The following is a 57,671-nucleotide window of genomic DNA, read 5'->3' as shown; positions in this document are numbered from 1 at the left end:
GAATACCGGGTCAAACTCTGAACGTTATGAAGAGCAAATGACTAATCAATTAGAGCAGCAGGTCTCAGGGAACATTGATTATTTGCGCAGTTCGGCTGTGATTGGGCTGCGTTTAGATAGCAATAGAAGTGATTACTTCGTTGAACTATGGCCCAAAGGTCCCTTTACCTTCTCAAGCGAGAAAGGCTTTTCAGGAGAAGCAGAGAAGGTCAGGATTCATGGATCAAGTAAGTCTGGTTCTTCGAATACCAACATTGCAAAAAACTTTGAATCGGAGGCAGCTGCTTTCAAATCAAAGATTAAACTGAAGCAGAAGCTTGAATCTGGGAGTAAAACTGATAACAAAAAGAGTACGCCGTCCTGGTTATGGTTAATAATCGGATTAGTATTACTAGCAGTCATCGCTAGGTTGGCTATAAGAAAACTAAAAGAAAAATTCACCCTTAAAACTTAAATATTATGAGAAAAAAACTAGGACCCGGAAGACACAACCCCTTTCCAAACGCACGCCGCAAAAACTGGGCGAAAAGAATGAGCGATGTCTATGAATTCTTTGGCATTGAACCTCCAAGAAAAAAAAGCACTAAACCTGTTAAGCCAGCAACAGCACTTCAGGAAAAGACACGGTCAAAATTCGCATATGCTAATGCATTAGCAGGCAAAATGAATGAAGCCGCTAAAATCGGATACCATCTAATTACAAAAAAGAAACCCCAAACTCCAATGAATTGCCTGATGACTAATATTATGAATTGCACAGTCACTGATGGCTCTCAATTTGTGACAAGCTTTAAAGATCTTCTTCTAAGCGAGGGTGTGAGGAATCCATTGATGGTGCCGCAGATTAGGATTTCAACTTTGGGTAATGCATCGCTGACTTGGATCATGGGCGATAGACCAATGACTAAAGACAGTGAGACTGATCTGGTTTATCTGTTGATTTACAGCGAAACTCAAAATGCTGTCCTTTACTCAGGTTATGTTGGTCTGCAAAAAGAAGAACAGGCTACTATTGATATCGGACCCATCAGGAGTGATGAAGTTCTGCACTGTTGGAATTTCCTGAAAGCTTTTAAAGGGTATGAGGTCTCTTACAGTGACTACATCAAAGATGTAAAGATCATTGCAAGCGAAGGTTGATCATTGCTTGTATAGCCCGTGACTTGGCAGCCACGGGCTTAAATCATCTTACCATTATAAACCGAATAAGGATTTACTGATCGGTGAGGCTCTGGTCCGGTTCCAATCTTATAAAGCTCCAGCATGACCCATTGCAAAAACAGGAATACAAGAACAGCTAACAGGATCCTCAATACGATTTTCATATCTTAAATCTCGGAGGAATTCATACATCCTGTAAGGCCAAGTGAGCCAGATTTAAATTATATGAAAACATTGATTTGTGTGACTTATGTCTGTTCAATAGCAAATATTCCAAACATCGACACAATATTTTTTCAGAGGGCTTTTCAGAATAAGGTGCTTTTTATATCAGCTAATAAGGTCAATTAAAAGGGAATATGTTCAATTGAAAGAAATTATATTCTGCCAACCCTCGTCCCAAAATCCCCAGAAAAAAATAAAAATTGCAGTTTCCAATCTTATCTCATAAATTAGTACTACTAATTCAGTAGACATTATATTTGTTACGATCATGAAACACGCTTTACCTCTCAGTACATCTACAGAAATTGCGGGAAATATTCTCCTGAACACCACTACTTCGCTGCAAAATTCAGCAAAAAACCAACCTGCTTCCTGTCCGATGTGTAAAAGCACGGGCTGTTAATTCCTCCTGATCCCTTCCGGATCACCCTGTCTAATACCCTTTAGAACCAATTCCTGACCGCCTGCACAAGGCTGATGGAAATGCTTTGCCCTAAATTTTCCTAAACAACAAAAAAATGAATCATCTTTACAAAAAAGGTGTTTACCTGTTTTTGTGCGTCTTTTGGTCTGCCATATCCTTCGCACAGGTAAACCCAACCATCAAATCCACACTGAACGGGACAGTCCTCGACCAGTCGACCAACCAGCCATTACCCGGCGCAGTAGTCAGGATCAAAGGCACCACCCACAGCGTATCTGCCGACTCCGAAGGGAAGTTCAGCTTCAGAACGGGTCAGAGTTTTCCTTATATCCTCCTCGTAAGTTACCTCGGCTACGAACAAAAAGAACTCACCGTTAACGGAAGCCCTGTGACGATCCGTCTGCAGGAAACACAGAACCAACTAAATGATGTCGTCGTAACCGGCTACAGTACTCAGGAACGTAAGTACATCGCGGGTTCCATCAGCAGTATCAAAGGATCAACTGTACAGAACCAACCCGGCGGAGGTTTTAACCAGCTCCTTCAGGGAAAAACCACAGGTGTACAGATCACGACGAATAACGGGGTTCCGGGAGCAGGGATTACTTTCCGCGTCAGAGGAAACAACTCGATCAACGCTTCGGTAGATCCTTTGTACATCATCGACGGCGTTTTCGTGAACAACAGCGATCCGATCACCGCAGGTTTGGGTCAGCAGGCAGCATCAAACCCGCTGGCAGATCTCAATCCTTCAGACATCGAGGATATCCAGATCCTGAAAGATGCCAATGCTACTGCGATTTATGGATCACTTGGCGCAAATGGAGTAATTATCGTGACTACCAAACGCGGTACGAGAAACACTAAAGCCAACATCAACCTAAATACGTTCCAGGGATGGGCCACGGCAGTGGAGAAATTCAAAGTAGCGAGCGGACCGGAGGTGGCACTGCTGACCAACGAGTCGCGGATCAACACGGCGCGCGACAATGGTCAGAATCCTTCCACGGTGGTTTTGCCTTTCCCGGATCCCGCAAGTCAGCCTACCTACGACCGCATCAGTGGTTTATTCCGCACGGCAAGAAGTCAGAATTACGAGCTCTCCACACAGGGCGGTACGGATAAAAGTACGTATTACATCAGTCTGGGCTACCTCAATCAGGAGTCGATCGTGAAACCTTCTGAATACACGAGATATTCCGGCAGGTTAAATTATGATAACTACCTCACTGATAAACTGAAGATCGGTACGAGTATTAACTTCACGCGCTCCGAAAGAAAACTCAGCGGTAGCGATAACAACCCGACAGGGGTGATCAACTCGGCGCTTTTCCCGCGTTCGTACCTCCCGATCTACAATGCCGATGGTACTTATGCGCGGTACGGAAGTTTCGACAACCACCTGGCGCTGATCGAAAACCTGGATAACAATGCCGTAGGATGGAGGACGATCGGCAATATCTTCGGCGAGTACAACATCATCCCGGGACTGAAACTGCGCAGCAGCTGGAGTATCGATAATACTTCGGAGTACGACAACAGTTATTCGAGCACGCTGATCTCTGCGGGTATCGCAACGAATGGTTCGGCTTCTTCTTCGGAAAACAAATACCAGGTGCTGACCAATGAGCAGGTGCTGAGCTTTGTGAAAACGCTGGGTGCCGATAAAAAACACAACATCAACGCGCTGGTCGGCAATACGATCAACACGGTCTTAAACCAAAGTACTACCGCTACAGGAACGGGTTTCGCAGCAAATAGCCTGAGGTCGGTTTCCGTAGCGGCGACGCGCTCAGGATCGGCGCAGCGTTCAGAAACGAAGTTGCTGTCGTTCTTTAGTAAAGCGAGTTATACCTACGACGGGAAGTACACGATCGACGGAAGTATCCGTGCGGATGGTTCCTCGAAATTTGGTACGAACAAACGCTGGGGTTATTTCCCTTCGGGAGGTGTAGCCTGGAGGTTGAGTCAGGAGGATTTCATCAAGGACTTGAACTTCTTCAACGAGCTGAAACTGCGTGCGAGTTTGGGACTTTCGGGTAACCAGAACGGGATCGGAGCTTATGCGGCGCAGGGTCTTTGGTCTTCGGGAGCGAACTATTTGGAGCAGCCGGGCATCGAGCCGACGCAGCTGATCAACCCTGACCTGACCTGGGAAACAACGCGTCAGTTTAACGTGGGTACGGATTTTAGCATCTTCAAAAACAGGTTGAGTATCACAGCGGATTACTACAACAAATACACTTATGATCTGCTGTTGAATGTGCCGGTGCCTTACCGCTCAGGTTTCGCGTCGTACCTGCAGAATTATGGTGCGGTGAGGAACAAGGGTTTCGAGCTGGGTATCAACTCGACGAACATTGAATCTGATGCTTTCCAATGGACAACAAACTTCAATATCTCCTTCAATAAGAACAAGATAGAGAAGCTAGCTTCTGATATCAGTTTAGGTGCTTCGGGACGTAATATTTCGATCCTGAGACAGGGATATTCAGTAAACTCTTTCCAGCTTTACAAGCAATTGTACGTGGATCCTCAAACGGGAAATGCGGTGTATGACGACCTGAACGGGGATGGTATCATCACTTCGGCCGACCGCCAGATTGTGGGCAATGCGCTGCCGAAATACACTGGTGGATTGACAAATAATTTCAACTACAAAGGTTTCGACCTGAGCTTTTTCTTCTACTTCCAGCAGGGAAACAAGATCATGAACATGAACGATTTCTTTATGGTACATGGCGGTACGCAGGCGAACATCGGCTTCCTGCCGCGTCAGCTGGAAAGATGGCAGAACCCGGGGGATGTGACGGATATCCCTCGTTTAACGACTTACAGTGGAAATCCTACACAAAACGGTGGTGCTGCAAATAACTACGGGGGTACAGTAGCGAGTCTTTCCTCGCGTTACCTGGAAGATGGTTCTTTCATCAGGTTGAAGGCCTTGACGCTGGGTTACGCCTTGCCGAAAGATGTGCTGAGCAGGATCGGTGTAAGTAAACTACGGATTTATGTGCAGGGTACAAACTTGCTCACTTTCACCAAATACGGTGGTCTGGATCCGGAAGTAAGCTCTCAGTCGAACAACCAGAATACGGTGGGTTACGACTGGGCGACGGTGCCTCAGCCAAAGACAATTCAGGTAGGTGCTAACGTGACATTTTAATAATTTATTGAGAAGAATATGAATACTAGATATATCAAAAACGGAATCCTGATCGCTTTTATCCTGCTCTCGGCTTCCTGCAAAAAGTTCCTGGAAGAGGTGCCTAATGATGCGCTTCCGACAGAAAGTTCTATCGTAGACGCAACGACGGCAAGGGCGGCAATCACGGGTGCTTACGACAGGGTGCAGAGTTACTACGCACGCCATTATCCGACACTGGGGACGATCACGACAGACAATGTGATCTTCAACGGGACGCTGAGTGAATACCTGCAGCTGGATCAGAATGCGATTCCTACGGATAACGTGATTACGGTTGCGGCTTATCAGGCGATCTACAGGACGATCAACTCGGCGAACAGTGTGATTGCTTCCCTGCCGGCAGTGGGCGATCCTTTGCTGACTACCGCAGAGCGGAACAAGATCCTGGGCGAGGCGTATTTTATTCGCGCCCTGGCTTATTTTGATTTGGGTCGCGGATGGGGTGGTGTGCAGCTGCAGCTGGTGCCGACTTCTGACCTGGGTGTGCTGAAGGGTATCAAACGGAGTACGCTGGATCAGACGTATGATCAGGTACTGGCGGATTTGGTGCAGGCGGAGCAGTTGCTTCCCGAAGATGCTACAGTGAGGAACCGTGCGCAGAAAAGTGCGGCAAGGGCATTGCGTGCCAGGTTACACTTGTATCGTCGCCAATGGGCGGATGCAGAGAACTATGCTTCGCAGGTAATCAGCAATACGAAGTATACTTTGATAAAACCGTATAAGTCGTTTTTTACAGCGCCTTTCCAAACGGCTGAATCTGTGCTGGAACTGGCTTACTCTGCGAATGACAGGAATACCTACTGGAACCTGTGGTACCCAAGTTCTGCGGGAGGTCAGTATACGCTGAAGCCTTCAGATGCGCTGGTGGCGAAACTAAATAATCCTGCAGTAGGTGGTACAAGGAATACGCTGATTGCGGGAACGGGTACTACGGTTTACGGTGTGCTTTACAATACAACTGCCACTGGTGTGGATCCTTCATATCTCATCCGCATTGCGGAATTATACCTGATCCGCGCTGAAGCAAGGGCGCAGCAGAATAAGTTGACTGAAGCTGCGGCGGATCTGAATGCGGTACGCGCAAGGGCGGATGTCCCTCCAACTACGGCTACAACGCAGGCTGGATTGCTACAGGCGATTGAGGATGAGAACGGGATTGAGTTCGCCTTTGAATCGCACCGCTGGTTTGACCTGGTGAGGACGGAGAGGGCAGGTGCTGTATTAGGGGTGACGAACAGGAATTACTGGTTGTTCCCGATTCCATATTCTGATATCCAGTCAGATCCGGATGTTGTGCAAAACCCGGGGTATTAATTTTTATAAAACTTTTGATATGAACAGATTATATAAAATAACTCAGCTGCTGATCGTTTTTGGTGTTCTTTGGGTCAACCAGGCATCGGCACAAAACTCGTATTTCTTTCCGAAGGCGGGTTCTTTAGATCCGAAAATCCCGACGCCGGAAGCATTTTTGGGTTATCCCATCGGGACTTACTATACGCGGATCGAGCAGGTAGCGGCGTATTTCAGGCAGCTGGAAAAGGTGTCGGATAGGGTGCATGTGCAGAGTATAGGGAAGACTTACGAACAGCGTGAGCAGATTATCGTAACGATTACTTCGCCCGCAAACTATGCGAAGCTGGAGCAGATCAGGCAGGAGCATTTGAACCAGATCGATCCTGCGAAACCTGTATTGGCTGCTGCGGCGCCGGTGATCATCAACCTAGGGTATGGAGTGCACGGAAACGAAACTTCTAGCACTGAAACATCCTTGCTGACAGGTTACTACCTCGCGGCGAGCAATGATGCAGAAACGCAGAAATGGCTCTCGGAATCAGTGATTTTTATCGACCCATGTCTGAATCCGGATGGTCGCGATCGCGCGGCGAACTGGCACAATGCTTATCATTCTTTCCCTGCAGTGGGCGATCCTCTGGATAAGGAGCATGTGGAAGGCTGGCCAAACGGCAGGACAAACCATTATTTCACAGACCTTAACCGCGACTGGCTGAACCTGGTGCAGGTGGAGAGTCGCAACCGACTGGCGTTTTTTCACCAGTGGTACCCGAATGTGCAGATCGATTTCCATGAGCAGGGGGCAAACGCGACGTATTACTTTGAGCCTACGCCGAAGAGTCACGAAAGTCCGATCATCCCGCAGTTTCTGTATGATTTTCAGGTGGTTTTAGCGAAGTATCATGCAAAAGCCTTGGATGATATCGGTTCGTTCTATTTTACGAAGGAGAACTATGATAACCTTTCGCCGATTTATGGGTCCACTTACCCAAAATTCTTTGGCTCTGTAGCTGCGACCTTTGAGCAGGCGAGTTCACGCGGTATTCTTCAGGAGTCGTCCAACGGTCCGCTGACCTTTGCGTTCACGATCCGCAATCATCTGGCAACGAGTTTCTCTACAATCAGGGGAGCTGTGGAGGAGAAATCTGGTTTGTTCAAGGTACAGAAGGAGTTTTTTAAATATGGGCTTCAGCAGGGTCAGAAGAATCCTGCGAAAGGTTTTGTCTTTGGGGATGCCAATGATGTGAACCTTACGCAGAAGTTTCTGGGATTGCTGTTGCAGCATCATGTGGAGGTGTATGAGGTTCAGGATAAGGTGACGCAGGATGGAAAGTCTTTTGAAAAAGGGAAGGCTTATATCGTGCCTTCGGCACAGCCGAATTTCATGATTGTGCATTCGATTTTTGAAGAGAATACGCTGAAGGATAGTATCTTTTATGATAATACGGGCTGGAGTATCGTGCATGCGTATGGCTTGAAGTATGCGAAGTTAAATGGTGCGTTTGGTAAAGGGGCTCTTGTTAAAAGCGTTGCTTCTCAGACGGGTAAGTTGGTGGGGGATCAGTCTGCGTATGCGTATTTGATTAATTCTACAGATTATAACTTTACGAAAGCGCTGTATCAGTTGCAGCTGAAGAAGGTATTGGTGAAGACTGCTTTTAAGTCTTTTGGGGTTAATGTTGCTACCGCAGGTTCGTCTTCTGATGGCGATTCAGGTTCTGGTTCTGCTTCTTCTGCTGCAGGGCGTTCAAAATCTTCATCTCCTGAAGGTTCTGGTTCGTCTTCTCGCAGCGATGCAGGTTCCGGCTCCGCTTCTTCTGCTGCAAAGCGTTCAAAATCTTTATCGGCTGGCGCAGGAGCATCTGGTGGTTCTGGTGCTCCGGCTGGTACGGTGAGGAAGACTTACCTGCCAGGATCCCTGGTGATTCCTGTCGTGGGGCAGAATCTTTCTCCGGATTCTTTATACGCGGCGCTGAAGGCTGTGGCTGTTTCTGCGAACGTGGAGATTTTGCCGGTGTCTACTGGGTTTAGTGCTGAGGGTATCGACCTCGGGAGTAACAATATCAAGTCGCTCCGCAAGCCGGAAGTAGCATTGGCTTTTGGTCAGGGTGTGACAGCTTCCGAAGCAGGTCAGGTTTGGTTTTTACTGAACCAGCAGCTGGATCTGCCAGTGACGAAACTGGATCTGCAGAATTTTGCACGTGCACCACTGAACAGATACAATGTCCTGGTTTTACCGGGAGGTACGTATTCTGATTGGGATAAAGCTACAGTTGACAAGATCAAAAACTGGGTGACTGATGGCGGAACGCTGATTACTTTCCAGACGGCTACGGCATGGGCAGTGAAGCAGGGTCTTGTGCAGGAGAAGTTGGGCGAGACGGATAACTTTTCTCGCAGAGGCGAGGTTGCGGTTGCCACGACGACTTCGGCTGCTTCACCGGGCTCAGCCACTGGAACTGGATCTGCTGGTGCATCAGGATCTGGTGACGCGGGTTACTCTTCCGGTGCTGGAAATGCATCACGCGGATCATCGGGCTCTGCCACATCTGCTGAAGGATCACGGTCTTCTTCGGCCGCTGCCGGTAAAGACAAGTCCAAAGGTGGTTTGGATGCAGGAGCAAAACCTGGTTCACAAAGATTGGATTACGCGAGACAGGAAGATGTGGAAGGTTCGAAAAGGATCAATGGCGCGATCTTCCTCGCGGATCTGGATATCACGCACCCGATTGCGTTCGGTGTAACATCGCGGAAGCTCTTCATTAACAAAAACGGCCCGACTTTATTGCTGCCAAGTGCCAACAAGTACGCAACGGTTGCGCAGTATTCTGCGAAGCCTTTCGTGAATGGGTATTCTTCGAAAAACAACATCGGCAAAGTGGCGAACTCTGCAGCGATCATTGCTACGGCAAGTGGTAGTGGTGAGGTGATTCTGTTTGCAGATGACCCGACTTACAGGGGATATTGGTTAGGGACAGGGCGTTTGTTCCTGAATGCGATTTTCTTTGGGAATTTGCTGAACAACGGATATAGATAAGAGAAATCACCCTGCGGGAGCTTTTTGCTTTGGCTCCTGCAGGAATATCTTTCGAATTGAACAGCGGATATAGATAATAGAAAAGACCTTGAGGGAGCTTTGTGCTTTGGCTCCTGCAGGAATATCTTTCGGATTTGATAGTCATGGATTGCGATGACAGGGCAGGAGAATTTTGAAGATAAATACAAATGCAGAAGGAGCAATCACGTTCCTTCTGCTTTAATCAGGCGGAGTGGCTGAGTGGTCAGGCGGGGGTCTGCAAAACCTTTTACGGCGGTTCGATTCCGCCCTCACGCCTCTGAAATCAGATCGATTTTGCTCATCGGTAGCGAAAGGTTGGACTGAGAAATGATGAGAAAGTGATATAAATTAATCAATGAAAATTCAGTTTTTCAATTAAAGTATAGTAAATTGGTATACAAATATAATTATCAAAATATGAGCGCAATAGCAATATCATATGAACAAACTGATTGGTTCAAACCTCTTTTCGCAGAGCTTGATAAACGGGGTATAAACTTCCAAACGAGCAACCCGACGGCGCATTACTTCGCCATAGACGGAGCGAAACCTTCCTTTGATCTCTTCTTCAACCGGATGAGTCCTTCGGCATATCTGCGGGAAGGGATACAAGGAACATTCTACACCTTAAATTACCTGAAATTTCTGGAGGAACATGGTGTTCGCGTAATCAACGGATACAAAGCTTTTACTTACGAAACATCTAAGGCCCTGCAACTACTTTTACTTGAAAAACTAAACATTCGCTATCCGAAATCAAGAGTGGTTAACCACGTTTCCCAGATCGAAAAAGCTGCCGAAGGACTCCGTTTTCCCATTGTCATTAAAGCCAATATTGGTGGTAGCGGTGCAGGAATTGAGAAGTTTGATTCTCTTGATGCCATAAAGGCTGCCATTAGCGATAACGCGATCGATTTTGGTATTGACCACACTGCTCTTGTGCAGGAGTTCATTCCAGCCAGAGGCGGATATATTACCCGTGTCGAAACTCTTGGCGGCAAATATCTTTACGCGATCAGGGTTTACACCAATGGTGACAGCTTTAATCTTTGTCCTGCCGATATCTGCCAGACTATCGGTGGTCAGGAACTGGTCCGAAATGCCTGTGCAGTTGATGCTCCGAAAAACGGACTGCGCGTCGAAGCATATACACCTCCGGCGGAAGTTATCGCGAATATTGAGAAGATCGTGCAGGAAAGCGGTATTGATGTCGGTGGTATTGAGTATATCATTGACGACCGTGATGGTGAAGTGTTATACTATGATATCAACGCTTTATCAAATTTCGTCGCTGATGCCGTCAATGTGATAGGTTTCAACCCGCATGAGCGGCTGGTCGACTTCCTCGAAGAAGAACTGGAAAAGGTCAAAGGTATCAAAACAAGCTATTCGATATGAGATACGGATATTGGTTACCCGTTTTCGGAGGATGGCTCCGGAACGTCGAGGATGAGCAGATGCAGCCCAGCTGGGATTATGTGAAACGCCTCGCCATTCGCAGTGAAGAGATTGGGTTCGACCTCGCGCTCATCGCAGAGCTGAACCTCAATGATATCAAAGGAGAACATGCACCTTCACTCGACGCCTGGTCGACCGCCGCTGCACTGGCTGCCGTGACCTCGAAACAGGAATTGATGGTTGCAGTACGACCTACCTTTCACAATCCTGCATTACTGGCGAAACAAGCCGCAAACATCGACCACATCAGTGGTGGGAGGCTTTCCCTAAACCTCGTCTCTTCCTGGTGGAAGGACGAAGCGGAGAAGTACGGCGTGAACTTCGAGCAGCATGACGACCGCTATGCGAGATCTGCGGAATGGCTGGAAGTACTGGACAACGTATGGAAAAAAGATAACTATACTTTCGAAGGGAAGTTTTATAAGGTAAAAGATAACATCCTGCAGCCGAAGCCAATCTCTTCTCCGCGTCCGCCCATTTATGCTGGTGGTGAATCTGAAGCTGCCAAAGATCTGATTTCCTCCACTTGTGATGGTTATGTGATGCATGGCGACTCTCCGGAGCTGATTGCCCGCCGTATTGCCGATCTCTCGGAGCGTCGTGATAAAAAGGGCTTGCCACCAATGCAGTTTGGCGTTGCCGCTTACAGTATCATCCGCAACAGCAATGCTGAAGTGAAGAAGGAACTCGACCGGATCACCAATGTGCAGGAGGGAAGTTCGGGTTACAAGAACTACCAGCAGTGGATTTCCGGAACGCAACTGGAACAGCAGGTATCATTATATGATTACTCGGTTTCCAACCGGGGCCTCAGAACTGGTCTTGTAGGTACGCCTGCACAGGTACAGGAAGAGATCGGGGAGTTTGAAAAGATTGGGGTAAATTTCTTTTTGCTGCAATGCAGCCCGCAGTTAGAGGAAATGGAGCGGTTTGCAGATACGATTATTCAGTAATACTGTCCATATTGGCCTTATTAAAAATAATAATATCTCTCTTAATCCATATTTGATTTTCTTACAGGTCGTGCCTAATTTAGCTATAATTTAAAAACGTTCGTTTATTAAAAAAAATTACATATGGCACAATCAAATATAGAATGGACAGAGCTGACCTGGAACCCAGTGACAGGCTGCACGAAGATTAGTCCTGGTTGTAAAAATTGTTATGCGGAGACAATGACCAGAAGACTTGAATTAATGGGCTTAGAAAAGTATAGTGAAGGCTTTAAGGTGAGGACTCATGCTGATACCTTAGCTACTCCTTTCACTTGGAAAAAACCTAAAATAGTATTTGTAAACTCTATGAGTGACCTTTTTCATCCTGAGGTGCCGTTAGATTTTATAAAGGCTGTATTCGCAGTGATGAACAATACGCCTCAACATATTTATCAGGTGCTGACAAAAAGATCAGAGCGCTTATTACAGATCGCTAATGAACTGAAGTGGACGGATAATATTTGGATGGGGGTGTCTGTTGAAAGTGAAAAATATATATCTAGAATCACAGATCTCTCTTTGACACCTGCTAAAACAAAATTTTTGTCAATTGAACCACTGATAGATGAAGTAAAGACCCTCGATCTTCAAAATATTGACTGGGTGATCGTAGGCGGAGAATCCGGTGCGAAAGCCCGTCCTCTGGAAAAACGCTGGGTTGATTACATTAAATTGAAATGCGAGTCGTCAAATGTTCCTTTTTTCTTCAAACAGTGGGGCAAACCTAAATTTAATGTTGATCCAAATGATCCGACTATTGATTCTAAACATCCTGATCATGCTAAAGGCGGATGTCAGTTGGACGGGAATATTTACAGGCAGATGCCTGAAAGAGCGGCGTAAAATATGAATTACAGTATTTTTGCAACATCAGGATTGTGCATTAAAAAAGGGGCTACCTGCTGATAGCCCCTTTCTGCTTATGATACTGAACTTAGTCAATAACTATACTATTCAATCCATTTTGTAACGCGTCAGCTGCAAGCTCAGAAACATTTGTTCCTTCAACTCTGAAAACAGTCACATCAGTCATTCCCTGGAAGCCCAGTATAGTCTTGATGTAAGGGACAACGAAATCGTACGACTGCATCGGACCTTCAGAGTACACACCGCCGGTAGCTACGGCAAGATAAATCTTTTTGCCGGTGATTAAACCTCTCGGGCCATTCTCGTCGTAGTCGAAAGATATCCCTTTACGTACAATATGGTCAATCCAGGCCTTCAGCGCAGAGTGAATGGTGAAGTTATAAAGTGGCGCACCAATAACGATAATATCAGCATCCAGGATTTCTGCGATAGCTTCATCAGAATGTTTAATTGCTGCAGCGTTCTCAGGAGTATGGTGTTCCTTCGGCGTGTAAAACGAAGTGATGTGCGACTCTTCCAGGTGAGGAAACTTTTGAGTTACCAGATTTCTTTCCGTAACTGTACTGCCCGGATAGGTCTCTTTGATTTGCTCTACGATCGCATTTCCCAGTTTAATGCTCATCGACGAATCTCCTCTTGGGCTCGAAATAATGTGAAGTATCTTTTTCATAATAATAATCATTCAAATTTTATAATGGCCAATATTACGTATATTTGCTAATTAAATGTTAGTACTATACAAAAGGTTAGTACTAACCTTTTCATTACTTTAATGTAAATCAGATAGTTATGGAATTGGAAGCAAAAGTCAGACACAAGAAGACCTATTCAGAATGTCAGGGTGCACTAAGTAATATTGGTGATGCCTTGTATGTAATCGGAGGGAAGTGGAAACTGCGGGTCATTATTTCCATTCGTGAAGGCAACTGCCGGTTCAATGAGATCCAGCGTTCTGTACAAGGAATATCTGCCCGGGTTTTGTCTAATGAGTTGAAGGAGTTAGAGTTAAACGGATTTGTTAAGCGTACTGTACATACCGATACGCCTGTAGTGGTGGAGTACAATGTTACTGAATATGCAAACAGTCTGGATGAGGTACTAAACGCCCTGGAAAGCTGGGGTGCCAAACACCGTGATAAGTTGAAGGCTGAAAGATAAGTTTTTTCGCTTTCTCTGATAATTTAAGTCTACTGTCTTGGTAGATTTAAATATAATTTTATATGTTTGCTTTATCGCATGAAAAGCACATTTAACATAGGAAGCCAGCCCTCTAAAGGAAATTTTCTGAGAAGTCATCTTAGAAACATCCTGCCGGTATTTCGAATGTGCTGTTGTTGTTGCGGGTAATCTGACCCTGTATCGGGGTATTTGAGAACTGTTGCTCCCGCTGTGACGGTTTTCTGCTTCAATCGCGTTCCTGAGTTCGCACATTCGTTATCCATAAATTTCATCGCATGACTACCCGTATCGCGTTGTTATTCAAAACAACAGTTTTCGCAGTTATTCTATTTTCTGTCACATTTGTGGATGCGCAAGTGAAGAGAGTTCAGTCAAGTTATCTTCCAGAGGTGTCAAAATCAATAGATGCCCAAGTGCAGAGAGGAGCTCAGGAAGTTTATCTTCCAGAGGTATCAAATAACACCTTAACATCAGCAAATATATCAACCCAATCACGGGCGGGGGCGACAAGCATCATAGATAGAAATTATACTTTGACCCACGTCGCAACAACTCCGCAATCGACATCAGATTCTGCAGCAGCGGCCAGCATTTCAAGAGAACAGAACAAATTACTGAACTACTTGAACGATCTCGGGATGTCCGATCAAAAGCATCGCACAAACAAAAAATTCTATTACCACATGGCCAATGTTTTTGCGCGCCTGAAATTATATCCTCTCGCAATGAAATGTTTTTTCAAAGCTGCCCGGGTAAATGATAATGATCCTGATGACAACATATCAAATGATAGTTTATACACCATCAAATACCGCGCTTTACAAGTTAGTTCCAAAGATGACGCCGTCGTCCAATCTACCGCATTGCTTCTAAAAACTGAAGCCGCCAGCAAACACAGGAAAAGAATCAAGAAAAGCCGCCCCACTACCTTCCCACAAATTGTCAGCAATTTCAATGACGGCAAAACAGCAGTAGCTTACGCCTTGCTTTTTCATGTCAAACAACCCGCTCCGGGCAAACCCAAGATCTTCGTAGGCGTCAATACCGGCCATACCTTCATCACTCTCATCAAATATAACTCAGACTCGACTTACGCTTCAACGTCCTTCGGGTTTTACCCCGACAAAGACCAGGTACTTTCTGCAACACCACTGGCACCTACAACCTCGGCTACATTTAAAGACGATACCGGTCACCTCTGGGATGAAGTGCTCGGCAAGTTTATCTCCAGGAGAAGCTTCGAGAACATCCTTGAGCTCACACAAAAGTTTGAAGGAATGACTTACAATTTGAACAAACAGAACTGCACCGACTTCGGCCTGCAAGCGGCGCACATCGTTGGCATTCATATTAATGATACTTTCGGAAAGTGGCCCGGTGGCAGAGGTAATAACCCTGCGATAACTGGACAAAGTATACTTTCCGGCAAAATCAGCAATGATGGTTCGATCAAAGAAGGGGAGTTATTCGTGGATGAAACTGTGAGCACAGAACCACTTTGAACATGCTTCAGCGCAGCTCTCTAAGCACAGTCTCTTCAGAATTATTCTGATTCTGGGCAATTAGAAATTTTTTCCCATCAGGATATTCATGAATAAAATAATTTGGCTGGATACATAAACTATTTCTGTAGACAAAGGGTTGATTTTTCTCAATAGCTAATTGAATAGCCTCATTTAATGCGCTTCTGAGTGATAAATCACGCTCTGATTTAGGTAAGTCAAATATGAGTCGGTGTTTTGTATTGCTCGCCATAATACTGAATTGATATTGCAATATACCGCGATAATTTTGGATTAAAGTTAATTTGCTGTTAAAGCGTAAATTCAATACTAGCTGCTTCCCCAAAAGAAAACAGCTTGTAATAAAAAATTATGATTCTATAAAAGCCAACAAATCAGCATTGATAGTTTCTGCTTCTGTAGTTGGCATACCGTGCGGAAAACCCGGATACGAAATCAGCTTTCCATTTTTTAATAACTCCGCAGATTTAGGACCTGTGATACCGTAAGGAACTACCTGATCATCCTCGCCATGAAGCACCAGAACAGGGATCTCCACACTCTTAAGGTCTTCAGTAAAATCAGTTTCTGAAAAAGCCTTTATCCCCTCATAATGAGCTTTCACTCCACCCATCATGCCCTGACGCCACCAGTTATCCCGGATTCCCTGGTGAGGAGTAACACCTTCACGGTTGTATCCGTAAAAGGGCATCGTAAAATCAGCGAAAAACTGCGGTCTGTTGTTCGCGGTCTGCTCACGGATACCATCTAACACGGCCAGCGGCACGCCATCAGGATTCGATTCACTTTGTATCATAATTGGTGTTACAGCGCTGATCAGCACTGCTTTTACGACACGGTCTTTCCCGTATTTCGCTACATAGCGGATCACCTCACCACCACCTGTCGAGTGACCGATGTGGATCGCGTCTTTTAAATCCAGATGCGCAGTCAGTTCCGCCACATCTGCTGCATAGGTATCCATGTTGTGGCCTTCAGAAACCTGAGTCGACCTCCCATGACCCCTGCGGTCGTGTGCGATAACGCGGTAGCCCTTTTGAACAAAAAACATCATCTGCGTATCCCAGTCGTCGCCCGATAGCGGCCACCCGTGATGGAATACGATAGGTTGTCCTGTTCCCCAATCTTTGTAATAAATTTCCGTGCCGTCTTTTACTGTAATTTTCATTGTTTTGTTGATTAGATTTTGAATGATCTGAAACTATAAATGAATATTCTGATAACAGGATCAAGATAAGGAATATTCCTTTCACTATTAAGTGATATATATCAGCAGGTTAATCAGAGTTATCAATAAAATAGCTGGGAGAAGCTCCTGTTATTTACCCGTCTCCATATGCGGAGCATCTACAGGTTTCGATTCCGGGGAGCCTTTCTGACGGAGATAGATGGTAAAGAACACAATCGAGGCAACCGACAAAAACTCACTTTGCCAGTTCTGAAAGGTTTCAAACCAAAACTCCGCTTGTCCGAGGTACTGAGCAACGGTATCCCGCGGTAAGTGTTTCGCCAGCTGCTCTACATTGTGGTTCTGCCAGCTGCCATAAAAATGCAAAATCCAGCTCGTCAGGAACAGGATTCCGAAACATATGGACAGGGAATGATTGTACAATTTAAGTATCCAGCCGCCTTTTCTAACCGGCCAGGGAGCATCGGGAGAAGGTACCGGCTCGCGATCCACCTCCTCTTTTTCGTCCAGTTGCTTTGATTCCGCAGAGCCGATCTGGCGCAGGTACACCGTCAGTAGGACATACATAGACATCTGCAGGAATTCACTTTCAAAGTTTTCAAAAGTGGCTGATATAAAGTGACCGCTTTGCAGATAGGTGCCTAACCCGATTTCCTGCGCCTGATCATCCTTCAGATCTTGATTGTGAGTTTTCCAGCCTGTTAGGGCCTGGGCCATCAGTGTGACGAGGAATAGCGCTACAAAAAAGATAGTCAGTCCGTTCCGGAAAAAAAATGAATGCTGTTGTACCCGAGATGGAGTCATAATTGGTCTGAGCAATAAGTGCTGATTCTCAAACAACGCAAATAACGAAAGGTTTTGATGGTCACAGGTGGATTAGTTTTTCCTCGGAAGCACTGACCTGCAAACGATTGCACAGATATACTTCCTTTATCAATCGATATCACAAAAGATTATATGTAAGCTTGCTGAACCAAATATACACCGTCAGCTATGCGCAAACTCTTTCTTCTGTGTTCCCTCGCCGTATTATCATTTGATACTTTCGCTCAGAAATTTGTACCCTTAAAACCCAGAGTCCTGATCAGTACAGATATTGGCGGCACCGATCCTGATGATAACCAGTCGATGGCGCATCTGCTGATGTACAATGAACAATTTAACCTGGAAGGTCTGGTCTCTTCACCATCATACGGCGATGGCACTAAAGGTGAAATCCTGAGAATGATAGATCTTTATGAAAAAGACCTCCCGAAACTAAGCAAACATATCAAAGGATATGCTAGCCCGGCTCAGCTAAGAGCAATTACAAAACAAGGTAGGCATGGTGCGGCACCCTACAAAGGTTACGACAAACCTACTGAGGGATCAGACTGGATCATCAAATGTGCACAAAAGAAAAGCGACCAGCCGTTATGGGTGTTGATCTGGGGAGGAATGGAAGATCTGGCTCAAGCTTTGCATGATGCCCCGGATATCCAAAATAAGATCAAAGTATACTTTATCGGTGGCCCCAACAAAAAATGGTGCGCCAACAGCTATGCATATATCGCGCAGAACTTCCCGAACCTCTGGATGATTGAATCCAACTCTTCTTATTATGGTTTCTTCTCAACTAATAATATTCCTGATAGTTTGAGTAATCAAAATTACTATCAAAACTATATTGCTGAAGCGGGATATCTGGGCAAGGATTTCAAAAAAAACCGCTACAAGGGCAAAGTCAAAATGGGGGACACACCTTCATTGCTGTACATGATGGATGGAGATCCCAATGATCCTTCGCGTGAAAACTGGGGCGGCAGTTACGAAAAATTCAACAGCAGTCCGAGGATCGTATTCAACCACAACACCACTACTGCCGACACGCTCACTATATTCTCCATCGTAGAATTCCACTTTAAAGGCCCTGAAATCAACATCCCCGCAGATTCCGCGTGTTTTACAATGACGGTACAGGCCGAGATCGGGGAACAGCAATGGGACGGGTTCTATCTGGATAAGGGCGACTATGTCATCAGGTACTCGCCAAAAAGATCAGAAACACTAACTTACAAAGTCACTTCGGGTATCCCCGGTTTTAAAGAACAAAGCGGAACTTTTGTAGTTGAGAATATCTGGCCGGGCAAGCCACGCACCACAAACTATCAATTGGGTGCAAATTGGTACACCGACCGCCAGGCGCCACAGTTGTTTGACGGCATCTGGCAGGGCGGAGAGACCGTTCGTAAGTGGCGCAGCGATATATTGCTGGACTGGGCAAAACGCTGGAGGTGGTTGCAATAATTTGCGCGCGAAAAGCATCCGCTTTGCAAATCACTACTGAAGTAGAAACTGGGCAAAACGCTGGAAGTGGCTGCAATAATTTGCACTAGAGCAGCATCCGCTTTGCAAATCACTACTGAAGTATAAACTTAACAAAACTCTGGAACTCGTTACAATACTTTGCTGAACAAAAAAACTCAGAAAACCCTACTAAAAACCTTAAAACCAACACGCTACTGTCAGTATAAATGTTATTTTTACTGCTATATGAGCCAACAACAGAATCTTTCTCCGACAACCGCTGATGCAGCCGCATCCTTATTTCCGGTAAATTCCAGAATCGTAGCTATGGGCGACAGTTTAACCGCTTCCGGCATCGCTGTGATTTCCCCGACACGAAGTTCCTATCAGAGCAGAGGGTATACCACCTACGCCGCGATCGCTTCCGACAACAGGTTTTACATGCCCATTGGCGGCAATAAAGGCGTGTCAGGGAATACCACAACCGACATGATCAACAGGCTCGGCGCAGCCCTGGCCCTAAACCCCGCAATAGCTATTGTGCTGGGTGGTACAAACGATCTGGGAACTTCCGCTACTTCTGAAACCATCATCAACAACCTGCGGAGATTGCACAGCGGCTTCATCGCTGTCCGTGCAAAAGTAATCGCCATCACGATCCTCCCAAGGTTTGGTGCAAACATCCCGACACCGGCAAACGAGATCAAAAGACAGGAAGTAAACACCTGGATCCGCACCCAGTCGTCTGATGACATCACCGTCATTGATGCAGAAATCTTTATGAATGACGCAGCGTACTACTATGACGGCCTGCACCTCAACTCCATTGGTGCCGCGATACTGGGCACGGCTGTGGCAGACATTCTGAACAGCATGAGCAAAGCCGGACGGGTAGCCGATGTACTGGCGGTTGATACGGCTTATAACCTGAACCTTTACTTTGCCGGCACGGCAGGAGTGAAGACCAACGGGGCAACCGGGGTAGTTGCCACCAGCTATGAACTGGACAGGGGCGCTTCCGGGGCGAACGTAGATGGAGTGGTGTTATCAAATGCGGGTATCAGAACTCAGCAAATCAATATCACCGGTACTTATACGGGTGCCAACCAACTTGTATCCATGAAAAACAACTCTACGGTAAACCCTCCGGCTATCGGAGATATCATGGAAGCATTTGCAGAATATGAATTTGTAACGAACGACCCAAATATTGTCGGCGTCAACGTGACGTACTTCGTTTATACTTCCACCTTTTCACAACTGGCAAGGGCAGATTCATTGCTGGCGCTCGATCAGTTATCAAACACGATGACCACAGGAAAGATATATACTTTGAGAACACCATCTGTGGCGATTGGAAATACCGGAACACCAACACGCGTAGCGATGGAGCTCACGATCCTGTTAAAAGAGACCACGGTAGCTACCGCGATCAATGCCAGCCTGGTAATTCATAAGATTGGTACAAGAAAAGTACCTTCAATATTGTAAATTTAAAAGCCGGCCAGTGATGGTCGGCTCATTTTATTCCTTAATGTAAGTCTGCAGGGAGTCGATCAGTTGCTGAGAGGCGAATTTCCCCACCTGATGCAGGCAGCGAAGTTTGTCGGGCCACATCTCCAGGACTTTCGAGCGCAGTTCATTCTCATCATAAGCCACATCCACATACTGTAACGCATCCAGTTTTTTTGCTGTGGCAAACTGATGCTCATTACGATGTTCCTTGTATTTCATCATCCTTGGCATCACAATGATAGGTTTCATATTAACCAGTGCAGAAATGATAGTTCCCATACCAGCATGGCTGATAATCAAACTCGCATTCTTCATATTTTCTTCAAATTCCAATGGAGTCATGAAGTTGACCACATCAATATGTGTAGCCTGATACTGCGCAGTGAAAGCCTGCACTTTAAAAATTACCCCTGGTAAAAGCGCTGCAATTTCATCAGCAACCTTTACTAATCTGTCAAATGGCTCCTGCGTGCCCGTCGTGATAAAGATCATCCTTCCAGGATATTGCCTGCATAAATAATCTTTGGAGTAGCCAGGTGTTCCCATTGCGTATACACGCGGTCGGCCATTCTGCTTGCGATTTTCCCACTCAGGGATAACTTTTCGACATTCGCGATGCTGTCGATCCAGATCGTTTTTACGCCGAGAACCTTCCCGATGAAGATGCCGAACAAACCCGGAGCAGCACCCGTGGTTACGATCACCTTTGGTCGTGCAAAGACGATCTTCGCCCCAATGGAGAGACAGCATCTCACCAGGTCCGTTTTGTTGTTCCTGTTGGCGTCAGGCACGAGGTAATACTTATGTCCGTCTACAGTATCCTTCAAGCCTGGCTTCGTTGAAACAAAGGATACATCATTCATATTAAACAAAGGCATCAGTCGCAGTAATTGTACCCAGTGTCCGCCGATAGAGGCGATGGCGAAAACATTCACCGCTTCATCTTTATCAATGAGTTTGATCAGAAGATATTCGAAAGTGGTATAAGTATAACGTGTCAGTGTGAAACTAAGCGTAATGATCGCCGTAAATGATAACAGGAAAGCTGCGCTGTTAGGCGTAGCACGGAATATCAAAAGATAAGGGATAAATAACAAAAGATATAAGCTGACACTACGTAATGTAGCGCGGCGTACATTTTTGAACTTCACAATTGTATGTGGGTCGTACGAATTAAATAGCCAGTTGGAAAAGATCCAGATGCCCGAGGAAACCGAGAAGTCGCAAATGGAAGATGGCTCCAGTGGATTTGCGTGTACCGCAAAAAAATAAAAGCAGAGAAACAAACTAAGGTTGACGAGAAAGAGATCACTTATCGCGAAGACAAGCCTGGAAAGCGTTAAATAAATTTTGTTCATTTTGAGCTAATTTGATAGGGTAGGTTCAATAGCTATACCAGTAAATCAAACAATTACAGCTCAATACCTGTTAATTAACTGAAACTTTTATTTTTTCATTATGCCAAGTTTAAAAAAATATGTATACTAGCTATATGATTCAGAAAAAGAAAGGATTTCTGGGACCTCAAACTGAGGGAGATTCGAAAGAACAAAAGTCTAAGTTGTCTGTTTATCAGATAATTGGCCTCTTTGTGCTGAGTAATCTTTGTGTGATCGGCATCCTGCTGCTCATATACTATCTTTTCTAAATAAATGTTTTAACGTAAAGGCATCGTTACAAAGCATCACTTCTCAGCTCTATTTCCTAATAATTATTCGTTGTAACACTTTGCTCATGTTGGGGAAATGTGGGGAGTATAAATCCCGGTTACACATTTTATCATTTTTAGGAATATTTATATATCATACCACCTATAAGTGTAATTCGCTGTAAATCAAATCAAAATTATCCCCAAATAAACAAGTAGGTTTTGGTGCTCTCTCGAAATTCCCCATAATTACACAAATAGATTTATTGCCACATATTGTGGTTTTAAATTCCCGTTTTGTGATTTATAGTTCCACAATTTTGAAATACACAAAATAGATCTGGAGGTCTTAACAATAATTTAATATTGAAGACAATAATCTTCATCAAATTATAAATTTCTGTGCTTATTATGATGCTTTAATGTTCCCTAAGTGCTGTTTTTAATTGTTTGTATCAATTCTGTTATAATGATAAAATACTACAATACAGCCCGGATATTCCCTGATTCCCCCTAGATAAAATGGTATCCTCCATCTGGATTTGTATGATAATTGCCTTCCTGCAATCAACTCTCAAGTGGTAACATCTTAGCTCTCACTCTGATCAGTTGTATACAAGCGCATTACTATCATTTTATATTCCGCACATATGGTGAACAGATACTTCTTTTTATTACGCTTCATGCTGGGGGTGACCGATTTTATCCTGGTCAATATGTGTTTCTTCCTCGCGTACTACCTTGCAGATAAGTACTTTGTTGCCATCGACGAAAAGATTTTCAGGGATACACTGATCATTAATAACATGATCTGGCTGGTATGCTCGGCCACCATCGGAATGTATTCTTCCAACAAAATCAGTAGTGTAAAATATATCTATCAAACGACTGCAGCCTGCCTGATTCTCCACTTCAGTTTATTCATGTCATACCTCTTCATCATGGAGCTGCTGATGTTTCCGGCGCATTTCATTGCAGGGTTTTACCTGCTCACAATATTTGGTTTCATCTTAAGTCGCTATACCGGAACAACCCTCCAAAATCTGCTTACCAATAATCCCGATATGAAAAAGTCGGTAGGGATCATGGCGATGTCTCAGGGTGGAGGGCGTCTCGCCGAGTATCTCCAATCACAGTCGGCCTTAAATTTCAGAGGTTTCGTCAATAATGGATTATCGCTCAGCGCTTCTGGTGACGCAATTGTTTCTTTTTCTGGTGCCCAAAGTTTCAAGGAAGCAGTGAAAGCGGGAATTTACGAACTCTATGTCTGCATCGACCCAGGACGGATTGTCGAGATGCAGGAACTCATCACTGAAGGCGAAAAACATTGTATCCGGGTTAAGTTTGTTCCGGATTTCATGACGCCGGAAAGCAACTTTAAATATGACGAAAGTGGCGACTTTATGGTGCTCACCACCAGAAATGAACCCCTGGAAAATATCGCTAACCGCTTTCAGAAACGCTTTTTTGATATCGTTGTGAGCTCAATGGTGATTGTCTTTATCCTGAGCTGGCTGTATCCGCTGCTGGCACTAATCATCAAAATACAGAGCCCGGGACCTGTGATTTTTAAACAGTTGCGCTCAGGTCGCGATAACCAGCCTTTCTGGTGTTACAAGTTCAGGAGTATGAAGATGAACACACAAAGTGGCTCCAGACAGGCCAGTAAAAATGATGACAGGATTACGCCGATCGGCCGCTTCCTGAGAAAGAGCAGCCTCGATGAATTTCCGCAGTTCTTCAATGTGCTGATGGGCGACATGAGTATCATCGGCCCAAGGCCACACATGATTTCACATACCGAATACTACAGCACTTTGATTGATACTTACATGACACGCCAGTTCCTCAAACCAGGAATTAGTGGCTGGGCACAGGTGAACGGCTATCGTGGCGAAACAAAAGAAACGCATTTGATGGAAGCCAGGGTGGAGCATGACATCTGGTACCTGGGCAACTGGAGCATCGGACTGGACATTAAGATCATGGTAATGACGGTCACCAACATTTTCAAAGGAGAAGAAAACGCATTTTAAAGCTATTACTGCATATACAAAAACCGATACGAAACATTTTATGATTAAAAACTTTACTCCTTTTCTTATACTTTTATCACTGGTGCTGACTTCCTGCGGTTCATATAAAACTATACCTTATTTCCAGGATCTTGATCACACAAAGGAGACTACAGAAACAATTGATAACTACACTCCGTTAACGATCAAACCAGCGGATATCCTGGCAATAAACGTCACCAGCAGAACACCGGAATCTTCAGCGATATTTAATTATAACCTCAACAGGGTCAATGGAAATAGCTTCGACACCTCACGTGAAAATCCACTTACAGGATACCTGGTTGCAGAAGATGGCCGCATCCAGTTGCCACTGCTGGGAAGTACGCTGGTTTCGGGATTAACTACAGATTCCTTATCAAAAATCCTGACCAGGAAACTGCTGACGTATTACAAAGATCCGATGGTGAACATCAGGATCGCTAACCTCAAAGTTTCTATTTTCGGAGATGTGGCGAAACCAAACGCCTATACGCTGCAAAACGAACGTACGACCATTACGCAGGCGCTGAGTTTAGCGGGGGATCTGAATATTACGGGTATGCGTAAAAACGTGATCCTGATCAGGGAGAAAGATGGCAAACGCAAGTATATTCCTATCGACCTCACTTCAAAGAAGCTGTTTGAATCAGAATATTATTACTTACAGAACAACGACGAAATCTATGTAACGCCCGATCGCACCAAATACGCGACGGTCGACCGTGGCTACAGGACCGCGAGTTTAGTGCTTGCAGGCCTGTCGATCATCGCCATTGTTTTGTCTAACCTTTACAGATAATCGCTATGGATACCAGATTAACTTCTTTCTCAATCCCTGCTGTTCCGGTAACAGAAAAAGCACAGACGACAGATCTTCGTGGTTTCTTTACCAATTTTTTGTACCACTGGCCGCTGGTGTTGATCGGCTTGCTCATTGCCGTGCTGTTTTTTGTGGGTTATGTGAAGCTGAGCAAACCGGTGCATGAAGTAAAAGCTACCCTGGGCATCAGTGACGAAAAAAAGAATACCGACAGGCATTCTGCACTGAAGGAGATCGACTTATCAAATTCTTCAACGATCATTGAAAATGAAATGGCTGTGCTGCAGTCGAAAACGCTGATGACGCAGGTGGTGCGCGACCTCCAGTTGTGGGTGGTGTTACAACAGAAGGATCACTTTTTTTATGAAGATCTGTATACATCAGCTCCCTTCACAGTGGAGATGCTGAAAACAGTTAAAGGTAACCCTGAAGGACATCTGGATATTCAGTTGCTCAATAAGGACGCTTTTACGCTGACTAAAGAGGATGGCTCTGTACAAAAAGGGGTTTTCAATAGTGCCCTCACCACAGAATTTGGAATTCTGATGCTGAAACCGAAGGTTGGTGTATCTCCTGCGGGACATGAATCTCTACGTATCGCATTCAAAGATCCCAATAAACTGGCGCTGTACTATCAGGAAGCTGTAGAAGTAACGATGCCAAACAAACTGGCAAATATCATTTCCTTATCATTGAAAGATCCGATAGCCGAAAGGGGCGAAGATGTTCTGGGCAGGCTGATTATCAATTACCAGCTGGCAGGAAAGATATCAAAAGATGTGGAAAGCAAACGCACGCTGGACTTCCTGAACGAAAGACTGGCCTCGCTGACGACGGAACTGACAGATGCGGAGAAAGGGATTGAAACTTTCAGGGTGAGCAGCGGGGTGACCGACCTCAGTTCTGAATCGAAGATTGGCCTGGAAAATATGCAGGCAAATGACGCGCGGCTAAATGAGATTCGTGTACAGCTGAGTGCAATAGAGGGTATCGAACGTTTTGTGAAAGCGCCGAGAAATTATAACAAGGTACCGGCGACAATGGGTATTGTGGATCCTTCACTGAGCAGTCTGACAGAAAAGTTATCAGACTTGCAGCTGCAACGCGAACGCATGCTGGCCACCACGCCGGAAACGAATCCTGATTTTGAACCCCTCAACAGGCAGATTGCGGCAACGAGCATGGCTCTGAAAGATAATATCAGAAATATCAAAGCAAGTCTGCAGGCTACGGCTTCAAAGATGCAGTCCTTTGGCTCAGGTTATCAGTCGACTATCAAAAATATTCCTACACAGGAACGTCAGTATATCAGTATCAAAAGACAACAGGCGATCAAGGAAAATCTGTACACTTACCTTTTACAAAAGAGAGAAGAAGTAGCAGTAAGTTATACTTCTACGCTGGCTGGCAGTCAGGTAATTGATCAGCCTTTTTCTGGTCCTGCAAAGATCCCGCAAAAACCACTGGCCTTTGCAGCTGCATTGCTGCTCGGACTACTGATTCCGGCAGGGATTCTTTTTGGCAGGGGCACCTTGAAGCCTACGCTGACGGATTTACAACAGATGAAGGCCGTATTCGGTATCCCGGTTCTGGCAGAGCTACCTTACGCTGAGGCGAAAGACAGCGTAATGATCAACGGCTACCGTTTAAGTCCGATTATCGACCACCTGAGGGCTTTGCGCATCAAGCTGGGGATGCTGTATGGAAATAAGTCGAGGGGAAGAGTAACTCTGATCACTTCCAGTGTTCCGAATGAAGGTAAGAGTTTCCTGAGTAGCAACCTCGCAGGGTCTGTGGCGATGACGGGCAGAAAAACGGTGATTGTGGAAATGGATATGAGGAAGCCAAAGATCGCTGAGATCATCAATATCTCTCCAACACATGCCGGTGTCAGTGATTTCCTGGAAGGCTCGCTGCGTCTGGTAGATATCGTACAGACCATCGGACTGGAAACAAACCTGGATGTAATCACCAGTGGCAGTGCGATCAGGAATTCTGCAGAGCTGCTGGAGAGCCCGCGTTTGCAGGAACTGATCAGTCAACTGACGGAAGTATACGATGATATCATCATTGATAGTCCGCCTTTGCATTTGCTGCCTGATGCGCTGGTGCTTTCACAATTCGCAGATGTGACATTGTATGTCGTAAGGCAGGGAGTTACCGGAAGGGAAGAGGTGAGGTTTATCAAAGAACTGCACATGCAGGGCCAGCTCAAAAATATGAGCCTGGTGTTTAATGGTATACAGCGATCCAAGTATGGTTATGGATATGATTATGATCACTCTTATGATTATACCGAGCAGAAAAAGTTATCAGTATTCAGTAATCTGTCAGACAGATTTTAACATATCAATTTATTAATCAACGCGGATCTTGAAACGAATAATCGTCCTTCTAACTTTCATCAGGTGTTTTCCTCATGTGCTCTTGTTCTTAACGCATAAAAACAAGCATCTGATGAATGCTGATGTGATCCGCTGGCTGGAGGTGATTGAAAAACAGAATCAGGATGCCGCATCGGGTTTTGTCTACCTCATGGCCTTCTTTCCTGAGTTCAGAAACTTATTTTATTACCGTGCCGGTCGCCTCAAACATTTCATCAGTTTCCTTTGTCCGGGTATGTCGACGTTATTTATCAATACTCCGGAAATAGGCCCGGGTTTGTTCATACAACATGGTTTCAGCACAATCATCAATGCGCATTCTGTCGGCAGCAATTGCTGGATCAATCAGCAGGTGACGATTGGTTTTTCCAATAAGACCGACCGGCCGACGCTGAAGGACAATGTAACGGTCTACGCAGGGGCGAAGATCATTGGTAATGTGGTAGTTGGAAATAATGTAATCGTTGGTGCCAATGCAGTCGTGGTGAAAGATGTGCCCGACAACTGTACTGTTGTGGGGGTGCCGGCCCGTATTATAAAAGTTCGCGATCCTAATAACCTATAAATTCATATGCTCTTCAATTCCTTTGAATTTCTGATTTATTTTCCGGTAGTTACGCTGCTCTTTTTCCTGTTGCCGCATCGGATACGCTGGGTGCATCTGCTGCTGGCGAGTTTTATCTTTTACATGACTTTCCTGCCGATCTATGTGCTCATCCTGCTGATTACGATTGTGATCGACTATGTCGCCGGGATCTATATTGAAAAATCATCTGGCAGCAGGCGCAAATGGTGCCTGATCCTGAGTCTGATCGGGAACATTGGCTTTTTATGCCTGTTCAAATATTATGATTTTATCATTTTTAATATCAACAGCCTTCTTTCTGTACATCTGCCGATGCTGAATGAACTCTGGTTATCTCAATATATTATCAGTTATAATAACTTTATCAATACGCATCTGAACAATGTGATCGGTACGAACTTCTCGATCCTGACACATATCATTCTGCCTATCGGACTATCATTTCATACTTTCCAGGCAATGAGTTATACCATCGAAGTATATCGTGGTAACCAGAAGGCGGAGCGGCATTTTGGGATCTATGCTTTATATGTGATGTTTTATCCCCAGCTGGTTGCGGGTCCGATCGAGCGTCCGCAAAACATCCTGCACCAGTTTCATGAGAAAAAGAGCTTTGATTTCTCCAGAATGGTGGACGGTCTGAAGCTGATGCTGCTGGGCTTTTTCAAGAAGTTGATCATTGCCGACCGGCTCGCGATTTATGTGAATACGGTATACGGCAATGCAGAAAATCATTCGGGGGTTACCCTGCTTTTCGCGACGATGCTGTTTGCTTTCCAAATCTATTGCGACTTTTCGGCATACTCAGAAATTGCAATCGGAGCGGCAAGGGTGATGGGATTTGATCTGATGACGAATTTCAGGAGGCCATATTTCTCCAGGACCATGGCAGAGTTCTGGCGGCGCTGGCATATTTCGCTCTCCAGCTGGTTCACAGATTATCTGTATATCCCCATGGGGGGTAACCGGGTCGCCATTCCCAGGGCTTACCTCAATATCATGATCGTGTTTTTAGTGAGTGGTCTGTGGCACGGTGCAAGCTGGACATTCATTATCTGGGGCGGTATCAACGGGGTGTATCTGATCGCCGGGAAATTGCTCGCGAAGCCAATTAAACAGATCTGCGGAGTTCTGAAGATCAATATGGAAAGCTCAGGTTATGCGGTCTACCAGCGGATCAGTACTTTCTTTATGGCCTGTCTGGCATGGATCTTCTTCAGGGCTGATGGCCTTGATCATGCTACTTTGATACTTAAAAAGATCATTCATCTGAACGGGAAGTTATGGTATGATAACCCTTCGATGCTGATTTATACTTTGCTTTCGGTGATGCTGTTGCTATTAATGGAGAGTGTTAACGAATTCAAATGGGGTAAGATTAATCTATTTACGAGCAGTTACAGATTTGCACGTTATACTTCTTACGCAGTGGCGATTATTCTGATCCTGCTGCTGGGGGTGTTTGACGGCGGACAGTTTATTTATTTTCAATTTTAAGATCATGGACAACGTTGTATCATCTCCAGCTAAGCCTTTTGTTTTTTCATTGTTAATGCAGCGATTTGTATGGTTAAGGGTAGTCGCGTTCCTTATTTTGCTCGTGGCGATGGACCTGCTTTTCGGGAATATCCTGCGTAAAGCTTATTTCTCACAAAAATACGGGGTGCTTTCGCGCATCACCTATGCCATTGAAGGTACGCATGCGGAAGGTCTTATTATGGGCTCCTCCAGGGCAAGCCACCATTTTGTGACCGATTCTCTGACGTCAATAAACAAGATGCCTTTTTATAATTCTGGTAAAGACGGGCAGTCGATATTTTATCATTATGCAATTCTGAAATGTGTGCTGGAGCGGTATACGCCAAAGGTGATCGTGCTGGATCTGCTCAGTGATGAGTTGTATCAGAAAACGGAGTCGTACGACCGCCTTTCGGAGTTGCTGCCGTATTGCAGGGATCACGCGGGTCTGGACTTTGTGACTTCCCTGCGGGGGCCTTTCGAGCAGTTCAAGATGAAGTCGCAGATCTATCCTTTTAACTCTTTACTGATCTCCATCGCCAGTGGCAACAGTAGCTTATCAAAAAACAGGTTTGTGGAACACAACGGTTATCTGCCTTTATTTGGAGAATTTAAAGGAGATCTTGATAGTCCGGAGCCGGAAAAGATCATGAAGATTGATCCGAATAAGCTCGCGGTTTATCACTCTTTTATCAAAGAATGTCAGTCGCACAATATCAAATTATACATTACGATTTCTCCCTATCTGAAGTTACTGCCTGAAAACAGTTCGACAAAAATGATAAAGGAAATCGCAGAAAAGAATAAGATTCCTTTTTACAATTATTCAAATGATGAACATTTTGTTCAGCACAGCAATTTTTTCTGGGATCAGGGGCATCTGAATAATGAGGGAGCCATATTATTTACCCAACTGATTGCCAAAGATATTATCTAGCCCTATCATCTCTTAAACATGAAAATCGATCACTTACTTTCACTGGCTGCTGTCTCGCTTTTTGCGGTGCTGATGGTATTGAGTAAGGACAGAAAAAGGGATTTCCTGATTTATGTGCTTTATCTTTTTCCGGTGATGGATCTGGCAGTGACACCGGTGGAATGGGGAAGGCTCAGGGTGTTTGAAGTGGTGTGTTACCTGAGTTTGCCTTTTACTTTTGCTGAAGTGGTACTGATCAAACGGCGGGAAGGCTTTAATTTGTACTACTGGCTTTTTGGTTTTTTTGTACTCGCCGTGTTGTTTGGCAGTCTGCATTCCAGGTATGTGAAAAGTTCACTCTTTTCTATGTTGTCGATCTTTCCGGTATTCATTTACACCAAATCTCTGATCACTGAATGTCTGGATAACAGGCAGTTTCAGCTGAAGGTGATTCGCGTGCTGAAGGTTGTGGCGATTTTCTCTGTGGTTTTTCTGGCGGCCCAGCTGCTGATGGGTCTGAAATTTACGTTTTATCCCTCCCTGAACCGGAACACGGCTTTGGAAGGTGTGATCCGCTATCCGGGTTTCTTCCAGGATCCGCAGATGTATGGGCAGTACCTGGTGATGATCTGTTTCCTGTTTCTGCTGAATGTCTCAAATATCCGCCGTCCTGACTGGAGAAACTATGGCTTGTTTTTCCTGATGGTGACAGCCTTGCTTTTAACTGGTGGGCGCTCTGCCTTGCTGGGGATCGCCGTTGGTATGGCATTGCTGTTTTTCATATTTGACTCGCAGTACAAGTTTTTGATGATGAGTATCGCCGGACTGGGGGTATTTGCGTTTTTATCGCTATCGGAGTCGCTGACGATCTTTAACAGGGTGGATACGCTCAATGAGGATTACTTGTTCCGGGCGGCAATCTGGGATGAGGCTGCTGTGATCTTTCAGCACAATACCTGGCTGGGCGTGGGCTTCGGCAACTATAAATGGTATAATATGGATTTCTCTACCAATTACATGCTGAACGAGAGCAATGAAATCGTGTTTTTCGGATATGGTCAGCCGGAGAGTGGGTACTGGATGCTCCTGACGGAACTGGGGCTCACTGGTTTTATCATAACTTGTCTTTTTATACTTCATCCGGTACTGAATAGTATCAAAAAATATCTTTCCGGCGAGAACAGTCCGGTGGTCTTCTTGTTCATTGCTTCAATCCTGGGTTTTCTGGTCACGTTTATCTCTGCTTATTCCTTAAACGACCGGAGGATACTGATTGTAGTGATCACTTTGCTGACCTTATTAATCGTACAAAATACCCGTAGCACACAAACATATGAAGAGTCAATTTAGTCCGAAAAATATCTTTGGACGGTCCGGTCTGGTGAGTAACAGTCTTTGGGGGATAGTATCAACCTTATTTCAGACGCTGTTCCTGAGTGCGTTTTTTGTGATCCTGTCACGGCAGTACTCGATTACTGAGTTTTCGCATTTCCTGATTGCAAACACGATTTATCAGCTGATCGTGGGATTCTCTTCAATGGGCCTGGGGCTCTGGTTTATCCGCGAATATGGTCATGAAACAGATGACCGCGATACTTTGGTGTACCGCTTCATCAAGGTACAGGGCTTTCTGGGTATTGTTTTTTATGCGATCAATATCGCGCTGGCTTTTGTGATTTATGAAGACCAGCAGATCAGGATGCTGACGCTGATACTGGGGACTAACATCATTTTTGATAATATCATTTATGCTTTGAAACACCTGAATATCGCGCAGTCTGAACAAAGAAAGACGGCGATTATCATGGCGGTAGAAGGTTTACTGAGACTCATCGCGGGGTGTCTCTTGTTTGTTCTTCCGATATCATTAGCTTATCTTTCTATAGTTCTCGTCGTGATCAGGCTCCTGACAGTAGGGGTGTTTATCCAGATCGGTTCCGGGGGAAGCATCAGTCTGAAGAAACTGTGGCTGTTCAAAATTTCATGGGCAGACTTGCAAAAGAATGTGCTGATGAACTGGAAATTTATCCTGATCGTCGGCTCCTCAATCTTGTTCTGGCGCAGCGCGACGATCATTATCTCGAAATATTTGACGGCAGCGGATGTCGCCAATTACGAGATTTCCTATAAGATCTTCTCCATCTTTACGATGTTGTGTATTGTGGCCTCGACTACAATTTATCCGCGTTTTGTGAAGCTGATAGCGGCGAACGACTATGAAAAGATAAGATCATTGTATAGTGTGATTTCCATGGGTTTTGGCCTCTTTGTGATTTTCTCCTATGCTTTTATGTATTCCTTCTCAGATATCCTGATCACCCTGATTTTTGGGGATAAGTTTCTGACGGCGGGCAATTGCATGAAAGAGATGTTCCTGACGCTGATTGTATTCCCTACGGTTTTTCTGCAGGCCAATCTTTTGGTGGCGATGAAACTGGAAAAGATGGATATGCTGCTCAACTTTATGGCGCTGGTGATCAACCTGACTTGCTCTTTGATCGGTCTGCATTTCTTCTCTTCACTTTCAGTTCTTAACTATTCCATCTTTATTTCCTTTACGATCTTCCACATCTCACAGAACATCCTGCTGATCAGAATGAAGATCAACACGATACAAAGTGCAGTGGCATTCTATGTTGCCGCGGCTGCATTTATCTTATGTTATCAATTTGCTTCACAGGCATTTGATGCATTGATCGTGTTTGCCTGCTTTTTCCTGCTGGTCATGATTCCGGCAATGGTGTACCTGTTTACAAAGATCAGGGGGCATTTCGAGAATGGCCCCAAAGAAAATCTGCAGTTTAATGGTAGCATGTAATTATAATTTTATAAACCAATTTGATATCCCTTTTAAAACGCTCATACATGGCTTCTCTTTCTGTTATTGTCCCGGTTTATAACAAAGAATTGTATATTGATTCTTCTATTATGTCCATCCTGAACCAGTCGTACACCGACCTGGAGCTTATCCTGGTCAATGATGGCTCAACAGATGACAGCGGGAAGAAATGTGACTACTATGCGAATGTTGATAGCAGGGTGAGGGTCTTCCATCAGCAGAACGGAGGGGTGTCTTCGGCCAGGAACAAAGGACTGAACCACGCAAGGGGTGCCTATATCGGTTTTGTGGATTGTGACGATACACTGGAGCCAGATATGTACGAGATCCTTATGCGGAATGCAAAGAAACATGAGGCTGATATTTCGGTCTGCGGTGTGCAGAAGTTTTTTCCTGATAAGGTGGAGGTTTATTACGGGACAGGCAATACGACTGTTTACGATCGTGCCGAAGGGGTGTCAGCGCTGTTGAAAAAGAAGTTCCTGCGCAGTGTATATGATAAGATATACAAAGCTGAGCTGGCGAAGAGTGCAAAATTTGAAGGCAGAATCAATGAGGATATCTATTATAACTTCCTGGTATTTATGAAAGCCCGGAAGAGTGTATTTGATGATCAACTCCTATACAATTATATCATCCGTGATAATTCTGTCAGCATGAGCAAGTTCAGTGTGAAATGGATGGATACCATCGCGCTTTCGCAAAAGATTGTGGCTGCCTGTAAGGAGGAATTGCCTGAGTTAAATGGCTTGGCGCGTGAGTTCGATTTTATCACCCATATCTCCCTACTGAACCTGCTGATCTTATCCGGGAAAGATGCCTATCTGGAAGATTACAGGCTGGTCGTCTCCAACCTCAGGGATTACGCTGCATTTGCAAAAAGTGGGGTGCTCAGAAAAAAACATGAGTACGCTTACAGGATTTTTAATTTCAGTCCGCCGGTATATGAGCAGGCCATGAAGATGTATTGCCGCCTGACCGATGCCGATGTCTCAAAAAAAGTATAATATAAACGCTATCTAAATCTCATTATTAACGCTGTTATGAAAGTATTATTTATTACCAATATGTACCCGGTGCCAGACTATATCTATTTTGGCATTCATGTGAAAGAACAAATCGATGCGTTACGGAAGGATGAAGGAGTGGAGAATGATGTGTATTTTATCAATGGCCGCGAGAGCAAACTCAACTATTTCAAAAGCATCTTCGCCCTGCGTAAAAAGATAGAACAGGGAAACTATGACCTGATTCACATTCATTATGGTATTTCAGGGCTATTTCTTTTGTTTTATACACCTAAAGTGCCTGTGATTGTGACGCTGCACAGCGGAGAGCTGTTTCAGAAGAAAGGATATATCAACCACCTGATGCAGAAGAATCTGACGATGGCTATTGTAAAGAGGGTGCAGAAGGTAATTGTATTAAATGATACAATGATCAGCCTGTTGGATCAATATAAAGATAAGCTGGTGAAGCTTCCCTGCGGTACAGATCTGGAACTATTCAGTAATTCTGCTGAGCCTAAACGTGCTCCTCATTTTACCATTGGCTTCCCGGGGAATAAAGCACGGCCGGAGAAGAATCATCCGCTGTTCATGCAGATTATAACAGAACTGCGAAAAGCATCTACTATTGATATCATTGAATTCCATAACCTGACCAGGGAGGAAGTGATAGCGGGATTAGGAAAGATCGATCTGTTACTGATGACCTCAACTGTGGAAGGAAGTCCCCAGATTATAAAAGAGGCTATGGCTTGCAACAGGCCAATCATCTCCACAAATGTGGGTGATGTGGATGATTTGCTTGCAGGGGTGGCTAATTCTACTGTGGTTAACAATCTCGATTTCAGGGACTTCCTGGAGCCGGTGGTGAAGATCATGAACCTTCCCGCATCAGCGAGGCTGAGTAACGGCAGGGAGAAGCTGATTGAGATGGGGCTGAACTCACGTAAGGTTTCTGAAAGGATCTTTCATCTCTACAAGGAGACTTTGCAGCAGAAATAAGAATTGTCGTAAATCAGAACCTAAAACTATGAAGAAGAAGCTTTTACTCATGCTCTATTACTGCTTTGTCCGTCATCTTCCGGCGACTTACTTTCCAATGGGGATGTTTTTTAATTCACTGCGGATAAGAGTATTGCGTGGATTGATGAAGATCGGGGATCATACCAAAGTGCAGCCGGGCTTCAAATTCGGACAGCGGGATATTATCGAAATCGGGCACCATTGCCAGGTAAATGAGGACGTTTATATCCAGTCGGCCATTATCGGGAATTATGTTTTGATCGCTCAAAACGTCGCTATTCTGGCCGTAACGCACAATTTCGACACAATCGATGTGCCAATCATCCAGCAGGGATCTACCGGAGTACGTCCTGTAGTGATTAAAGATGACGTATGGATTGGCCGTAATGTGGTGATAATGCCGGGTATTAATATCGAGAAGGGCGCTATTGTAGGTGCGGGTGCAGTGGTGACAAAAGATGTTCCTGCCTATGCAATTGTAGGAGGTGTGCCAGCGAAAATTATCAGGTACCGGGTATAGATGTGTAATTAATTCCCCTATTTGTGTAAAATAATCCTTTTGTTTATTGGATTACAGTTTTATTGTAGTAGATTTGACTACCAATCAGATCGTTATGAAAAAGCTCCGTAATCCCCAATCTCAAATTCTTTTGGTCATCACTCTCATTTCCGCGTTTTTATTCATGGGCTGCCAGAAGGATAGTCTTGAACAAACAACTACGCCAACGGCTCCGGAAAATTCTTCATCCGCCGCTGCGCCAGTTAGAGATAGTTCTGTCATCAATTATTATAACTTTGACAATGGACTGGGTAACTGGTTTGAGAAAAGTACTTATTATCCCTATTCTGCTACACTATCTGATGTAGTGAAGAAGAGTGGTAAATCGGTTCGTTTTGAACTGAGAAAAGGTGAAGATAAACGTACCGAGCTGGCGGTTGATCCTAAAACTACTCCTTCAGAATCCTGGTATGGCTTCTCCATTTATATTCCTGCCTCCTTTTCGTACGACGTTTCTCCGGAAAGTTTAGTGCAGTTTCATTCGCTGCCCGACTTCTCCCAGGGTGAAGACTGGCGCAGTCCGCCGGTAATGCTGGGGGTGATGAAGGACCGTATGATCCTGGACATCAGAACGAATGCCAATAAGGTGAACAAACAGGACGACTTCACCTTTGAAAGACAGGACCTTGGTGCTGTAGCTAAAGATGTATGGGTGGACTATGTGATCCATGCAAAATGGGCGTATGACAATACCGGTGTGCTGGAAATCTGGCAAAATAAAAAGCTGGTCTACAATCGCCAGCAAAAGGCGAACCGTTACAATGACGTTGCTTTCCCATATATCAAATTGGGTATCTATAAGTGGGACTGGGCAGGTGTCAGCAAGTCGACCACGACCAATCGGGTGGTATATTTTGACGAAGTCAGAATCGGAAACAAGTTTGCAGGCTTCGAAGGTGTAAAAACAAGTTTCTAAATAATTTAATACGTTTTACTTATTTTGATAGCACTGAGGTAATGAAAATTTACTTTCAGTGCTATTGTCATGTTAATGTCTTATTTATAATCATTAAAGATAAGTACCCTTGCATTGTAACATTGTTGTTCTATGTTTGTAGCCTTTAATCATTCTAAATAATAATTAATATGGATAAAATCTACAAAAATTGTTGCCTGATGCTGCTGTTCACACTGTTGAGTGTAGCATCGTTCGCACAAAACAATACGGGTACAATTACCGGACGGGTGCGTACATCTGATGGTGTTTCAGCAGAAGATGTTGAAGTTTCAATCAAAGGTGTTTCGAATACGACGGCCGACAAAAAAGGTAACTACACGCTTAAAAATATCCCGGCAGGTTCTCATACGGTTACAGCCAGATTAGTAGGCCTGCAGCCTGTTTCTTCAGTAGTGAATGTTGTAGCCGGTGAAACTGCAGACCTGGATCTGATGCTTCAGGCTTCAAACCAGCAGCTGCAGGAAGTGGTAATCAGCCATGGCAAAAAGAACAAATACTTCTCTAAAGAAAGTGATTTCGTATCTAAGATGCCGCTAAAGAATTTGGAGAACCCTCAGGTTTATTCTGTGATCACCAAGGAATTGATGCAGGATCAGGTGATCACAAATTACGATGACGCTTTAAAGAATGCTCCGGGACTGGACAAACTTTGGTCTGCTTCGGGAAGGGCCAGTGATGGTGCGGGTTACTTCACACTGAGAGGATTTGCCGTACAGCCAACTTTAGTGAACGGTCTTCCGGGATTAACGAATGGAAGTCTGGATGTTTCTAACGTGGAGCGCATCGAGGTACTAAAAGGCCCTTCAGGAACTTTATTCGGCTCTACGGTAGTTTCATATGGTGGTGTAATCAACACAGTAACTAAACAGCCATTCGAAAAAACTGCTGTAGAAGTGGGATACACTGCTGGAAGTTACGGATTAAACCGTATCACAGCCGATGTAAATACACCGCTTGATTCAGCGCACAAAGTGCTGTTCAGAATGAATGCTGCTTATCACGATGAAAGTAGTTTCCAGGATGCAGGTTTCAGAAAATCGAGATTCTTTGCGCCTTCATTGGCTTATCAGCTGAACGACAGGGTTTCATTCTTGTTCAATGCGCAGTTTTTAGCGTCTGAAGGTACGAACCCAACGATGTTATTCTTCAACAGAAGTTATCCTCTGAAATCCACGACGCTTGCAGCTTTAGGCTACAACAACAGGAAATCATATACTACGAACGACCTGAGCATGAAAAACCCGGTGACTACCATCCAGGCGCAAATGAATATTTTGCTGTCTGATCAATGGCGGTCGCAGACAATTGTTTCACGCGGTGCGGCGAAATCTGATGGTTATTACAGCTATTTGTTTGAAGGTGTGCAGGTTGTTGGCACAGGTACAGCAGCACGTGGTGTTTCAGGAAACGGTATCTTCAGCAGGTACATTACTGACCAGAACTCTACAACTGAGTCGACCGACCTACAACAGAACTTCATCGGCGATTTCAAAATCGGAAACCTGAGAAACCGCGTTGTGGCTGGTTTAGATTACCTGAACCTCACTTCAATCAACAACAGTTCTAACTATGCACTCGTGGGTGCTGTAAATCCATTGGTTAATGCAGCGGAAAACTTGTCGAAACAACGTATAGATACTGCCATTGCAGTTGCAGGTTACGGTGGTAGCACCAGAACTTCGCGCGAGATATACAGTGCCTACATCTCAGATGTAATCAACCTGACACCAGAATTATCTGCGATGGCCAGCATCCGTGTCGACCGCTTTCAGAACAGTGGTTTAAGCACACCGGCAGCTTCGAGATATGGTCAGACAGCTTTCTCTCCGAAATTTGGTTTGGTTTACCAGATCTTACCTGAGCAGCTTTCAGTTTTTGGTAATTACATGAATGGCTTCAAAAACGTAGCTCCTGTAAACGCGAATGTGAATGGTGCAAACGTGATCACTACTTTCGATCCTGAGCATGCCAACCAGATTGAAGGTGGTATTAAATCAGACTTGTTTGATGGTAAGTTATCGGGTTCATTAAGTTACTACGATATCAAGGTCTCCAACATCGTTTTATCAACTGGCCCTAATCAGTACAGCCAGGGTGGTGATCAGTACAGCCGAGGTTTCGAAGCGCAGATTACTGCAAACCCTGTTGACGGTCTGAACATCATCGCAGGTTACTCGAAAAACAAAAGCCGCCTGACGAATGCCTTAGCCAATGTTGAAGGCAGAAGGCCACTGAGTGCTGGTCCGGAAGATCTGGCTAACTTATGGATTGGTTACAAAATCACTACTGGGTCTGTAAAAGGATTAGGTTTTGGTTTCGGCGGTAACTACTCAGGCAAAAACATCATCGTGAACGATGCTACTGTAGGCCAGTTTATCCTGCCATCTTATACGATCTTTAATGCTTCGGCTTATTATGGCGTTGGACAGTTTACTTTTGGTGTGAAACTAAATAACCTAACTGATAAAGAATACTACAAAGGATGGAGTACGCTGGAGCCTATGCAGCCACGTACTGTTGCCGGTAATGTTTCTTACAGGTTCTAAAAGAATTTTAATACCTATGAAGGAAGCTGCACGTCGAAAGATGTGCAGCTTTTTTTTTTGCGCATGCCTGTGGTTGCAGGCTTGACGATGTTATTTTGTTAACCAGTGATCGGGAAGTTTGACGTCTTTTAATATTTCTTTTGCGATCGCTAGTTTTTTCTTGACAAAGGATGCATCTGCATAACTTGTCATTATTTTTACTTCCCCAGTTTTGCTATGGGTGAATATTGCTTTTTTAGTTTCAGGCATAATTGTGCTATTTTGTTAACCAGTGATCGGGAAGTTTGACGTCTTTTAATATCTCTTTTGCGATCGTTAGTTTTTTCTTCACAAAGGGTGCATCTGCATAGCTCATAGTATTTTTACTTAATTCAGAACGGCTGTTTTGCACTGTTAATCTTTTATTTACTGCCATAATTACTCCTTTCATTTTTTCTTTAAACAAATCTAATGTTTCTCTTAGATAGAAATAATAGTATATATGTGTAAATCCGAAAAGTAAATGTTAAGAGCCGAAACATTTTACACATAGTTGTGCTTTATATTTGAAAATCTAGAAGCTATCTAATGATCGTAAACTATGCACCATCAGGCTGGGAAATCATCACGCAGCGTTCGCACGGACTGCTGGCGGCGCAAATCTGTGCGCAGTGGCGGAAGGATGATCAGCCGGAGCGCTGGATTGAGACCTTAATCGCGACAGCGGAACATGATGATGTGTACAATGAGTTTGAAAACGACGATCTGTTAAATGAGAACGGAGGACCGGTACATTATGAAGCCACGAGCTTTCGTAAAGCATATGCTGAGCGCTTGATGGGAATGGCGGAGACGAAGAGTGCTTATGTTGCGCTGCTGGTATCGCAACACATCCAGTTTGTTCATGGTGCCGACTCAAAAGCTAAACAGTTTATCGCATCGCTGAAAATAAAAGAGAAGAGGTGGTTGAAGATTGCAGATAGCAGCAAATCTGAAGTGAGTCGTGGATATGCCTTATTGCAGTTCTGCGATGCGATGTCATTGTTGCTCTGCCAGAACAAAGTACCACCAGAACAACGGAAAATAGAGATCAGTACCGGCCCCGGGGGAATAGCTTACACGATGTGGGAGCAGGAGGGTATCCTCATAGTAGATCCCTGGCCCTTCGAAGAAAGAACCTTTAAACTTCGTTACGAAAGTAGAATGCTGCCTCAGCTAAGTTACTCCAGTGTCGCTGAGTTTCGCAAAGCGATTGAGGAAGCGGAGGTAGTGACTAGAGTTTTGGAATTAGCTACTAAAATTAAAATATAGCGGCTCCGTTAAGGTCGGAGCCGCTATATTTTGATGAAACTGAAACCACCTCAGCTATCTCTGAAAACCTACAAATTAAAGTGATTCTCTCCTGCATTCAGCGGAATCTTCTTACCTCCCCAAATCAGCTCACCCTTCATTTCTGCAGGCAGCTTCACAGTAATATCCGCATCCTTACGATTAGACTTACTCACAGAAACAGCAATTTCCCCTTTTGGTGAAGGCATCCTGCCAGAAACCTCTGTCAATTCACCGAGTTCCGGCTTCACCTGTACCGTTTCAAAACCCGCGGTAAGCGGAGTAATACCACAAATCGTCGCCAGAAAATCATAGTTCGGACTCGCACTCCAGGCATGGCAATCGGAGCGGCTCGGATCCGGGTTCTCTGCGAAAGTCGTCAGACCTGCTTTCAGCATATCCCGCCATGGGTCGAGCCTGCCATAATATAGATTCCCCATATCTGCATGTTTGAGTGCCTGATTCAGGTAAAAGCGGTAGTAGAAAGTTGCCTGTATCAAAGTATTATCTTTTAATACTTCAGACATCAGTTTCGGCGCTTCTTCAGGATCAATCGCGTCTGATAACACCGCCATGATATTGGCATGCTGACTGAAGGAAGTCTTTTCCGGACTATCCGCCACCAATCCCCGCGCAGGGTCGTAGCAGTGTTTGAGCGTCCCTTTTCCGATCGACTTCGCCAGCTCCGTACATTCATCGGCCTTGCCCTGCTGACCGAAATGTTTGTACAAATCTGCGGCCTGCTTCAGGGTATACGCATATTGGAGACTCAGGATCGACGAGTTCCCATCTTCGGCACCGGGAGGCACACCCATGCCCGTGAAGCCCTTACTCCAATCCGTAAAGTGCCACCATTCCATAGGTCCCAGCATGTTTTTTTCTGTATCGATCTGATTTTTATACCAGTTTAAAATCCCATCCACACCGATCATATACTTTTTCAGAAATACATTATCATTTTTCAGCATCATGTAATCATGCAGCATTGATATCCAGTACAGCGAAAAAGGAGGGATCACCTGGATGCGGTTGCTCGGATATCTCCCCTGGGTAAGCCCTTCCGGAACACGGGAGTTATAAAAATCATTGATCGCCTTGCGCATCAGGCGGTCGTCTCCGCTGACGTATAACGAAATCAGCGCCTGAATACGTGTATCACCTTCGTACTGAAGCTGTTCATAGTAAGGGCAGTCGTAATATGTTTCTCCGGCGCAGAGTTTTGCAGTCCGCCATCCCACATTCCAGATGGCCTTTAGAGAAGGGTCGTTGCTCGTAAAACTGGCATTTTCTTCAAAAGGATAACCCGTAGCCATTCCATAGATATCATTGATAGTGAGCGACTGCCCCGCGGTAGTAATATCCAGCTGTAGATAGCGGTACGTACGCTGCCACAGCGGCCTGAACAAGCGCTGTGAAGATCCATCCATCTCAAAGATATCATAGTTGCCGATCAGCGTTTTCCCCTCAACTTCGTCCCGGTTGCCCTTTACACCATTTTTAAACAGCGTCTCCGCGTAGGTCAGTTTCACTTTCGCGCCCTTACCCTGACTCAGTATAATCTCAGGATAAGCAACAGTATTGAAACCCTGATCCAGTAAGATACTTACCTTTTTCCCTGCAGGGATAACCAGCGCTTTCTTGCCCTGAAGAATATCTGACTGACCCAGCGCGGCGGTCGACCTCCGTATTTTATCAAAACGCTGCAGGTTTTCCGGCATCAGGGGAATGCTGCGTGGCACCATCGTCCAGCGGTTATCTGTTCCTGATCCCATAGGCTCAGGACTGGTGATTGGCTCTGCAGCTTTCCACTGAAGATCATTGTATGCAGGTTTCTCCCAATTCCAGGGATATTTTGAAGCCTTTACATAGTCGCCAGGACCAATGACCATATAAGACTGCAGGCGTTCCATATTATCTAATGATACAGGATGATAAGACGTATTTTGATAGACTTTCCAGCTTTTATCAGTATTGGCGATCTTCTCCTTTTCTCCATCACCCTGCACCACAAATGCCGTCTGATTGGAGAACTGCGCTACAGAAGCGAGCTCTGCCATGTTCCAAACTACCGCGGCAAGGGTGTTCTCACCAGCTTTGAGATACTTTGATACATCTATACTTTCATAATACCAGTTATAAAAATCTCCGCGGGCAGGTCCGAAGCATACCGGCTTACCGTTAACAAAAAAGCGGTAGCGGTTGTCGGCACTGATATGCAGCAGGAATTTATCAGGCTTGGTCGCCAGTGTTATCTTTTTTCTGAAATGATAAATGCCATAGGCGCGCTGATTGACATCAGGGCAGGTGATCCATTTCGCCGGCCAGGCTTTCTTCAGCAGAGCTGGATTAATCTCCGTAGCACCAGAGGTACCCTGATACAGCTCCGAATGCTGTGTAGCTGATCCTGGTGAAGCAAAGTTCTGCTCGCTGCCTCCAGTCATTGATCCTGGCAAGGCAGGACTAACATCGGCAGGCTGGGCAAACAAACTATTTGAAAATAAACTCATGACAACAAGAACCTGAAGTCCCTTCCAGCCACGACATAATTCAGCCTTTCGGACTTGTGTAAAAAATCTTTTCATTAGCGCAGTATATTTGGTTAGACGCCATAAATGGCATCCAAACTTACAATTTAGATTTCAAAAATCATTAATAACCAGGATTTTGAGAATAAAGCCCCGGTTTCGCATCCAGCTGCGCCTGAGGGATCGGATAGATAATCCAGTTCGCAATTACCGGCTGAATTTGTTTTAAATCGTCATTAGCAGCAATCCACTGGTTCATCGTCGTCACCAGATTTCCACTACGCTGGAGGTCGAACCACCTCGATCCTTCACCCGAGAATTCGCGTCTTCGCTCTGCATAAAGCTGCGCCAGAGTCACGTTACTTGCAGTGCTGGCGCCCGATCTCGTCCGCACCTGATTGTAGATGAGGTCTACGTCCGACTGTGCACCCGGAGCACCCCGTAAAATACATTCCGCTTTCAGCATCAGCACATCCGTATAGCGGATCGCCATAAAGTTAATCCCCCAGTCGGTGATCACTGCCGGCACCTTCGTCACGTCCAGATATTTCTTCAGGAAAGGCCTGTTGCCTGGGATACCGAGCTGCGTAAAGTACAGGATGTAGCTAAATGACTTGCGCGTGTCTGCATCCTCATAAGAATTGTAGAGATCGTAGGAGGTAGGTCTGCCACTGCCACCCAACTGCGCAGGTTTCACCAACACCGAAGTAAAATACGCATCCGGAACCGGCAGCGACACAAAGGAAGCACCCAGTACCGGGTTTAATCCCGAAGTATGCATTACATCAAAAATCGCTTCCCTGTTTACGCCCGGATTTTGTGTTGCGTAAGAAAATATTCCCGCATAGGTAGTACCCAAAGCAAACTGACCACTGTTGATCACATCATTCAGCAGGGGCAAGGCGAGGTTATACTCGTTTAAACCCATTCCTGGTCCTTCAATCCCGTAGGTCGCGCCCGACCGCGCCATATATACCATCGCCAGTAAACTTTCCGCTGCATATTTGGTAGCCCTTCCGATATTGGTCGCAGGGTAGGTAGCCGGCAGGATCGGAATGGCATACTGCAGATCTTCAATAATCACCTTGTACACATCTGCCACCGGACTCCTCGGGATCTCCACAGCTTCAAGCGCCGTCACCGGACGTGTCACCACGGGCAGCTTCCCGAAATAACGTACCAGATCAAAATAGTAAAACGCGCGGAGGAACCTCGCTTCAGCCCTCAACCTTTCCCTGAGCGCAGCACCCACCACATCACCCTTCTGGTCGAGCTGATCCAGGAAAATATTCGCCCGGTAAATCGCATTGTAATTGTCGTTCCATGCTGCATTTACATAGGTATTACTCACCGCGTCCGTCCTGAACGCATTGATAGGATCATATAACTGAGTCCCTAGCACAGAGATCGCATATAAGTTATCAGACCGAGTTTCTGATAAGTTGATCAACCGGTCGGGATAACTGCGCAAGCTGTTATATATCGCATTTGAACCCTGTATAAAATCCTCCTGTGTCCTGTAAAACGTTTCCGTAGTACCTGTAGAAAGCGGCTCGATGGTCAGTTCTTTCTTGCAGGAAGCCATCGTTGATAATATCAATAATAAGTATAATATCTTTTTCATGTTTGATAGTTTAAAATGAAAAGTTCAAACCAAATGTGAGCATCTTCGGCAGCGGCAAACCACCATAGTCGCCCGACTGCGGGTAATTCCCGTTACCACTGAGGTCGGTATTCGCTGATTCAGGATTCGCACCCCCGTAATATTTATCATGTCCGAAGTAGTTTTCCGCAGACACAAACACCCGCGCAGCCGCCACACTTTTGATCGTCAGGATCTGCTTGAGGTCGTAACCCAGTGTGATGTTCCTGATCCTCCAGTAATCCGAGGAGTACAGCCAGTCGGTATTCACGATGTTTCCATAAGTTGAATATGCTTTTCCCCGCACACCATCACCAGGATTTTCCGGAGAACGCCAGCGGTTGCGGTAATCGCCGGAGGCATTGTAGATGTAAGCGAGCCCTGTCTGCGAGATCCCCCTGCCGAGGATCGAGTAGATTTTTCCTCCGTTTTGTCCCTGCACCAGCACCCGCAGGTCGAAGCCCTTATAATTGAAAGTATTCGTGATGCCCCATGTGTAATCCGGATTGGGATGTCCCACAATCTGGCGGTCGTTCGCATCGATCACTCCATTGCGGTCGAAATCCTCATATTTCGCATCCCCGACAGTCTGGGCACCATACAGCGCCACCTTATTTGTGATATCTTCCTGTGTCAGGTGGCCAATCTTTTTTACCACAAAAATACTGTTCAGTGCTTCGCCGACTCTCAGGATGGTATTTCCCACAGGAGTATAAACCGAGGGTACCAGCAACTGCGACTGCCCGTTTGCCAGTGAAACCACATTATTGGCGTTGTAACTGGCCTGCAGGTTCGTCGTCCATTTGAAAGCACCTGTCAGGTTCCGGCTCGACAGTTCCAGCTCCAGCCCCTTATTCCTCACAGACCCGGCATTGCTCAGATAGGCCTGAAAGCCCGTCACCTGAGGGATAGCAACATTCAGCAGCAGATCCGATGTGAGTCGGTTGTAATAATCGAAGGAACCCGTAATCCGGTTTTTCATGATACCGAAGTCGAGACCCACACCTTTCGTCGTAGATTTCTCCCACTTCAGATCCGGATTGGACACCCTGTTTGGCGCCTGCCCGATCACTGCTCCCTGTGACGCCCCCAGTACATAACCGTAAGATGCCGTAGTTGGAATCGATCCGAAATCACCGATACTATTGTTTCCGGTAACTCCATAGGTAGCCCTCAGCTTGAGGTCGCTGATGACAGGGATCTGCTTCATGAAAGCTTCTTCAGAGATTCTCCAGCCGATAGATCCTGCAGGGAAAAGTCCGTACTTGTTATTCGCTCCAAATCTCGAAGAACCGTCGGTACGGATACTTGCACTCAGCAGATACTTACTTTTGAAGCTGTATTGCGCGCGACTGAAATAGGAGAGCAGGACGTTTTTGGTGGCACCGGTAGCGCCTCTGACCCCGGCGGCGTAATTGAGGGTCTGGATGGTGGCATTGGTGTATCCGCCCACAGAGCTCATCGTGGAGTTATCGCTGTAGAAGTTGTTGTACGATTGCCCGAGCAACAGGTTCAGGGAATGCTTTTTCGCAAAGACTTTGGAATAGTTCAATGTGTTTTCATTGACGAAGGACAGGTAGTTATTGGTGAGGTAGGAGCCTGAAGTGTTGACTGTCGTTTGCGCATCTCTGACCGTTACCAATCCCGTTACTGTATACGGAATGTACCTGGAGATATTACTCTGAGAATTGTCGACGTTGATGGACGTCTTGAAAGTTAAGCCCTCGGCGATGGTATACATGGCGTAAGTTGAAGCAATGGTTCTGAACCTTTTAGTTCTTCCTACCTGATTAAGCAGTTTAGCTACGGGGCTGTTCAGAGCTACGGAATAATTGTAGGCATTGTTGCGGAATGCATTGGCATTGAGGCCGACGGTATCCTCCTGGATCGGGGGCATGCTGAGGGCCACATGGAAGATCACATCTTTCCCTTCCACACCCGGATCCTGCAGGATGGAATAACTTGGAGATAGGTTCACACCGAGCTTCAGCTTCTGACCGATATTGGCTTCTACATTGGCTCTCGCAGAGTAGATCTTGCTGCTGGTGTTTTTCACGATACCTTCCTGATCGATGTTATTCACGGAGACGAAGTAGTTGACACTATTGGTGCCACCGCTTGCAGAAACCTGGTGGTTCTGGCCGAGACCGGTGCGGAAAATCTCATCCTGCCAGTCGATCTCCTGCAATCCCGGGCGACCAGGAATAGCCCAGCGGGGATCCGGCACATAGGCAACGTTGCGGGTACCGATAATGGAAATCCTGCGGGCTTCGTTGTCGTTCGCAGTAGCACCCCGGGAACCATAGGCAGCTACATAGGCAGCATTGATCATCTCTTTGGCGCGGTCGATCCACTCATCTCCATTGAGCATGTCTACTTTGCGGGTAATGTTTGTGGCACTTACTGAAGATGAAAACTGGATCTTCGTTTTACCGGCCTTTCCTTTTTTTGTAGTGATGAGCACAACGCCGTTGGATCCGCGGGATCCGTAGATGGCTGCAGCGGCGGCATCTTTCAGGACTTCAATCGATTCGATATCATCGGGATTGATATTATCAAGGGCATTCCCGCCGGAGAAACCACCGGAAACATCTGAGGAGGACTGCCCAAGGGGGAAGCCATCGATCACGTACAGCGGTTCGGTATTCGCGGAGATGGAGCCCGAACCACGCACCTGTATGCTGAAACCCTTCCCGGGTAATCCGGTAGTCTGCTTGACATTGACGCCGGCAAGTTGTCCCACCAGTGCCTGATCTACACGCTGCAGACCGCGTTCTTCTATCGCTTTTGCAGACATGGAGGAAATAGGAGCAGTGAGGTCGGCCCGTTTCTGGGTACCATAACCCACCACAACCACTTCATCGAGTCTGGTGTCGCTTTCCATCAGAACGATCTTCATGGATGCGCTGAGGATTTTGCTCTCCTGGCTTTCGTATCCCACAAGGGAGAACACGAGGATAGCCTGATTGTCGGCCACGCTGATCGTAAACTCACCGGATCCGTTGGTGATAGTTGTGGTATTGGTACCCTTGACCCTGACTGCCACGCCGGGAAGGGGGACGCCTTTTTGATCGGAGACAGTTCCGCGTATGGTTTCGGCCTTGATGGCCGGAGGAGCTGGTGCTTTACTAAGTACTACTGTGTTTTCGGCTTCGTTGATGGTGTATTTGATTCCATTCGCGGTAAAACACTGTTTGAATACGGTTTCTATGGTCGCATTTTTTGCGTTGAGGCTCACATTTTTGGCAGAATTGAGCACATCAGAGCTGCTGATGAAGCTGTAACCGCTGACTTTCTGAAGCTGGACAAGAAATTCTTTCAATGGCATATTCTCTGCCCGGATGCTGATCGTCTGAGCTCGTCCGGAGGCATGAACCTGTACCATCAAAATGGTTAAAAGGAGTATTGTTATCTTCATTATACGCAGAAGCTTATGGGCAATACAGGATCTGTCACCTCCGATTATTGAAGTAAATAATGTATACATTTGTACGTAGGTTAAGTGGAAATTGGTTGAAGAGCTATGGAAACTTGCCGCGCCCGGCTTTAGGGCTGGTGGTCAGAGGGCGGAGTCAACGCCTTCTGACTTATTTGGCAAGTATGTGCTGTAGGTTACTGTGTCACGATTACCCTCCTTCCATCTAGCCTGAAGCGGACCGTATTTGTTTGTTCTAAGTTTTTCAGCAGGTTTTTGAGTCCTTTATTAATGGGATAGCTTCCCCAGAAGCGTTTGTCCTTCACATCTCCCTGGAATTCAACTTCCACCTGATAGCGCCGCGCAACTTTCTTCATGATGTCTTCCAGGCGATCGTCACTGAAGCTGAATTTCCCGTTTGTCCATGCTAAGGCTTCGTTTAGGTTTGCTTCTTTAGGTCTGAGCTCGCTGCTGCCGGAGGTGTTCACCACCATTTGTCCGGGTTTGAGTTTTGCGCTAGTTCTGCCGTTGCTGATGCGTACCGAGCCCTCTGCGAGGGTGGTAATGGTGCTGGCGTCTTCAGGATAGGCCTGGATGTTGAAGTGGGTGCCGAGGACCTCAACAGTTTGTGTGGCGGATTTTACGCTGAAAGGTTTGTCTTGAAGGTGTTTCACTTCGAAATAAGCTTCTCCGGAGAGTTCTACGATTCTTTCTTTGGTGTTGAATACGACAGGGAATTTTAAGGTAGAACCTGCATTGAGCCACACGCCGCTGCCATCAGGCAGGATGATTTGATATTGATAACCAGGGGGGATGCGGAGGGTGTTATAGATCTGTTCCGAGGTTTCAGGAGTTTGTCCGGCTTTGCTTTCGTAGCTGAGGATACCTTTCTGGTTTTTGATGTTGGCGGTTCCCTGGTTGATCAGGGTATCATTTGCAGCTGCGGAAAGGTTAATCTTTTTGCCGTCGCTAAGTGTGAGTGTGATGGTTTCTGGTTTTGTCGTTTTTACTGATGCCAGGTTGGTCTTTTGGGGTTTGCTGTTGAGGAAGTACGCGAGAAAGCCGAGGCAGAGGATGAGGACTGCCGCGGAGAGGTATTTGTAAGGCCAGTTGATGTTTGAGGTGTTTGGATTGTTGTTCAGGGGTACAGTCCTTTTAGGCTCGGCGTGATCCCGCTGAAGATCATGAGGTTTTGCTTCTGTCGTATTGTTCTGCTCGTTTTGATGATCATTAAGTTTTGCCCGGTCAGAATTGGCGTATTTCAGGTCGGTAATGTTCTGCTCATTTTGATAATTTTCAGATTGCAGGATCGAACTTTCTGCTTTATTGATCTTATCAAGGACATTTCTGAGTGCGAGCTGGCTGTCGAAGGTATTCATGCCCGAGATTTCCTTGCGCCACAGTTGCTTATCCTGCAAACTTTCCAGCAGGGCGGCGTTTTTTGGATCTGCATTGAGCCACTCATGCAGTTTTTCCTGCTCGGCGCTGGTGATTTCCGCGCTGATCTGCCTGACAATGAGTGAGCTGATTTCGAAAGGATCAAACCTGTTGTGTTCAGCCATAAGTTTATATTTGGGTATTTTCTGATAGAAACAGAATTGTTGGTGCGGATCTCTAAAGGTTCTGAAAAAAATCATCAGCCTCAACACCTTATGTAATTTTTTAGGGACGAAGTACCTCAGAACAGTTTGTGTTTCAATTTTTTGTACATTAGGTTACCAAATATAAAGTACCACCAATTTGACGCACTTGTTATGAAAACCAAACAAACGGGCTATCAGGATGAGGAATTTTTGTTATCGCAGTTTAGCGCTGCCGATCAACAAGCTTTTGCGCATATTTTCACATTATTTTACGCTCCCTTATGTTTTTTCTGCACCAGGTTGGTAGGTGATAAGCCCGCTGCCGAGGAAATTGTGCAGGATATTCTTCATAAATTATGGGAGAAGAATCAGGATTTTAGTTCACTAGTTTCCATCAAAGCTTTTCTTTATATCAGTACCAGAAATGCGTCGATGAATTATATTGACAAACATCAGCGAAAAGCAAAAAGGGAGTTATCATTTTATAACAATCTCGAGCAGGCTGAAGAACCTGTGATCCGTGAGATTATTTACATCGAAGTACTGAATGAGCTACGCAAAGAGATCAACAAATTGCCAGAACAATGCCGTAATGTGATCAGGATGCTTTATGAAGAGGATATGAAACCGCAGGAAATTGCTGATGAACTCAATATTAAAGTGTCTACGGTTTATAATCAGAAAATGAGGGGGATATCAATTTTGAAAGCGAAGTTTTCCGGAGCTATTTTCGATATGCTGATGTTGTATTTGTTGTTTAATAAAATGGATTGATTACTACGAGCTTGATCAATTTTTTACAATTCTTCTGGCTTGTTAGGTTTCGCTTTTTTGCAAGTTTAAAGCTGCTGCAGCGCTCACATAACTTCAGCGGCTCTTCAATTTCCTGATCGCAGCTGCAATAAAATCTGCCTGGGCCTTCACAACAAATGGAACATAATGCACATGGTCTGCGAAGCGATTTGCCCCCAGGGTTTTGGTAAAGCTGTACATATCTATAATTGGTACATGATGGCGGACAAATACCTGATCAGCAATCGCATTGTAATGCTCTAAATCAGCGGCGTACCTGTCAAATGCTTTGCTCTTTGCGGCGTGCAAACTATCAATTATCTCTGTGCTTCTGACCCAGATCATAGGGATATTCTTTTTCTGCAAAATTTGATAAATCGATTCCAGGTTGGTACGGTAAGTGGCAGAATCAATATTGATTTTTTTAGTCCTGGGATTGCGTTTAATGTCGTGCAAACCGCAGTTCAAAACCAGCAGATCAGGTTTGAATTTCGGGTCTGTTTCCCTGCTGCGTAGATACTCCAATAACATATTGGAATCGCCACCATTGGCATCAATCGGCACATCGAGATTCGCCAGGGCCTTTTCCTGCGATCCTTTGCGCTCGATTTTATACAGACCTTTTAGATTTCCTTCTAAATAGCTGCCATATTGCAAAGCGATGCTGTCCCCGAGTAAAAACAGGGTTTTTGGTCTTTGCGCGGTAAACGCGAGGAGCAGAATTGCAGTGACAATTAAGGGAGTTATGATTTGATATTTCTTCATGATAGTGGATTGTGGCTGATCGTGAGCAAATGAATGGTTATCATCTGATCTCATGCCCGCAAATCAATTGATATTACTTTTACTGTGATTGCATTTACTTATCATTTGATAACAACTGCTTTAGCATTGATTTGCCTGATCATACCTGCATCGCCGCCAGAAAGATTAAATACTGCATCTTTCGAATCCTTAATCATAATGGCAGCTTTAGGGCTCATGCCTTCAATCTTTAAACCATTCATTTGAAGCGCTTCAATGTCATCAAATACAAAAGCAGGACGGGGATCTGCCGCTTTTAATGTAAAATGTACACGGTCGAACGTAATACCTTTCACGTGCCTCACATAAAACCCCGTTGCAGGAAGCGTTCTCTTGAACATCCTCGTCCCGGGATACTGATCAGCGTTTTCTGGTACAGTCAACACTGTATCTTTCGCAACCCCTCCGCCATTATGCTCAATGAAGATATCGCGGAAGCTAATATTACTGATATAATTCTCCGGGAAACCTGTGATCGTAGCCGGGGAACGACCTCCATTTTTGATACTGATCTGAGAAAAGCGGATCCCGTCGATACTTCCTATTTTACCTTCAGGCGTGATGCTTGTCCTTCGCAAACGGTTACCGAGTTTGATAAATATCGGGTTCTCCAGGCTATCAATACTGATATTCGAGATATTGATATTTCTGATAACTGCACCGTCAGAACTGGCGATATCAATTCCTGTAAGACCTGATTTTTGTTTGAAAGGGTGTTTCATGTTGGTCGCGAGAGATTGACGGATTACTGAATTTGAAAACTGAATGTCTTCAAAACCGGTTGTGCTTCCCGTACCAAACTTGAAGGCACTCGCATGTGTCGCGAGAATGCAGTTGGTAATAACGGCATTGCGCACCCCATGGTCACCCTCAGACTTGAAACAAAGCGCATCGTCATCTGCATCAATGATACAATCTGATATGATCACATTCTGGCAGTCGTCTATATCAAGTCCGTCGTTATTGATATTGGCATGATTAAAAACTTTGATACCTGTAATTCTCAAAAAATTGCAGTTCAGATATCGTTGCATCCACATTGCGCTGTTTTGCATATAAATTCCGGATATCGTTACGTTAGTACAGCCATCAATCAGCAAGCCGTAAGGCCTCATGGTATTCGGATTGCTTTTAGTGTCAAAGATGGGGTCCTCGCCGTTCCCGTCGATCGTTCCCTCGCCTGTAATGCTGATATTCCGGGCTTGCGATGCGTAGATCAGCGCATGGCCCGACTGACCAGAGGTGGTGTGCAGGGGATGGAGGATAGGGAAGGATGGATAGGCTTCTTTACTGGCAATACCTTTTAAAATAGCATTTTTATTGAGCTGTAATGTGACATTGCTTTTCAAATGAATAGAGCCGGTAATAAATGTTCCCGCAGGCACGACCACCGTTCCGCCTTTGATCGCTGCTTTGTCGATCGTTTTCTGTATAAATACTGCGTTGTTGAGTTTAGGATCTTCTTTAGCGCCGAAATCTGTTATCAGGTACGACTGTGCGTACAAGCTGCTTCCGCAAAGCGAAATGATCAGTAGAAAAAGACTTGGTAATAAGTGTTTTGTCATTGCCATAAATTGTTGATTCAGGTTATATTTGGTTGTTTTTATCATTTGATAGTTAGCTGCGTTGGGCGAGATCAGTAAATGCAGGTTACGTAATTGCCGTAACATTTTTGGTTGTGGTTATATCTGGTTATTGTTATCATTTAATAGCTGTCTGCAAAGAGCGTGATCAGTAAAAGCAGGTAATGTTATTGTCGTAAATTGCTGGATCAGGTTATATCTATTTATGGTTTTAAATATCTTTTGAGCTCAAGGTCTGATAAGTTTTTGATAGACCTCGCTACTGATACTGCATTCAATTCTGCGCCAGCCTTCGTCGTATGAATACCATCAGCCACAAAATATTCTGCAGCAGCCTTATCCTTTCCCAATTCATCATACTCATCCGCTACCAGCTTATTCAAATCAATAAAAGCTGCGCCATTCTTTGCAGCTGCTTCTTTCGCCCATTTGCCATAATCAAGGTCATTTCTGACGACACGACCTGCCAGCCATTTGTTCTTCGGAATCGGCGAACAAATAATAGCAAATGCATTTTTCGCGTGTATCTGATCAATAAATTTCCTGAGATACCCACCATAGCTATAGACAACTTCCCGCTGTTTGCTAAAACTATTAGTCACTATCAAAGAATCATTTCCTGCTCCTTTCAGTGATCCCCGCATCCTTGAAGTATCAATGACAGGACTCTCATCATTGTGACCAAACTGCAGCATTACATAATCCCCGGCTCTGATCTTTTTCAATGTCTCGCTCCAAAGCTTATCCTTTAATATCTTTTTGTCGTGAACAATCCCGGAATAATAAGTCCTGCTGCTGGTTCCGCTGACAGCCAGGTTACTGATCACTATCGCCGTATTATCAAACTTGCTCAGCAGCAGTTTACCCCAGCCCTGAATGGGATTACCATCAGACGCTGAAGCTACAGTAGAGTCTCCCAGGATATACAATACAGGTTTTTCCTGCAGGTTGCCTGCAAAAATGATAATGGAAATGATAAACGTAAACAGCACCGACCGTAGACTCATGTAAAAGGTATTTGATCATAGAAACAGAATTGATCAGATTTTCTCTACAGAAGACAGAGAATATTATCAAATAGGAGCAGCGTGCCGCATTGGAGCATAAGCACTCGGCGACATCCCAAATTGTTTCTGAAAAGCCCTTCCCAAAACCGCACTCGAAGTAAAGCCAACCTGCGCTGGATCTGAGATACTTTAAAAGCCCCGGTTTAGCACCCAGCTGCGCCAGTAACTACTGATATTGAACTGTGCTGAAGAGCCTAACTGCAACATTACCTTGCTCTTGTCAGAAATATTTAGGAAATTGAGAATCCTATGAAAAACATCCCTTCCTTAATTTTCCTGATTCTCTTAACCCTGACGACCCGCGCGCAGCAAAAACCAAAAATGTACTTTACAGACACAGCTTCCAGCGGAATCCAGGTGGCAAAAGATCCTGTTGTAGTCAACTTTAAAGGCCGCTACCTCATGTACTTCTCCAAGCGTGTCTTCGCTGATGCAAATGATGGGATGCAGGGCTGGAATATCGGCATTGCCGAAAGCAAAGACCTTTACAACTGGAAAAAGATCGCCGAAATTAACCCACAAGCCTCATATGAACAAAAAGGCCTTTGTGCGCCGGGGGCACTGGTAAAAGATGGAAAAGTTCATCTGTTTTATCAGACCTACGGCAATGGACCCAAAGATGCGATCTGCCATGCCTGGTCGGACGATGGAATCACATTTGAACGTGACAACTCCAATCCGATTTTCTCACCAACAGGTAAATGGACCAACGGAAGGGCCATAGATGCCGAAGTATACAAGTATAACAATAACTATTTCCTGTATTTTGCTACCCGCGACCCGGAAGGCCTGATACAGAAACAAGGCGTAGCCCTTTCATCAGCTGCCAGTGATTTCAGTAAAACAAGCTGGAAACAGGCCACAGACAATTCGATACTATATCCTCAGCTCGCCTGGGAAGGAAAATGTATCGAGGGTGCCAGTATCATCAAACGCAATAACAAATTGTATATGTTTTATGCCGGAAGTTATAACAATGATCCTCAGCAGATAGGCGTAGCAGAAAGCACTGACGGCATCAAATGGAAAAGAGTTTCCGACAAACCTTTCTTAAAAAGCGGCGCTGCCGGCAGCTGGAATGAAAGCGAATCCGGGCATCCCTGTATCTTTGAAGACAACGACGGGCAGACTTATCTTTTTTATCAGGGAAACAACGACCATGGTAAATCCTGGTACTTGTCGAACCGCAAGATCGGCTGGAACAAAAAAGGACCATACCTTATGGGAGAGTAAGCGTTCATTACCGTACAAGAAATGTCCGATACCGAACATGAGCAGCTGCAAAACCTTGTATAACTAATGCCTAAAGCGTACTTTGTTCTCTGGCATAGCCTTGGTACCTGCAAACACACTTTGCAGTCCGGCAGAGATTACTCTAATACAAGTTATGTTTAAACTGAATTTGTACATCGCGCTGCGAAACCTTTGGAAAAATAAAGTCATTACATCTATCAATGTAGGAGGCCTGGCCATCGCCTTGGCTTCCTTCATTCTGATTATGCTGTATTTCAACTTCGAAACCAGTTTTGATAAAGAAAACCCAAATTACGATAACATCTATCAGGTAGGCAGAATCTATCCTGATTTTAAAACCAATTACACCTCTCCGCCAATGGCGAAGGCGATGATGCAGAATCTGCCGGAAGTGGAGCTCGCAGGGATCATGAAGGAAAGTGCTTTTGAGTTGGCCCTCAAAAATGGCAACCGCAGTATCATTTCCAAAAGCTTTATACAGGTAGATTATAACGCCGCGAAGATTCTTGATATCCATCCTGATAACGGCTTACAAAAACCTGCCGGAGAAAACGACCGTCTCAATTACCTGAGTACGGAGAATATGAAAACATTATTTCCTGATAAAAATGATAATAAACCCGAGCTTGCCGGTGTAGGCAGCAGCACTTCCGGAATTACCTCCACCATCAATGGAACGATCAGCATCAACAGGCACTCCAACATCACCTTCGATGCCATATCAGTTGGTGCTGAACTGGGACAGGGAGAAAGCTACGGACATAACAATTACTTCACTTATATCCAGGTTAAACCCGGAACTGATATCACCCCTCTGGAGCAAAAGATTACAGATTTATACAGGAGAGAACTCGTAAAAGGAGAGACCGACAGGAAAACCATTGATGAAATCAAACAGGTATCAACTTACCTTGATCCGCTGAGTAACCTTCACCTGAGGCCCAAAGCAGGAAATGATACTCCTTATAAAATATTGATTGCCCTGTCCGGTCTGGCTGTCCTCATTCTCGTGATTGCCTGTATCAACTTTACCAACCTCAGTATTGCGCAGGCCAGCAGGCGCGCGAAGGAGGTGGGTGTAAAAAAAGTAATGGGCGCACAAAGGTCTCAGCTTACTGCCCAGTTTCTGCTGGAAATTTTTGCGCAGTGCCTCCTGGCAACACTTTTGGCGCTGGTTATTGCAGAACTGTGTCTGCCAGCGTTCAACAATCTGTTTGGGATTAACCTGACGATCTGGAGCCTGCAGAATGATCTGATATGGCAAGTCCCGCTGGTATTAGTCGTCATTACCCTCATTGCCGGTGTGTATCCTGCATTGGTACTTTCCGGGTTCAAACCTGCCCTGGTGCTCAAGGGCAACTTTTATACGAGTGCACAAAGCTACTGGTTGCGGAATACCCTGCTGGTGGCGCAGTTCAGCTTTGCAGTGATCTTCATCACAGGATTATTGATCATCAACAGCCAGTTAAAATACATGCGTACGGAGGATTTGGGCTTTAATGCAAATCAGGTAGTTTATATCAAAAACCTCATGATCTTTACTGACCCTGCGAAATTTCAGCCGGTAAGGGAGAAGATACTGAAGATTCCCGGAGTGAGTCATGTAACGGTTGCCACCAACATACCCGATGGTTCAGACAGTGGCTCAAACACCTACAGTTTCAATGGCAAGGAGGCTAATATCGACTTTATTGATACCGATTTTGATTACTTTGAGACATTGGATATCAAATTGAAGGAGGGGCGATTTTTCTCTTCGGCATTCAAAACTGATACTGCGGAAGCAGCGGTAATCAATGAAGCTGCCGTTGCCAGATTCAACATCCCTGATCCTGTTGGAAAAACCATCAGGGGCTGTGATAAGGATTACCGCATTGTAGGGGTGGTAAAAGATTTCAAATCCCAGGGTTTCGAAAATGCCGTTCAGCCCACGATCTATGCGATGAAGAACCCCTGCGGAAATCTGAAAACCCAGCTGATGCTAAAAATTGATCAGCGCAAAATGGCAGCAGTACTGGCGAGCCTGCAGGAAAAATGGCCGGAGATCAATCCTAAAGACGGGGAGGATTTCCGTTACGAGTTTCTGGATCAGCTTTACGGACGGTTGTTTAAAAAGCAGGAACAACTGCAATCCGTGTTCTTTGCTGCGGCCATACTGGCGATATTTATTGCTACGGTAGGTTTGTTTGCCTTCGCGAAGTACATCACCAACGGAAGGCTGAAGGAAATCGCAGTGCGGAAAATACTGGGTGCAACAGATATACAGATCTTCAAACTCATCAATCATTCTTTTCTGATCATGGTGCTGGTCGCCAATCTCATATCCTGGCCAATTGCTTACATCCTCACCAGCAAATGGCTGGAGACTTTTGTCTACCGCATTGATTTACCAGTTCTGCCTTTTGTATTGAGCAGTGCAATCACCATAGTCCTGACCGTGCTGACGGTGAGTT

45 protein-coding genes and 1 tRNA gene (2 of these 46 only partly in view) are annotated in these 57,671 nt (G+C 45.2%); 31 read left to right on the top strand and 15 right to left on the bottom strand.

Annotated features, from left to right (window positions below; translation table 11 throughout):
- The 9 genes from OQY15_RS01565 to OQY15_RS01525 form a co-directional block, all read left to right on the top strand.
- On the top strand, positions 1 to 454 hold the 3' portion of the coding sequence (locus OQY15_RS01565; protein ID WP_265786895.1) for a hypothetical protein. Its footprint begins 62 nt before the window's first position; only the last 454 of its 516 coding nucleotides appear in the window; the start codon falls outside the window, past its left edge; its stop codon occupies positions 452 to 454.
- 5 nt (positions 455 to 459) lie between these two features.
- The gene (locus tag OQY15_RS01560; protein WP_265786893.1) at positions 460 to 1,140 is read left to right on the top strand and encodes a DUF6266 family protein; all 681 of its coding nucleotides are present in this window, start codon (positions 460 to 462) and stop codon (positions 1,138 to 1,140) included.
- A 764-nt stretch (positions 1,141 to 1,904) separates the two neighbouring features.
- Positions 1,905 to 4,976, top strand: coding sequence for a TonB-dependent receptor (locus tag OQY15_RS01555; protein WP_265786891.1), 3,072 nt, complete (start codon positions 1,905 to 1,907; stop codon positions 4,974 to 4,976).
- Positions 4,977 to 4,994: 18 nt separating this feature from the next.
- On the top strand, positions 4,995 to 6,332 hold the full coding sequence (locus OQY15_RS01550; protein ID WP_265786889.1) for a RagB/SusD family nutrient uptake outer membrane protein: 1,338 nt from the start codon (positions 4,995 to 4,997) through the stop codon (positions 6,330 to 6,332).
- Positions 6,333 to 6,351: 19 nt separating this feature from the next.
- On the top strand, positions 6,352 to 9,351 hold the full coding sequence (locus OQY15_RS01545; RefSeq protein ID WP_265786883.1) for a M14 family zinc carboxypeptidase: 3,000 nt from the start codon (positions 6,352 to 6,354) through the stop codon (positions 9,349 to 9,351).
- A 226-nt stretch (positions 9,352 to 9,577) separates the two neighbouring features.
- A tRNA-Cys gene (locus OQY15_RS01540) sits at positions 9,578 to 9,649 on the top strand.
- 140 nt (positions 9,650 to 9,789) lie between these two features.
- Positions 9,790 to 10,770 carry a hypothetical protein gene (locus OQY15_RS01535; RefSeq protein ID WP_265786881.1) on the top strand — a complete coding sequence of 327 codons (981 nt, stop codon included), beginning with the start codon at positions 9,790 to 9,792 and terminating at the stop codon, positions 10,768 to 10,770.
- Entirely contained in the window at positions 10,767 to 11,783 is a 1,017-nt protein-coding gene (locus tag OQY15_RS01530) for an LLM class flavin-dependent oxidoreductase (protein ID WP_265786879.1), read from the top strand. Before OQY15_RS01535 ends, OQY15_RS01530 begins: the two co-directional genes overlap by 4 nt.
- A gap of 123 nt (positions 11,784 to 11,906) precedes the next feature.
- Positions 11,907 to 12,668, top strand: a complete 762-nt coding sequence (locus OQY15_RS01525) for a phage Gp37/Gp68 family protein (protein ID WP_265786877.1) — start codon at positions 11,907 to 11,909, stop codon at positions 12,666 to 12,668.
- Between the two features lie 91 nt (positions 12,669 to 12,759).
- Here OQY15_RS01525 and OQY15_RS01520 read toward each other — a convergent pair whose 3' ends face one another.
- Positions 12,760 to 13,362 carry an NAD(P)H-dependent oxidoreductase gene (locus OQY15_RS01520; protein WP_265786875.1) on the bottom strand — a complete coding sequence of 201 codons (603 nt, stop codon included), beginning with the start codon at positions 13,360 to 13,362 and terminating at the stop codon, positions 12,760 to 12,762.
- 119 nt (positions 13,363 to 13,481) lie between these two features.
- Here OQY15_RS01520 and OQY15_RS01515 point away from each other — a divergent pair, with 119 nt between their 5' ends.
- Entirely contained in the window at positions 13,482 to 13,850 is a 369-nt protein-coding gene (locus OQY15_RS01515; RefSeq protein ID WP_265786873.1) for a helix-turn-helix domain-containing protein, read from the top strand.
- A gap of 296 nt (positions 13,851 to 14,146) precedes the next feature.
- Positions 14,147 to 15,373: a hypothetical protein gene (locus OQY15_RS01510; RefSeq protein WP_265786871.1), complete on the top strand. Its 1,227-nt coding sequence runs from the start codon at positions 14,147 to 14,149 to the stop codon at positions 15,371 to 15,373.
- 7 nt (positions 15,374 to 15,380) lie between these two features.
- Here the strand turns inward: OQY15_RS01510 and OQY15_RS01505 are convergent, their stop codons facing one another.
- The 3 genes from OQY15_RS01505 to OQY15_RS01495 form a co-directional block, all read right to left on the bottom strand.
- Positions 15,381 to 15,719, bottom strand: a complete 339-nt coding sequence (locus OQY15_RS01505; RefSeq protein WP_265786869.1) for a hypothetical protein — start codon at positions 15,717 to 15,719, stop codon at positions 15,381 to 15,383.
- Between the two features lie 24 nt (positions 15,720 to 15,743).
- Positions 15,744 to 16,562, bottom strand: coding sequence for an alpha/beta hydrolase (locus OQY15_RS01500; RefSeq protein ID WP_265786867.1), 819 nt, complete (start codon positions 16,560 to 16,562; stop codon positions 15,744 to 15,746).
- A 150-nt stretch (positions 16,563 to 16,712) separates the two neighbouring features.
- On the bottom strand, positions 16,713 to 17,387 hold the full coding sequence (locus OQY15_RS01495) for a DUF6766 family protein (RefSeq protein ID WP_265786865.1): 675 nt from the start codon (positions 17,385 to 17,387) through the stop codon (positions 16,713 to 16,715).
- Positions 17,388 to 17,576: 189 nt separating this feature from the next.
- Between OQY15_RS01495 and OQY15_RS01490 the strand changes: the two genes are divergently transcribed.
- Both OQY15_RS01490 and OQY15_RS01485 read left to right on the top strand, forming a co-directional pair.
- Positions 17,577 to 18,869 carry a nucleoside hydrolase-like domain-containing protein gene (locus OQY15_RS01490; protein ID WP_265786863.1) on the top strand — a complete coding sequence of 431 codons (1,293 nt, stop codon included), beginning with the start codon at positions 17,577 to 17,579 and terminating at the stop codon, positions 18,867 to 18,869.
- 246 nt (positions 18,870 to 19,115) lie between these two features.
- Complete coding sequence (locus tag OQY15_RS01485; protein WP_265786861.1) at positions 19,116 to 20,360, top strand: SGNH/GDSL hydrolase family protein; 1,245 nt, start codon at positions 19,116 to 19,118, stop codon at positions 20,358 to 20,360.
- Between the two features lie 33 nt (positions 20,361 to 20,393).
- Here OQY15_RS01485 and OQY15_RS01480 read toward each other — a convergent pair whose 3' ends face one another.
- Both OQY15_RS01480 and OQY15_RS01475 read right to left on the bottom strand, forming a co-directional pair.
- A complete protein-coding gene (locus OQY15_RS01480) occupies positions 20,394 to 20,876 on the bottom strand; it encodes a glycosyltransferase (RefSeq protein WP_265786859.1) in 483 nt (160 codons plus the stop codon).
- Positions 20,873 to 21,742 carry a hypothetical protein gene (locus OQY15_RS01475; protein ID WP_265786858.1) on the bottom strand — a complete coding sequence of 290 codons (870 nt, stop codon included), beginning with the start codon at positions 21,740 to 21,742 and terminating at the stop codon, positions 20,873 to 20,875. Before OQY15_RS01475 ends, OQY15_RS01480 begins: the two co-directional genes overlap by 4 nt.
- Positions 21,743 to 21,876: 134 nt before the next feature.
- On the opposite strand from OQY15_RS01475, the gene OQY15_RS01470 reads away from it, so the two are divergent.
- The 14 genes from OQY15_RS01470 (at position 21,877) to OQY15_RS01405 (ending at position 39,245) form a co-directional block, all read left to right on the top strand.
- Positions 21,877 to 22,032: a hypothetical protein gene (locus OQY15_RS01470; protein WP_265786856.1), complete on the top strand. Its 156-nt coding sequence runs from the start codon at positions 21,877 to 21,879 to the stop codon at positions 22,030 to 22,032.
- Positions 22,033 to 22,682: 650 nt separating this feature from the next.
- Positions 22,683 to 24,068, top strand: a complete 1,386-nt coding sequence (locus tag OQY15_RS01465; RefSeq protein WP_265786854.1) for an exopolysaccharide biosynthesis polyprenyl glycosylphosphotransferase — start codon at positions 22,683 to 22,685, stop codon at positions 24,066 to 24,068.
- 40 nt (positions 24,069 to 24,108) lie between these two features.
- The gene (locus tag OQY15_RS01460; RefSeq protein ID WP_265786851.1) at positions 24,109 to 24,888 is read left to right on the top strand and encodes a polysaccharide biosynthesis/export family protein; all 780 of its coding nucleotides are present in this window, start codon (positions 24,109 to 24,111) and stop codon (positions 24,886 to 24,888) included.
- A gap of 5 nt (positions 24,889 to 24,893) precedes the next feature.
- Positions 24,894 to 27,254: a tyrosine-protein kinase family protein gene (locus tag OQY15_RS01455; RefSeq protein ID WP_265786849.1), complete on the top strand. Its 2,361-nt coding sequence runs from the start codon at positions 24,894 to 24,896 to the stop codon at positions 27,252 to 27,254.
- A 28-nt stretch (positions 27,255 to 27,282) separates the two neighbouring features.
- Positions 27,283 to 27,858 (top strand): hypothetical protein, encoded by a 576-nt coding sequence (locus tag OQY15_RS01450; protein ID WP_265786847.1) that lies wholly within the window; start codon positions 27,283 to 27,285, stop codon positions 27,856 to 27,858.
- A 6-nt stretch (positions 27,859 to 27,864) separates the two neighbouring features.
- Entirely contained in the window at positions 27,865 to 29,376 is a 1,512-nt protein-coding gene (locus OQY15_RS01445; protein ID WP_265786845.1) for an MBOAT family O-acyltransferase, read from the top strand.
- A 4-nt stretch (positions 29,377 to 29,380) separates the two neighbouring features.
- Complete coding sequence (locus OQY15_RS01440; protein ID WP_265786843.1) at positions 29,381 to 30,334, top strand: hypothetical protein; 954 nt, start codon at positions 29,381 to 29,383, stop codon at positions 30,332 to 30,334.
- 18 nt (positions 30,335 to 30,352) lie between these two features.
- The gene (locus OQY15_RS01435; protein WP_265786841.1) at positions 30,353 to 31,663 is read left to right on the top strand and encodes an O-antigen ligase family protein; all 1,311 of its coding nucleotides are present in this window, start codon (positions 30,353 to 30,355) and stop codon (positions 31,661 to 31,663) included.
- Positions 31,647 to 33,131: an oligosaccharide flippase family protein gene (locus OQY15_RS01430; protein WP_265786839.1), complete on the top strand. Its 1,485-nt coding sequence runs from the start codon at positions 31,647 to 31,649 to the stop codon at positions 33,129 to 33,131. The genes OQY15_RS01435 and OQY15_RS01430 overlap by 17 nt, the downstream gene beginning before the upstream one ends.
- A 47-nt stretch (positions 33,132 to 33,178) precedes the next feature.
- A complete protein-coding gene (locus OQY15_RS01425; protein ID WP_265786837.1) occupies positions 33,179 to 34,159 on the top strand; it encodes a glycosyltransferase in 981 nt (326 codons plus the stop codon).
- 36 nt (positions 34,160 to 34,195) lie between these two features.
- Positions 34,196 to 35,161: a glycosyltransferase family 4 protein gene (locus OQY15_RS01420; RefSeq protein ID WP_265786835.1), complete on the top strand. Its 966-nt coding sequence runs from the start codon at positions 34,196 to 34,198 to the stop codon at positions 35,159 to 35,161.
- Positions 35,162 to 35,189: 28 nt separating this feature from the next.
- A complete protein-coding gene (locus OQY15_RS01415; protein WP_265786833.1) occupies positions 35,190 to 35,702 on the top strand; it encodes an acyltransferase in 513 nt (170 codons plus the stop codon).
- 94 nt (positions 35,703 to 35,796) lie between these two features.
- Positions 35,797 to 36,657 carry a polysaccharide lyase gene (locus OQY15_RS01410; RefSeq protein WP_265786831.1) on the top strand — a complete coding sequence of 287 codons (861 nt, stop codon included), beginning with the start codon at positions 35,797 to 35,799 and terminating at the stop codon, positions 36,655 to 36,657.
- Positions 36,658 to 36,827: 170 nt separating this feature from the next.
- Positions 36,828 to 39,245 (top strand): TonB-dependent receptor, encoded by a 2,418-nt coding sequence (locus OQY15_RS01405; RefSeq protein ID WP_265786829.1) that lies wholly within the window; start codon positions 36,828 to 36,830, stop codon positions 39,243 to 39,245.
- A gap of 90 nt (positions 39,246 to 39,335) precedes the next feature.
- On the opposite strand, the gene OQY15_RS01400 is transcribed toward OQY15_RS01405, so the two are convergent.
- Both OQY15_RS01400 and OQY15_RS01395 read right to left on the bottom strand, forming a co-directional pair.
- Positions 39,336 to 39,494 (bottom strand): hypothetical protein, encoded by a 159-nt coding sequence (locus tag OQY15_RS01400; protein WP_265786827.1) that lies wholly within the window; start codon positions 39,492 to 39,494, stop codon positions 39,336 to 39,338.
- A 7-nt stretch (positions 39,495 to 39,501) separates the two neighbouring features.
- Positions 39,502 to 39,675, bottom strand: coding sequence for a hypothetical protein (locus tag OQY15_RS01395; RefSeq protein WP_265786825.1), 174 nt, complete (start codon positions 39,673 to 39,675; stop codon positions 39,502 to 39,504).
- A gap of 137 nt (positions 39,676 to 39,812) precedes the next feature.
- Here OQY15_RS01395 and OQY15_RS01390 point away from each other — a divergent pair, with 137 nt between their 5' ends.
- Positions 39,813 to 40,535 carry a DUF3891 family protein gene (locus OQY15_RS01390; protein ID WP_265786823.1) on the top strand — a complete coding sequence of 241 codons (723 nt, stop codon included), beginning with the start codon at positions 39,813 to 39,815 and terminating at the stop codon, positions 40,533 to 40,535.
- A 68-nt stretch (positions 40,536 to 40,603) separates the two neighbouring features.
- Here OQY15_RS01390 and OQY15_RS01385 read toward each other — a convergent pair whose 3' ends face one another.
- From OQY15_RS01385 to OQY15_RS01370, 4 genes are all read right to left on the bottom strand, one after another.
- The gene (locus tag OQY15_RS01385) at positions 40,604 to 43,135 is read right to left on the bottom strand and encodes an alpha-L-rhamnosidase N-terminal domain-containing protein (protein WP_265786821.1); all 2,532 of its coding nucleotides are present in this window, start codon (positions 43,133 to 43,135) and stop codon (positions 40,604 to 40,606) included.
- A 67-nt stretch (positions 43,136 to 43,202) separates the two neighbouring features.
- Positions 43,203 to 44,702 carry a RagB/SusD family nutrient uptake outer membrane protein gene (locus tag OQY15_RS01380; RefSeq protein ID WP_265786819.1) on the bottom strand — a complete coding sequence of 500 codons (1,500 nt, stop codon included), beginning with the start codon at positions 44,700 to 44,702 and terminating at the stop codon, positions 43,203 to 43,205.
- A 10-nt stretch (positions 44,703 to 44,712) separates the two neighbouring features.
- The gene (locus OQY15_RS01375; RefSeq protein WP_265786817.1) at positions 44,713 to 48,138 is read right to left on the bottom strand and encodes a TonB-dependent receptor; all 3,426 of its coding nucleotides are present in this window, start codon (positions 48,136 to 48,138) and stop codon (positions 44,713 to 44,715) included.
- 194 nt (positions 48,139 to 48,332) lie between these two features.
- Positions 48,333 to 49,697: a FecR domain-containing protein gene (locus OQY15_RS01370; protein ID WP_265786815.1), complete on the bottom strand. Its 1,365-nt coding sequence runs from the start codon at positions 49,695 to 49,697 to the stop codon at positions 48,333 to 48,335.
- A gap of 192 nt (positions 49,698 to 49,889) precedes the next feature.
- Here OQY15_RS01370 and OQY15_RS01365 point away from each other — a divergent pair, with 192 nt between their 5' ends.
- Complete coding sequence (locus OQY15_RS01365; RefSeq protein WP_265786812.1) at positions 49,890 to 50,492, top strand: RNA polymerase sigma-70 factor; 603 nt, start codon at positions 49,890 to 49,892, stop codon at positions 50,490 to 50,492.
- A gap of 93 nt (positions 50,493 to 50,585) precedes the next feature.
- On the opposite strand, the gene OQY15_RS01360 is transcribed toward OQY15_RS01365, so the two are convergent.
- The 3 genes from OQY15_RS01360 to OQY15_RS01350 form a co-directional block, all read right to left on the bottom strand.
- Positions 50,586 to 51,275 carry an SGNH/GDSL hydrolase family protein gene (locus tag OQY15_RS01360; RefSeq protein WP_265786810.1) on the bottom strand — a complete coding sequence of 230 codons (690 nt, stop codon included), beginning with the start codon at positions 51,273 to 51,275 and terminating at the stop codon, positions 50,586 to 50,588.
- A 101-nt stretch (positions 51,276 to 51,376) separates the two neighbouring features.
- On the bottom strand, positions 51,377 to 52,879 hold the full coding sequence (locus OQY15_RS01355) for a glycosyl hydrolase family 28 protein (RefSeq protein WP_265786808.1): 1,503 nt from the start codon (positions 52,877 to 52,879) through the stop codon (positions 51,377 to 51,379).
- A gap of 221 nt (positions 52,880 to 53,100) precedes the next feature.
- A complete protein-coding gene (locus OQY15_RS01350; RefSeq protein ID WP_265786806.1) occupies positions 53,101 to 53,904 on the bottom strand; it encodes a GDSL-type esterase/lipase family protein in 804 nt (267 codons plus the stop codon).
- 309 nt (positions 53,905 to 54,213) lie between these two features.
- Between OQY15_RS01350 and OQY15_RS01345 the strand changes: the two genes are divergently transcribed.
- Together OQY15_RS01345 and OQY15_RS01340 are read left to right on the top strand one after the other, a co-directional pair.
- Positions 54,214 to 55,197 (top strand): family 43 glycosylhydrolase, encoded by a 984-nt coding sequence (locus tag OQY15_RS01345; RefSeq protein ID WP_265786804.1) that lies wholly within the window; start codon positions 54,214 to 54,216, stop codon positions 55,195 to 55,197.
- 154 nt (positions 55,198 to 55,351) lie between these two features.
- Positions 55,352 to 57,671 carry the 5' portion of an ABC transporter permease gene (locus OQY15_RS01340; RefSeq protein WP_265786802.1) on the top strand. Its footprint extends 56 nt past the window's final position, so only the first 2,320 of its 2,376 coding nucleotides appear in the window; its start codon is at positions 55,352 to 55,354; its stop codon lies off the right edge, out of view.

Source organism: Pedobacter sp. MC2016-15, assembly GCF_026239695.1.
In the GTDB taxonomy this organism is placed as follows: Bacteria; Bacteroidota; Bacteroidia; order Sphingobacteriales; family Sphingobacteriaceae; genus Pedobacter.
Note: the sequence above shows the minus strand (reverse complement) of the source record. Positions and strands in the feature narration are given on the sequence as shown.

Excerpts from the sequence above, each read along its gene's own strand:
- OQY15_RS01560 (WP_265786893.1), top strand. The coding sequence starts at position 460 with ATGAGAAAAAAACTAGGACCCGGAAGACACAACCCCTTTCCAAACGCA.
- OQY15_RS01555 (WP_265786891.1), top strand. The coding sequence starts at position 1,905 with ATGAATCATCTTTACAAAAAAGGTGTTTACCTGTTTTTGTGCGTCTTT.
- OQY15_RS01550 (WP_265786889.1), top strand. The coding sequence starts at position 4,995 with ATGAATACTAGATATATCAAAAACGGAATCCTGATCGCTTTTATCCTG.
- OQY15_RS01545 (WP_265786883.1), top strand. The coding sequence starts at position 6,352 with ATGAACAGATTATATAAAATAACTCAGCTGCTGATCGTTTTTGGTGTT.
- OQY15_RS01535 (WP_265786881.1), top strand. The coding sequence starts at position 9,790 with ATGAGCGCAATAGCAATATCATATGAACAAACTGATTGGTTCAAACCT.
- OQY15_RS01530 (WP_265786879.1), top strand. The coding sequence starts at position 10,767 with ATGAGATACGGATATTGGTTACCCGTTTTCGGAGGATGGCTCCGGAAC.
- OQY15_RS01525 (WP_265786877.1), top strand. The coding sequence starts at position 11,907 with ATGGCACAATCAAATATAGAATGGACAGAGCTGACCTGGAACCCAGTG.
- OQY15_RS01520 (WP_265786875.1), bottom strand. The coding sequence starts at position 13,362 with ATGAAAAAGATACTTCACATTATTTCGAGCCCAAGAGGAGATTCGTCG.
- OQY15_RS01515 (WP_265786873.1), top strand. The coding sequence starts at position 13,482 with ATGGAATTGGAAGCAAAAGTCAGACACAAGAAGACCTATTCAGAATGT.
- OQY15_RS01510 (WP_265786871.1), top strand. The coding sequence starts at position 14,147 with ATGACTACCCGTATCGCGTTGTTATTCAAAACAACAGTTTTCGCAGTT.
- OQY15_RS01500 (WP_265786867.1), bottom strand. The coding sequence starts at position 16,562 with ATGAAAATTACAGTAAAAGACGGCACGGAAATTTATTACAAAGATTGG.
- OQY15_RS01495 (WP_265786865.1), bottom strand. The coding sequence starts at position 17,387 with ATGACTCCATCTCGGGTACAACAGCATTCATTTTTTTTCCGGAACGGA.
- OQY15_RS01490 (WP_265786863.1), top strand. The coding sequence starts at position 17,577 with ATGCGCAAACTCTTTCTTCTGTGTTCCCTCGCCGTATTATCATTTGAT.
- OQY15_RS01485 (WP_265786861.1), top strand. The coding sequence starts at position 19,116 with ATGAGCCAACAACAGAATCTTTCTCCGACAACCGCTGATGCAGCCGCA.
- OQY15_RS01480 (WP_265786859.1), bottom strand. The coding sequence starts at position 20,876 with ATGATCTTTATCACGACGGGCACGCAGGAGCCATTTGACAGATTAGTA.
- OQY15_RS01475 (WP_265786858.1), bottom strand. The coding sequence starts at position 21,742 with ATGAACAAAATTTATTTAACGCTTTCCAGGCTTGTCTTCGCGATAAGT.
- OQY15_RS01470 (WP_265786856.1), top strand. The coding sequence starts at position 21,877 with ATGATTCAGAAAAAGAAAGGATTTCTGGGACCTCAAACTGAGGGAGAT.
- OQY15_RS01465 (WP_265786854.1), top strand. The coding sequence starts at position 22,683 with ATGGTGAACAGATACTTCTTTTTATTACGCTTCATGCTGGGGGTGACC.
- OQY15_RS01460 (WP_265786851.1), top strand. The coding sequence starts at position 24,109 with ATGATTAAAAACTTTACTCCTTTTCTTATACTTTTATCACTGGTGCTG.
- OQY15_RS01455 (WP_265786849.1), top strand. The coding sequence starts at position 24,894 with ATGGATACCAGATTAACTTCTTTCTCAATCCCTGCTGTTCCGGTAACA.
- OQY15_RS01445 (WP_265786845.1), top strand. The coding sequence starts at position 27,865 with ATGCTCTTCAATTCCTTTGAATTTCTGATTTATTTTCCGGTAGTTACG.
- OQY15_RS01440 (WP_265786843.1), top strand. The coding sequence starts at position 29,381 with ATGGACAACGTTGTATCATCTCCAGCTAAGCCTTTTGTTTTTTCATTG.
- OQY15_RS01435 (WP_265786841.1), top strand. The coding sequence starts at position 30,353 with ATGAAAATCGATCACTTACTTTCACTGGCTGCTGTCTCGCTTTTTGCG.
- OQY15_RS01430 (WP_265786839.1), top strand. The coding sequence starts at position 31,647 with ATGAAGAGTCAATTTAGTCCGAAAAATATCTTTGGACGGTCCGGTCTG.
- OQY15_RS01425 (WP_265786837.1), top strand. The coding sequence starts at position 33,179 with ATGGCTTCTCTTTCTGTTATTGTCCCGGTTTATAACAAAGAATTGTAT.
- OQY15_RS01420 (WP_265786835.1), top strand. The coding sequence starts at position 34,196 with ATGAAAGTATTATTTATTACCAATATGTACCCGGTGCCAGACTATATC.
- OQY15_RS01415 (WP_265786833.1), top strand. The coding sequence starts at position 35,190 with ATGAAGAAGAAGCTTTTACTCATGCTCTATTACTGCTTTGTCCGTCAT.
- OQY15_RS01410 (WP_265786831.1), top strand. The coding sequence starts at position 35,797 with ATGAAAAAGCTCCGTAATCCCCAATCTCAAATTCTTTTGGTCATCACT.
- OQY15_RS01405 (WP_265786829.1), top strand. The coding sequence starts at position 36,828 with ATGGATAAAATCTACAAAAATTGTTGCCTGATGCTGCTGTTCACACTG.
- OQY15_RS01400 (WP_265786827.1), bottom strand. The coding sequence starts at position 39,494 with ATGCCTGAAACTAAAAAAGCAATATTCACCCATAGCAAAACTGGGGAA.
- OQY15_RS01395 (WP_265786825.1), bottom strand. The coding sequence starts at position 39,675 with ATGAAAGGAGTAATTATGGCAGTAAATAAAAGATTAACAGTGCAAAAC.
- OQY15_RS01390 (WP_265786823.1), top strand. The coding sequence starts at position 39,813 with ATGATCGTAAACTATGCACCATCAGGCTGGGAAATCATCACGCAGCGT.
- OQY15_RS01385 (WP_265786821.1), bottom strand. The coding sequence starts at position 43,135 with ATGAAAAGATTTTTTACACAAGTCCGAAAGGCTGAATTATGTCGTGGC.
- OQY15_RS01380 (WP_265786819.1), bottom strand. The coding sequence starts at position 44,702 with ATGAAAAAGATATTATACTTATTATTGATATTATCAACGATGGCTTCC.
- OQY15_RS01375 (WP_265786817.1), bottom strand. The coding sequence starts at position 48,138 with ATGAAGATAACAATACTCCTTTTAACCATTTTGATGGTACAGGTTCAT.
- OQY15_RS01370 (WP_265786815.1), bottom strand. The coding sequence starts at position 49,697 with ATGGCTGAACACAACAGGTTTGATCCTTTCGAAATCAGCTCACTCATT.
- OQY15_RS01365 (WP_265786812.1), top strand. The coding sequence starts at position 49,890 with ATGAAAACCAAACAAACGGGCTATCAGGATGAGGAATTTTTGTTATCG.
- OQY15_RS01360 (WP_265786810.1), bottom strand. The coding sequence starts at position 51,275 with ATGAAGAAATATCAAATCATAACTCCCTTAATTGTCACTGCAATTCTG.
- OQY15_RS01355 (WP_265786808.1), bottom strand. The coding sequence starts at position 52,879 with ATGACAAAACACTTATTACCAAGTCTTTTTCTACTGATCATTTCGCTT.
- OQY15_RS01350 (WP_265786806.1), bottom strand. The coding sequence starts at position 53,904 with ATGAGTCTACGGTCGGTGCTGTTTACGTTTATCATTTCCATTATCATT.
- OQY15_RS01345 (WP_265786804.1), top strand. The coding sequence starts at position 54,214 with ATGAAAAACATCCCTTCCTTAATTTTCCTGATTCTCTTAACCCTGACG.